General features: G+C 68.0%; 56 protein-coding genes and 1 riboswitch (2 of these 57 only partly in view). Of the genes, 24 read left to right on the top strand and 32 right to left on the bottom strand.

What is annotated here, in order from left to right; all coding sequences use genetic code 11:
• Together AC5P7A_RS06805 and AC5P7A_RS06800 are read right to left on the bottom strand one after the other, a co-directional pair.
• On the bottom strand, positions 1 to 612 hold the 5' portion of the coding sequence (locus AC5P7A_RS06805; RefSeq protein ID WP_032959213.1) for a sensor histidine kinase. The gene continues 858 nt to the left of window position 1, outside the view; only the first 612 of its 1470 coding nucleotides appear in the window; the start codon lies at positions 610 to 612; its stop codon lies off the left edge, out of view.
• Positions 609 to 1328: a response regulator transcription factor gene (locus AC5P7A_RS06800; RefSeq protein WP_495219978.1), complete on the bottom strand. Its 720-nt coding sequence runs from the start codon at positions 1326 to 1328 to the stop codon at positions 609 to 611. The genes AC5P7A_RS06805 and AC5P7A_RS06800 overlap by 4 nt, the downstream gene beginning before the upstream one ends.
• Before the next feature lie 144 nt (positions 1329 to 1472).
• Between AC5P7A_RS06800 and msrB (AC5P7A_RS06795) the strand changes: the two genes are divergently transcribed.
• The 4 genes from msrB (AC5P7A_RS06795) (at position 1473) to AC5P7A_RS06780 (ending at position 6260) form a co-directional block, all read left to right on the top strand.
• Complete coding sequence (msrB, locus tag AC5P7A_RS06795) at positions 1473 to 2045, top strand: peptide-methionine (R)-S-oxide reductase MsrB (protein ID WP_495219977.1); 573 nt, start codon at positions 1473 to 1475, stop codon at positions 2043 to 2045.
• A gap of 2 nt (positions 2046 to 2047) precedes the next feature.
• Positions 2048 to 3817, top strand: a complete 1770-nt coding sequence (locus AC5P7A_RS06790) for a cytochrome c biogenesis protein DipZ (protein WP_478409387.1) — start codon at positions 2048 to 2050, stop codon at positions 3815 to 3817.
• Positions 3818 to 3831: 14 nt separating this feature from the next.
• Complete coding sequence (gene msrA, locus AC5P7A_RS06785) at positions 3832 to 4569, top strand: peptide-methionine (S)-S-oxide reductase MsrA (protein WP_041864052.1); 738 nt, start codon at positions 3832 to 3834, stop codon at positions 4567 to 4569.
• Positions 4570 to 4811: 242 nt separating this feature from the next.
• The gene (locus tag AC5P7A_RS06780) at positions 4812 to 6260 is read left to right on the top strand and encodes an aminotransferase-like domain-containing protein (RefSeq protein ID WP_495219976.1); all 1449 of its coding nucleotides are present in this window, start codon (positions 4812 to 4814) and stop codon (positions 6258 to 6260) included.
• A 75-nt stretch (positions 6261 to 6335) separates the two neighbouring features.
• On the opposite strand, the gene bioD is transcribed toward AC5P7A_RS06780, so the two are convergent.
• Entirely contained in the window at positions 6336 to 7019 is a 684-nt protein-coding gene (gene bioD, locus AC5P7A_RS06775; protein ID WP_041864050.1) for a dethiobiotin synthase, read from the bottom strand.
• A 68-nt stretch (positions 7020 to 7087) separates the two neighbouring features.
• On the opposite strand from bioD, the gene AC5P7A_RS06770 reads away from it, so the two are divergent.
• Both AC5P7A_RS06770 and AC5P7A_RS06765 read left to right on the top strand, forming a co-directional pair.
• On the top strand, positions 7088 to 7570 hold the full coding sequence (locus AC5P7A_RS06770) for a GAF domain-containing protein (protein WP_014645821.1): 483 nt from the start codon (positions 7088 to 7090) through the stop codon (positions 7568 to 7570).
• Complete coding sequence (locus AC5P7A_RS06765) at positions 7567 to 7929, top strand: TfoX/Sxy family protein (protein WP_014645820.1); 363 nt, start codon at positions 7567 to 7569, stop codon at positions 7927 to 7929. Before AC5P7A_RS06770 ends, AC5P7A_RS06765 begins: the two co-directional genes overlap by 4 nt.
• 91 nt (positions 7930 to 8020) lie before the next feature.
• Here the strand turns inward: AC5P7A_RS06765 and AC5P7A_RS06760 are convergent, their stop codons facing one another.
• A complete protein-coding gene (locus AC5P7A_RS06760) occupies positions 8021 to 8599 on the bottom strand; it encodes a histidine phosphatase family protein (RefSeq protein ID WP_049441334.1) in 579 nt (192 codons plus the stop codon).
• Between the two features lie 142 nt (positions 8600 to 8741).
• Positions 8742 to 8964: riboswitch (cobalamin riboswitch) on the top strand.
• A 115-nt stretch (positions 8965 to 9079) separates the two neighbouring features.
• On the opposite strand from AC5P7A_RS06760, the gene btuB reads away from it, so the two are divergent.
• Positions 9080 to 10921 carry a TonB-dependent vitamin B12 receptor gene (gene btuB, locus AC5P7A_RS06755; RefSeq protein WP_329768438.1) on the top strand — a complete coding sequence of 614 codons (1842 nt, stop codon included), beginning with the start codon at positions 9080 to 9082 and terminating at the stop codon, positions 10919 to 10921.
• A gap of 93 nt (positions 10922 to 11014) precedes the next feature.
• On the opposite strand, the gene gph is transcribed toward btuB, so the two are convergent.
• From gph to AC5P7A_RS06740, 3 genes are all read right to left on the bottom strand, one after another.
• Positions 11015 to 11683, bottom strand: coding sequence for a phosphoglycolate phosphatase (gph, locus tag AC5P7A_RS06750; protein WP_049441337.1), 669 nt, complete (start codon positions 11681 to 11683; stop codon positions 11015 to 11017).
• Between the two features lie 64 nt (positions 11684 to 11747).
• Positions 11748 to 12539: a class I SAM-dependent methyltransferase gene (locus tag AC5P7A_RS06745; RefSeq protein WP_014645816.1), complete on the bottom strand. Its 792-nt coding sequence runs from the start codon at positions 12537 to 12539 to the stop codon at positions 11748 to 11750.
• Positions 12536 to 13465: a LysR family transcriptional regulator gene (locus AC5P7A_RS06740; protein ID WP_014645815.1), complete on the bottom strand. Its 930-nt coding sequence runs from the start codon at positions 13463 to 13465 to the stop codon at positions 12536 to 12538. Before AC5P7A_RS06740 ends, AC5P7A_RS06745 begins: the two co-directional genes overlap by 4 nt.
• Before the next feature lie 108 nt (positions 13466 to 13573).
• Here AC5P7A_RS06740 and AC5P7A_RS06735 point away from each other — a divergent pair, with 108 nt between their 5' ends.
• Both AC5P7A_RS06735 and AC5P7A_RS06730 read left to right on the top strand, forming a co-directional pair.
• Entirely contained in the window at positions 13574 to 14212 is a 639-nt protein-coding gene (locus AC5P7A_RS06735) for an NAD(P)-dependent oxidoreductase (RefSeq protein ID WP_032959230.1), read from the top strand.
• A gap of 91 nt (positions 14213 to 14303) precedes the next feature.
• Positions 14304 to 15215 carry an MBL fold metallo-hydrolase gene (locus AC5P7A_RS06730; protein ID WP_075076145.1) on the top strand — a complete coding sequence of 304 codons (912 nt, stop codon included), beginning with the start codon at positions 14304 to 14306 and terminating at the stop codon, positions 15213 to 15215.
• 256 nt (positions 15216 to 15471) lie between these two features.
• Here the strand turns inward: AC5P7A_RS06730 and dinB are convergent, their stop codons facing one another.
• Complete coding sequence (gene dinB / locus AC5P7A_RS06725; protein ID WP_197575056.1) at positions 15472 to 16566, bottom strand: DNA polymerase IV; 1095 nt, start codon at positions 16564 to 16566, stop codon at positions 15472 to 15474.
• Positions 16567 to 16757: 191 nt separating this feature from the next.
• Between dinB and fabA the strand changes: the two genes are divergently transcribed.
• Both fabA and fabB read left to right on the top strand, forming a co-directional pair.
• Entirely contained in the window at positions 16758 to 17273 is a 516-nt protein-coding gene (gene fabA, locus AC5P7A_RS06720) for a 3-hydroxyacyl-[acyl-carrier-protein] dehydratase FabA (protein WP_014035851.1), read from the top strand.
• Positions 17273 to 18481, top strand: coding sequence for a beta-ketoacyl-ACP synthase I (gene fabB, locus AC5P7A_RS06715; RefSeq protein ID WP_445978503.1), 1209 nt, complete (start codon positions 17273 to 17275; stop codon positions 18479 to 18481). The genes fabA and fabB overlap by 1 nt, the downstream gene beginning before the upstream one ends.
• Positions 18482 to 18576: 95 nt before the next feature.
• Here fabB and AC5P7A_RS06710 read toward each other — a convergent pair whose 3' ends face one another.
• The 3 genes from AC5P7A_RS06710 to AC5P7A_RS06700 are packed head-to-tail and all read right to left on the bottom strand — an operon-like array spanning position 18577 to position 21019.
• Positions 18577 to 19260, bottom strand: coding sequence for an HAD family hydrolase (locus AC5P7A_RS06710; protein ID WP_445978504.1), 684 nt, complete (start codon positions 19258 to 19260; stop codon positions 18577 to 18579).
• The gene (locus AC5P7A_RS06705) at positions 19257 to 19958 is read right to left on the bottom strand and encodes a pseudouridine synthase (protein ID WP_014645809.1); all 702 of its coding nucleotides are present in this window, start codon (positions 19956 to 19958) and stop codon (positions 19257 to 19259) included. Before AC5P7A_RS06705 ends, AC5P7A_RS06710 begins: the two co-directional genes overlap by 4 nt.
• Positions 19955 to 21019: a class I SAM-dependent methyltransferase gene (locus tag AC5P7A_RS06700; RefSeq protein ID WP_423179436.1), complete on the bottom strand. Its 1065-nt coding sequence runs from the start codon at positions 21017 to 21019 to the stop codon at positions 19955 to 19957. The genes AC5P7A_RS06705 and AC5P7A_RS06700 overlap by 4 nt, the downstream gene beginning before the upstream one ends.
• Before the next feature lie 157 nt (positions 21020 to 21176).
• Between AC5P7A_RS06700 and AC5P7A_RS06695 the strand changes: the two genes are divergently transcribed.
• Positions 21177 to 21440, top strand: coding sequence for a hypothetical protein (locus AC5P7A_RS06695; RefSeq protein WP_005407925.1), 264 nt, complete (start codon positions 21177 to 21179; stop codon positions 21438 to 21440).
• A 65-nt stretch (positions 21441 to 21505) separates the two neighbouring features.
• On the opposite strand, the gene AC5P7A_RS06690 is transcribed toward AC5P7A_RS06695, so the two are convergent.
• Positions 21506 to 21799 carry a DUF3247 family protein gene (locus AC5P7A_RS06690; RefSeq protein WP_032959238.1) on the bottom strand — a complete coding sequence of 98 codons (294 nt, stop codon included), beginning with the start codon at positions 21797 to 21799 and terminating at the stop codon, positions 21506 to 21508.
• Between the two features lie 43 nt (positions 21800 to 21842).
• Positions 21843 to 23831, bottom strand: coding sequence for a hybrid sensor histidine kinase/response regulator (locus tag AC5P7A_RS06685; RefSeq protein ID WP_014645806.1), 1989 nt, complete (start codon positions 23829 to 23831; stop codon positions 21843 to 21845).
• 244 nt (positions 23832 to 24075) lie between these two features.
• Here AC5P7A_RS06685 and AC5P7A_RS06680 point away from each other — a divergent pair, with 244 nt between their 5' ends.
• On the top strand, positions 24076 to 24642 hold the full coding sequence (locus AC5P7A_RS06680) for a DUF3016 domain-containing protein (RefSeq protein ID WP_014645805.1): 567 nt from the start codon (positions 24076 to 24078) through the stop codon (positions 24640 to 24642).
• A gap of 103 nt (positions 24643 to 24745) precedes the next feature.
• On the opposite strand, the gene alr is transcribed toward AC5P7A_RS06680, so the two are convergent.
• Both alr and AC5P7A_RS06670 read right to left on the bottom strand, forming a co-directional pair.
• Positions 24746 to 25813, bottom strand: a complete 1068-nt coding sequence (gene alr / locus AC5P7A_RS06675) for an alanine racemase (RefSeq protein ID WP_014645804.1) — start codon at positions 25811 to 25813, stop codon at positions 24746 to 24748.
• Positions 25792 to 27096, bottom strand: coding sequence for a D-amino acid dehydrogenase (locus AC5P7A_RS06670; RefSeq protein WP_032959242.1), 1305 nt, complete (start codon positions 27094 to 27096; stop codon positions 25792 to 25794). Before AC5P7A_RS06670 ends, alr begins: the two co-directional genes overlap by 22 nt.
• A gap of 149 nt (positions 27097 to 27245) precedes the next feature.
• On the opposite strand from AC5P7A_RS06670, the gene AC5P7A_RS06665 reads away from it, so the two are divergent.
• On the top strand, positions 27246 to 27725 hold the full coding sequence (locus AC5P7A_RS06665; protein ID WP_004140558.1) for an Lrp/AsnC ligand binding domain-containing protein: 480 nt from the start codon (positions 27246 to 27248) through the stop codon (positions 27723 to 27725).
• A gap of 110 nt (positions 27726 to 27835) precedes the next feature.
• On the opposite strand, the gene AC5P7A_RS06660 is transcribed toward AC5P7A_RS06665, so the two are convergent.
• The gene (locus AC5P7A_RS06660) at positions 27836 to 28012 is read right to left on the bottom strand and encodes a hypothetical protein (RefSeq protein WP_049441350.1); all 177 of its coding nucleotides are present in this window, start codon (positions 28010 to 28012) and stop codon (positions 27836 to 27838) included.
• Between the two features lie 144 nt (positions 28013 to 28156).
• Positions 28157 to 28531 (bottom strand): hypothetical protein, encoded by a 375-nt coding sequence (locus AC5P7A_RS06655; protein WP_014645801.1) that lies wholly within the window; start codon positions 28529 to 28531, stop codon positions 28157 to 28159.
• A gap of 140 nt (positions 28532 to 28671) precedes the next feature.
• On the opposite strand from AC5P7A_RS06655, the gene msrB (AC5P7A_RS06650) reads away from it, so the two are divergent.
• The 5 genes from msrB (AC5P7A_RS06650) (at position 28672) to AC5P7A_RS06630 (ending at position 31914) form a co-directional block, all read left to right on the top strand.
• Entirely contained in the window at positions 28672 to 29139 is a 468-nt protein-coding gene (gene msrB / locus AC5P7A_RS06650; protein WP_005415117.1) for a peptide-methionine (R)-S-oxide reductase MsrB, read from the top strand.
• Positions 29140 to 29230: 91 nt separating this feature from the next.
• Positions 29231 to 30085 (top strand): flagellar motor stator protein MotA, encoded by an 855-nt coding sequence (gene motA / locus AC5P7A_RS06645; protein WP_014645799.1) that lies wholly within the window; start codon positions 29231 to 29233, stop codon positions 30083 to 30085.
• 3 nt (positions 30086 to 30088) lie between these two features.
• A complete protein-coding gene (gene motB / locus AC5P7A_RS06640; protein ID WP_046428632.1) occupies positions 30089 to 31039 on the top strand; it encodes a flagellar motor protein MotB in 951 nt (316 codons plus the stop codon).
• 97 nt (positions 31040 to 31136) lie between these two features.
• Positions 31137 to 31625 carry a hypothetical protein gene (locus tag AC5P7A_RS06635; RefSeq protein WP_046428629.1) on the top strand — a complete coding sequence of 163 codons (489 nt, stop codon included), beginning with the start codon at positions 31137 to 31139 and terminating at the stop codon, positions 31623 to 31625.
• A 13-nt stretch (positions 31626 to 31638) separates the two neighbouring features.
• On the top strand, positions 31639 to 31914 hold the full coding sequence (locus tag AC5P7A_RS06630) for a DUF4031 domain-containing protein (protein ID WP_046428626.1): 276 nt from the start codon (positions 31639 to 31641) through the stop codon (positions 31912 to 31914).
• A 55-nt stretch (positions 31915 to 31969) separates the two neighbouring features.
• Here the strand turns inward: AC5P7A_RS06630 and AC5P7A_RS06625 are convergent, their stop codons facing one another.
• Positions 31970 to 32512 (bottom strand): DUF6630 family protein, encoded by a 543-nt coding sequence (locus AC5P7A_RS06625; RefSeq protein ID WP_032959249.1) that lies wholly within the window; start codon positions 32510 to 32512, stop codon positions 31970 to 31972.
• 90 nt (positions 32513 to 32602) lie between these two features.
• On the opposite strand from AC5P7A_RS06625, the gene AC5P7A_RS06620 reads away from it, so the two are divergent.
• Positions 32603 to 32851: a DUF3297 family protein gene (locus AC5P7A_RS06620; protein WP_005415112.1), complete on the top strand. Its 249-nt coding sequence runs from the start codon at positions 32603 to 32605 to the stop codon at positions 32849 to 32851.
• Positions 32852 to 32999: 148 nt separating this feature from the next.
• Here the strand turns inward: AC5P7A_RS06620 and AC5P7A_RS06615 are convergent, their stop codons facing one another.
• From AC5P7A_RS06615 to AC5P7A_RS06605, 3 genes are all read right to left on the bottom strand, one after another.
• Entirely contained in the window at positions 33000 to 34649 is a 1650-nt protein-coding gene (locus AC5P7A_RS06615) for a Na+/H+ antiporter (RefSeq protein ID WP_014645794.1), read from the bottom strand.
• 117 nt (positions 34650 to 34766) lie between these two features.
• The gene (locus tag AC5P7A_RS06610; RefSeq protein ID WP_180835813.1) at positions 34767 to 35555 is read right to left on the bottom strand and encodes a dioxygenase family protein; all 789 of its coding nucleotides are present in this window, start codon (positions 35553 to 35555) and stop codon (positions 34767 to 34769) included.
• A 31-nt stretch (positions 35556 to 35586) separates the two neighbouring features.
• Entirely contained in the window at positions 35587 to 35997 is a 411-nt protein-coding gene (locus AC5P7A_RS06605; protein ID WP_180835812.1) for a DoxX family protein, read from the bottom strand.
• Between the two features lie 96 nt (positions 35998 to 36093).
• Here AC5P7A_RS06605 and AC5P7A_RS06600 point away from each other — a divergent pair, with 96 nt between their 5' ends.
• Positions 36094 to 36975 (top strand): LysR family transcriptional regulator, encoded by an 882-nt coding sequence (locus AC5P7A_RS06600; protein WP_049408296.1) that lies wholly within the window; start codon positions 36094 to 36096, stop codon positions 36973 to 36975.
• Between the two features lie 212 nt (positions 36976 to 37187).
• Here the strand turns inward: AC5P7A_RS06600 and AC5P7A_RS06595 are convergent, their stop codons facing one another.
• The gene (locus AC5P7A_RS06595) at positions 37188 to 40250 is read right to left on the bottom strand and encodes a bifunctional diguanylate cyclase/phosphodiesterase (RefSeq protein ID WP_046428611.1); all 3063 of its coding nucleotides are present in this window, start codon (positions 40248 to 40250) and stop codon (positions 37188 to 37190) included.
• Between the two features lie 176 nt (positions 40251 to 40426).
• Here AC5P7A_RS06595 and AC5P7A_RS06590 point away from each other — a divergent pair, with 176 nt between their 5' ends.
• Complete coding sequence (locus AC5P7A_RS06590; protein ID WP_032959257.1) at positions 40427 to 42538, top strand: M13 family metallopeptidase; 2112 nt, start codon at positions 40427 to 40429, stop codon at positions 42536 to 42538.
• A 132-nt stretch (positions 42539 to 42670) separates the two neighbouring features.
• On the opposite strand, the gene AC5P7A_RS06585 is transcribed toward AC5P7A_RS06590, so the two are convergent.
• Both AC5P7A_RS06585 and AC5P7A_RS06580 read right to left on the bottom strand, forming a co-directional pair.
• Positions 42671 to 43843 carry an MFS transporter gene (locus AC5P7A_RS06585; RefSeq protein ID WP_495219975.1) on the bottom strand — a complete coding sequence of 391 codons (1173 nt, stop codon included), beginning with the start codon at positions 43841 to 43843 and terminating at the stop codon, positions 42671 to 42673.
• Positions 43840 to 45054: an MFS transporter gene (locus tag AC5P7A_RS06580; RefSeq protein WP_075076164.1), complete on the bottom strand. Its 1215-nt coding sequence runs from the start codon at positions 45052 to 45054 to the stop codon at positions 43840 to 43842. Before AC5P7A_RS06580 ends, AC5P7A_RS06585 begins: the two co-directional genes overlap by 4 nt.
• 133 nt (positions 45055 to 45187) lie before the next feature.
• Here AC5P7A_RS06580 and AC5P7A_RS06575 point away from each other — a divergent pair, with 133 nt between their 5' ends.
• Positions 45188 to 45775: a TetR/AcrR family transcriptional regulator gene (locus AC5P7A_RS06575; RefSeq protein ID WP_014645786.1), complete on the top strand. Its 588-nt coding sequence runs from the start codon at positions 45188 to 45190 to the stop codon at positions 45773 to 45775.
• Between the two features lie 111 nt (positions 45776 to 45886).
• On the opposite strand, the gene AC5P7A_RS06570 is transcribed toward AC5P7A_RS06575, so the two are convergent.
• Positions 45887 to 46816, bottom strand: a complete 930-nt coding sequence (locus tag AC5P7A_RS06570) for an oxygenase MpaB family protein (protein ID WP_049441361.1) — start codon at positions 46814 to 46816, stop codon at positions 45887 to 45889.
• Between the two features lie 309 nt (positions 46817 to 47125).
• On the opposite strand from AC5P7A_RS06570, the gene AC5P7A_RS06565 reads away from it, so the two are divergent.
• Positions 47126 to 47740: a hypothetical protein gene (locus AC5P7A_RS06565; protein WP_014645784.1), complete on the top strand. Its 615-nt coding sequence runs from the start codon at positions 47126 to 47128 to the stop codon at positions 47738 to 47740.
• A gap of 39 nt (positions 47741 to 47779) precedes the next feature.
• On the opposite strand, the gene AC5P7A_RS06560 is transcribed toward AC5P7A_RS06565, so the two are convergent.
• The 7 genes from AC5P7A_RS06560 to AC5P7A_RS06530 all read right to left on the bottom strand — a co-directional run.
• The gene (locus AC5P7A_RS06560; RefSeq protein ID WP_014645783.1) at positions 47780 to 48124 is read right to left on the bottom strand and encodes a hypothetical protein; all 345 of its coding nucleotides are present in this window, start codon (positions 48122 to 48124) and stop codon (positions 47780 to 47782) included.
• Between the two features lie 33 nt (positions 48125 to 48157).
• On the bottom strand, positions 48158 to 48928 hold the full coding sequence (locus AC5P7A_RS06555; protein ID WP_049441363.1) for a LytR/AlgR family response regulator transcription factor: 771 nt from the start codon (positions 48926 to 48928) through the stop codon (positions 48158 to 48160).
• Positions 48918 to 50177 carry a sensor histidine kinase gene (locus AC5P7A_RS06550; protein WP_495219974.1) on the bottom strand — a complete coding sequence of 420 codons (1260 nt, stop codon included), beginning with the start codon at positions 50175 to 50177 and terminating at the stop codon, positions 48918 to 48920. Before AC5P7A_RS06550 ends, AC5P7A_RS06555 begins: the two co-directional genes overlap by 11 nt.
• A 174-nt stretch (positions 50178 to 50351) precedes the next feature.
• Positions 50352 to 52001 carry a M28 family metallopeptidase gene (locus AC5P7A_RS06545; protein ID WP_495219973.1) on the bottom strand — a complete coding sequence of 550 codons (1650 nt, stop codon included), beginning with the start codon at positions 51999 to 52001 and terminating at the stop codon, positions 50352 to 50354.
• A 243-nt stretch (positions 52002 to 52244) separates the two neighbouring features.
• Complete coding sequence (locus AC5P7A_RS06540; protein WP_481452998.1) at positions 52245 to 53894, bottom strand: CsgG/HfaB family protein; 1650 nt, start codon at positions 53892 to 53894, stop codon at positions 52245 to 52247.
• A gap of 16 nt (positions 53895 to 53910) precedes the next feature.
• Entirely contained in the window at positions 53911 to 54597 is a 687-nt protein-coding gene (locus AC5P7A_RS06535; protein WP_049408541.1) for a hypothetical protein, read from the bottom strand.
• A 98-nt stretch (positions 54598 to 54695) separates the two neighbouring features.
• Positions 54696 to 54809, bottom strand: the end of a protein-coding gene (locus AC5P7A_RS06530) for a hypothetical protein (protein ID WP_014645777.1). 987 nt of this gene lie beyond the right edge of the window; the window shows 114 of its 1101 coding nt (coding positions 988–1101); the start codon falls outside the window, past its right edge; it ends in the stop codon at positions 54696 to 54698.

Here is a 54809-nt window from a genome sequence, read left to right as displayed (position 1 = left end):
CGGACGCGTCACCCAGTAGAACGCGACCAGCCCGGCCAACAGGCCGAGGCTGCCGACCAGCACCACCGACCACAGCGTGGTGTTCCACTGGCTGCCGGCGGCAAGATCGTCGGCGAGCATCTGCCGATGCTCGCCGACCAGCACCACGTACACATAGCCGGCCGGCCGGCCCTGCACGATCAATGGTGCAGCGCTGAACACCTTGCGGCCATCGGCGCTGCGCGGGTCATCGCCGAGGATCGGCAACGGTGCACCGGCCAGCAGGCGACGCAACGGCGCCACATCCACCCGGTTGCGCACCAGATGTCCACTGGGTGCATCGTGACCGAGGATGCGGCCCTGGTCGTCCAGCAGGTAGACCTCGACGCTGGGGTTGACCGCCATCAGCTGGCCGAACAGCGCGCGCACCGCGGCATCGCGCATGCCGCTGGTGTCCATCAGCTCGCTGCGCTGGGCGATATGTTCGGCCAGGCCCAGCGACAGCCGCTGCACGACTTCCTGCTCGTGGCGGGTGTTGGCACGCATCTGCAGTGCCAGCAGCGCCATGCAGCACATCAGCATCAGCGCGGCGGTCACCACCGCCAGCTTCTGCCACAGGTTCGGCTTGATCATGCCGCCGCCCCGGCCGGGTCGACCAGCTTGTAGCCGCGGCCCCACACCGTCAGCAACCGCCGTGGGTTGGCCGGGTCGGGTTCGATCTTGCTGCGCAGGCGGTTGATGTGGGTGTTGACCGTGTGCTCATAGCCATCGTGCTGGTAGCCCCAGACCTGGTTGAGCAGTTCCATGCGTGCGAACACCTGGTCCGGATGACGGGCGAAGAACAGCAGCAGGTCGAACTCGCGCGGGGTCAGTTCCAGCGTGTTGCCTTCCACCGAAGCGGTGCGCGCGACCGGATCGAGCTGCAGCCCACCCAGCTCGATCGCGCCGGCATCGATGCGCGCGCTCTGCGCCATCGCCTCGGCGCGGCGCAGCAGCGCACGTACCCGTGCCACCAGTTCCGGCATCGAAAAGGGTTTTGCCAGGTAATCGTCCGCGCCCAGTTCCAGGCCGACGATGCGCTGCGTTTCACTGCCGCGCGCGCTGATGATGATGATCGGGACATACCGCGCCATCGCGCGCGCGCGCTGGCACACCTGCAGCCCGTCCACGCCGGGCAGCATCACGTCCAGCACCAGCGCATCCCACGGGCCGTCCTGCTCGAGCAGGCGCAGGCCGGCATCGCCGCTGGCGGCATGGGCGACGTCGTAGCCCTCATCACCCAGGTGCATGCGCAGCAGGTCGGCGATGTGGGCATCGTCTTCAACGATCAGCACGCGTTTGGTCGACATCGGCAGCTCGGGGCCAGTGGGGAGGCTGGCTGCATTGTGGCGCGGGACGGCCGCCGATACCTCACGAAAAATTGAATCCTGCGTGAGGATTCGTTGACCCGGGCGGGCGCAGCATGGCCCCGTCGCCCCTTCCCGGAGTCCGCCATGTCCCTCTCCCGCCGCCATCTGCTGGGCCTGGGCGGTGTCGCCACCGCCGCCGGCCTGTTCGGCCTGGGGGCCTGCAGCCGCGCCGCCCCGGCCGCCGCCGAAGCGCACCCGTCGCGACAGTTCGAGGTCATGCACAGTGATGCCGACTGGCGCCAGCGCCTGACCCCAGCGCAGTACGCGGTGCTGCGCCAGCAGGCCACCGAACGGCCCTGGAGCAGCCCGCTCAACAAGGAACACCGGCAGGGCACCTTCGCCTGCGCCGGCTGTGCGCTGCCGCTGTTCTCCTCGTCCACCAAGTTCGAGAGCGGTACCGGCTGGCCCAGCTTCTGGGCGCCGCTGCACAACGCCATCGGCGAAGACCGCGACGTCACCTTCGGGATGCTGCGGGTGGAGGTGCATTGCCGCCGCTGCGGCGGCCATCTCGGCCATGTGTTCAACGATGGGCCACGCCCCACCGGGCTGCGCTACTGCATGAACGGTGCGGCGATGGTGTTCGCTCCCGGCGCCACGGATGGCACTGCCGACGGCTGGCGGGTGCCGGTCGGTTCTTCCCCTGCTTCCGGAGCCTGACGATGCTGCTGTTGCTGCTTGCCTATCTGGGGGGCGCGCTGACCCTGCTCAGTCCCTGCATCCTGCCGGTGCTGCCGTTCGTGTTCGCGCGTGCCGATCGCCCGTTCCTGCGCAGCACGCTGCCGCTGCTGCTGGGCATGGCGCTCACCTTCACCGTGGTCGCCAGCCTGGCCGCGGTGGGCAGCCAATGGGTGGCGCAGGCCAACCAGGTCGGACGTTGGGTCGCCCTGCTGCTGATGGCGTTGTTCGCGGTCGCCCTGCTCTGGCCACGACTGGCCGACCACCTGCTGGCGCCGTTCCAGCGCATGGGTGCCCGCCTGAGTGCGCGCGCCGATGCGGCGGATGCCGCGGGGCACGGCGGCGCGTGGACCTCGCTGCTGATCGGCATCGCCACTGGCCTGCTGTGGGCACCGTGTGCCGGGCCGATCCTCGGTCTGGTGCTGACCGGCGCCGCCCTGCATGGCGCCAGCGTCGGTACCACTGCGCTGCTGCTGGCCTACGCACTGGGTGCGATCACCGCATTGGCGCTGGCGGTGTGGATCGGCGGCCGGGTGTTCCGCGCGATGCAGGCGCGGCTCGGCCTCGGCGATGTACTTCGCAAGGTGCTGGGTGTGGCCGCGCTGCTGGCCGTCGTGGCGATCGGCCTCGGCTGGGATACCGGCCTGCTGACCCGCTTGTCCACGGTCAGCACCGCGCGTATCGAGCAACGCCTGCTGGATGCAGCGCCCGGCGCGCAGCCGGGGGCACCGCCGATGATGATGATGGCCGGCGCCAATGCCGGTGCCGATGCAGCGCTGCCGGTGGAAGGCACGCTGCCCGCGCTGGACGGTGCCACTGGCTGGCTCAACAGCCCGCCGCTGAGTGCACAGCAGCTGCGCGGCAAGGTGGTTCTGGTCGATTTCTGGACCTATTCCTGCATCAACTGCCTTCGCGCGATGCCGTTCGTGCACGAATGGGAGCGGCGCTACCGCGACCACGGCCTGGTGGTGGTCGGCGTGCACACGCCGGAGTTCGCCTTCGAGCGTGACCCACGCAACGTGATGAAAGCGGTGCAGCAGCTGAAGGTCGAGTACCCGGTGGCGCTCGACAACCAGTACACGATCTGGCGCGCCTTCAACAACCGCTACTGGCCGGCGCAGTACTTCGTCGACGCGCAGGGCAACATCCGCGGCCACCAGTTCGGCGAGGGCAACTATGCGCGCTCGGAACAGATGATCCGTCGCCTGCTGACCGAAGCCGGGCAGACCAATCTGCCGCCGCCGGCCGATCCCGCTGCCGCCGGCCTGAAGGGCGTGGCCGTGCAGGCCGACATGGGCAACCTGCGTTCGCCGGAAACCTACCTGGGCCACGCCCGCGCCGAGCAGTTCGCCTCGCCCGGCGGGCAGCGCAGCGACGCCGCGTTCGACTACACGCTGCCGGCCACCCTGGCGTTGAACCAGTGGGGGCTGTCCGGGCGCTGGACCGTCACCGATGAGGCCGCACAGCTGCAGCAGGCCGGCGGCCGCATCGCCTTCCAGTTCCATGCGCGCGACCTGCACCTGGTGCTGGCACCGAGCGAGGACGGCAGGCCGGTGCGCTTCCGCGTCTGGCTGGACGGCAAAGCGCTGCCCGCCACCGATGCCGGCAGTGATGTTGGTGCCGATGGCAGTGGCGTCGTCGACGAGCACCGCCTGTACCAGCTGATCCGCCAGCGCGGCGCAGTTGGCCCGCATCGCTTCGAGATCGAGTTCCTCGATGCGGGCGTGCAGGCCTATGCCTTCACCTTCGGTTGAACCGGGAGGACATGATGAAACTCTCCTTTGAACAGGGCATCGCCGCCGGTGTGGCCGGCCTGGTGGCCACGGCCTTGATTGCCGGTGTGCTGCTGGTTGACCACGGCGCGATTGCGGCGCCGATCGAAGCCAGCGCGCAGATCCAGGCACTGCCGGCCCCCACCGGCGATGCGGCGTTCCGCGATGACGCCCCCCACGCCAGCGTGGTGTTCGCCGGTGGTTGCTTCTGGGGCGTGCAGGGCGTGTTCCAGCACGTCAAGGGCGTGAGCAATGCCGTGTCCGGCTACATCGGTGGCAGTGCGGCCAATGCGCGTTATGAGCGCGTCAGCGGTGGCCAGACCGGGCATGCCGAAGCAGTGAAGATCGACTACGACCCGCGCCAGGTCAGCTACGGGCAGCTGATGCAGGTGTTCTTCTCGGTGGTGCACGACCCGACCCAGCTCAATCGGCAGGGGCCGGACCACGGCAGCCAATACCGCTCGGCGATCTTCAGTGACGACGCACGCCAGCAGGCTGCCAGCCGCGCCTACATCGCCCAGCTCGGCCAGGCCGGCAGCTACCGCGCGCCGATCGTCACCCAGCTGGTCAGCGGCCAGCGCTTCTACCCGGCCGAGAGCTACCACCAGAACTACATGACCAACTACCCGCAGGCGGCCTACATCCGCTACTACGACGCACCGAAGCTGGCCGCGCTGGGCAAGCAGTTCCCGGCGCTGTACCGGCGCGAGGCGGTGCTGGTGCCGATGCGGTAGCCGGCATTCCCCCTTGGGCTGACCGACGCTCGGCGGTGCTCTCTGTAGAGCCGAGCCCACGCTCGGCTGCTGTTGGCGGAAGTGCAGCCGAGCATCGGCTCGGCTCTACACACAGAAAAAGACGCACGGCCATCCAGCCGTGCGTTTGGGAAGTATCGGCCGTGCCCCGATCAGGCCCGGCCGACAACGACATGCTAGGCTCGCCATCATCATGGGTACAGCACCAGATGGTGGGAAATTCGATGGATACAGATGACCAGAGCGCGATGATCCCACCCCGCTACCAACGGCTGTCCGACGAGCTGGCCGAGGCCATCCACGGCGGACGCCTTCCGGTTGGCAGCCGCCTGCCTTCGCTGCGGCAGATGGCCCTGCAGCGCAGGCTCAGCCTGAACACGGTGATTGCCGCCTATCGCCAGCTGGAGGACGCCGGCCTGGTCATTCCGCGGCCCAAAGCCGGCTTCGAGGTGGCGCCGCGCTTGTCGGTGCCAGAGCGTTCGCTGCGTGATACCCCGTCCGCACCCACCGCACCACTGCAGCAGGTGCTGATGGCCCGCGTGCTGGAAGCACAGCGCCGCCCCGGTGTGATCGACCTGGCCTTTGCCGGTCCGCGCGGGCGCCAGTTCTATCCGGGCGCGCAGCTGGCCCGGCATACCGCACAGGTGCTGCGCCACGGCCAGCAGACGGTGGAGACCTACGCGCGCCCCAACGGCTCGCCACGGCTGCTGGCGCAGATCGTGCGGCGTGGCCCGCGCATGGGGCTGCACACCCACAGCGAACGCCTGCTGCTGACCCATGGTGCGATGGAGGGCCTGCAGCTGGCGCTGCGCGCGGTCACCCAGCCCGGTGATGCGGTCGGCATCGAGGCACCGTCCTACTTCAACCTGTATCCGTTGCTGGCCAACCTCGGCCTGCAGGCCATCGAGCTGCCCACCCATCCGCAGCACGGACTGGATGTGGATGCGCTGGACGCGCTGCTGCAGCACACACCGCTGGCCGCGCTGGTGGTGATGCCGACCGTGCACAACCCGCTCGGCTGCACCATGCCGACCGCCGCCAAGCAGCGCCTGGCCGAGCTGGTCAACGCACGGCAGCTGCCGCTGATCGAGGACGCGGTGTACGCCGAGCTGCAGTTCTGCGAACCGCCGGCGCCCCTGCTGAAGGCCTTCGATCGCGACGGCTGGGTGATGGTGGTCGGAGGTTTCTCCAAGACACTGGCGCCGGATTACCGCATCGGCTGGCTGGATGGCGGCCGCTTCGCCGAGCGCATCGCGCTGCTGAAATTCCAGTCCACCGGCGGCGAGCCGCAGCTGCTCGGTGACGCGGTCGCGGCGTATCTGGAAGCGGGCAGCTACGAGCACCACCTGCATCGCATGCGCCGGCTGTACCGCGAACAGGTGGGACGGCTGCGCCAGCTGGTGGCCGAGCACTTCCCGGCCGGCACCCGCGCCACCGAACCGCAGGGCGGATTCCTGCTGTGGCTGGAACTGCCGGGCGTGGATACGCGCGAGCTGTTCGAGCGAGCGCTGCAGGAGGACATCGTGTTCATGCCCGGCCAGGTCTATTCACGTGGCGCGCGATACCGCCACTGCCTGCGGCTGTCGTGCTGCCAGACCCTGGATGCGCGCTTCATTGGCGCGGTGGAACGACTGGGCGCGATCGCGCGGGAGCTGGCGGCCGCAGCAGGGTAGTGCCGGCCGCTGGCCGGCAACATCGGGATCACCGGGTGGATGCGGTTGCCGGCCAGCGGTCGGCACTACCCAGGATCACTCGAGCAGGTGCGCGCTCAGCGCTTCGCCATCCGCACCCGGCAGATGCGGCAGCCGTCCCCAGCACGGCATCGGCAGGCGCTGCTGCAACGTGGCGATGTTCTCATCCTGGCGCTGCATCGCCGGGTCGATGTGGTTGCCGATCCAGCCCAGGCACTGCACGCCGCTGGCCTGCAGCGACTGCGCAGTCAGCCGCGCATGGTTGACGCAGCCCAGCCGCATGCCCACCACCAGCAGCACCGGCAACTGCAGTGCTCGCACCAGGTCCAGCTGGTCCAGCGTGGCCGAGACCGGCGCCAGCCACCCACCGACGCCTTCCACCACCACGATGTCGGCCTGTGCGCGCAGTCGCGCGAACGCAGCCACGATCGGCGCCAGTTCCACCCGCACGCCGTCCTCGGCAGCGGCCAGCTCCGGTGCCAGCGGCTGCCGCAGCGCATACGGGTTCAGATCGGCATAGTCCGGCACCGGCCAGCTGGCTGCCTGCAGCGCCAGCGCGTCTTCGTTGCGCAGGCCCTGCCCCAGGTCTTCGCTGCCGCTGGCCACCGGTTTCATGCCCACCGCGCGCAGGCCGCGCCGGCGCAGCGCCTGCAGCAGCGCGGTGCTGGCCGCGGTCTTGCCGATCTCCGTATCGGTGCCGGTAATGAACAGGGCGGGCGGCAGCGTAGCGGGCAACGGCATCGATGGGCTCCAACAGGGCAACAGAGCGTGCATTATCGCCGGCCCGGCGCGCTTGCTAGACTGCGGGCATGTTCGCCAATGCCTCGCTTACCGGCAGCAAGCCGGAACAATACGCCCAGCTGCTGGAACAGGCCCGTGGCCTGGTCTACGCCGAGTCCGACCGCATCGCCAACGCGGCCAACCTCTCCGCACTGGTCTACCACGCCCTGCCCGACCTGAACTGGGTGGGTTTCTACCTGTACGACGGCACGGAGCTGGTGGTCGGCCCGTTCCAGGGCCTGCCGGCCTGCGTGCGCATCCCGCTGGACAAGGGCGTGTGCGGTGCCGCCGCCAGCCAGCGCGTGACCCAGCGCGTGGACGACGTCGATGCCTTCCCCGGCCATATCGCCTGCGATTCGGCCTCGCGTTCGGAACTGGTGGTGCCGCTGCTGCGCGGCGATGAACTGATCGGCGTGTTCGACATCGACAGCCCGAAGATCGGCCGCTTCGATGCCGATGACCAGGCCGGCCTGGAAGCCATCGCCCGCGTGTTCGTCGAGGCGCTGGGATGAGCGCACCGAAGCTGCGCAACATCGGCCCCAAGAGTGCAGCGTGGCTGCGCCAGGTCGGCCTGCGCAGCCGCGAGGACCTGGTTGCGACCGGCGCAGTCGGCGCCTTCGTCAAGGTCAAGCGCGCCGGCTTCAAGCCCAGCCTGAACCTGCTGTACTCGCTGGAAGGCGCGCTGCTGGACTGCCACTGGCAGGAACTGAGCGAGCCGCAGCGTGAGGCGCTGGTGCAGGATTACGAAGCACGCATCGCCGCGCATCCGCTGAAGGCGGCCGGCCCGGCGTCGGGTCCGGTGCATGAGCAGCGCTTCGATGCCGACGATGACGCGGAAGACAGCGTGACCGAGGATGCGGACGAGGATTGACCGCACCGGTAGTGCCGGCCGCTGGCCGGCAACTGCGTGGTCTTTTCAACATTCCTGAGACTGCCGGCCAGCGGCCGGCACTACCGATGGGTTACGGCTGCTGCAGTTCCAGCAGCTCGCCTGCCAGCCCGGCTTCGCCACGTTCCAGCCGTACCCGCAGGCGCGTGCCGTGGTCGATGCGCAGTGCCCAGCACAGCGACATCGGCAGGCCGCAGACCTGCGACAGCACCATGCGCAGCGGGCCGCCATGGCTGACCACCAGCGTTGGCACCGGGTCGTCATCATCGAGCAGTCGATCCAGCGCGCGCGCGATACGCCGCTCGAAGTGGCCCCAGCTCTCACCGTTGGGCGGTGGGTATGCATGCGGATCGGCATGGAAGGCCGCCAGTGCATCCTCCGGCAGGTCGAACAGCGACTGCCCGTCCCAATCGCCGAAATCCAGCTCTTCCCATTCCTCCTCCGCTTCCACGTCCAGCCCGCGCGGGGTGGCCAGGGCCATCGCCGTGTGCAGCGAGCGCAGCCGCGGCGAACTGATCACCCGTTCCCAGGGCTGCGCAGCGTAGGCGTCGACCAGTTCCTGCGGCAGGCGGGCCAGCTGCGGTGGATCGCTGCGGCCATCGAGGAACTCATCGCGACCGTTGCCGGCATGGCGGACCAGGTCGAGGATCATGCGTGCGTCCTGTACAGGCAACGCGGGAACAGCGGAAAACGGGCGGACATCGGCAACGGCACCACGGGATCGAGGGACCATTCTAAGGGCACAGCAAAGGCAGTCGGGTACGCTCGACGCTACGGGCCGCCTGCGATGCCGTAGACTGCGCGCACTTCCAGGTGACCTGCGGCCACGGCCGGCAGGTTGAAACGGGAAGCCGGTGACGCGTGAATCCACGCCAGGCCGGCGCTGCCCCCGCAACGGTAAGCACGTCAGTTCCAGGCAACAACGCCACTGTGCCGCAGGCATGGGAAGGCGCCTGGACGGTGGCCTCGCGCCACCCGGCGGCAAGCCCGGAGACCGGCCCGGAAGCCTCAGGTCGCGGTGCGGTGGGCATGGCGCTGGATGACCGCAGCCTGCGCTGCGGCGTCGGCGCATGCCTGCCTTCGCGGCTCCTCCCCTTCGCCACGCGGGCGTGCGTGGCACCTGGAGTCCCCCATGAAGCTGCAGTCCCGAATGCTGTCCCTGGCCGTGCTGGCCGCCCTGCCCGCGCTGGCCCAGGCCGCCGATGACACCACCGCGCTCGACCAGATCCTGGTCACCGCCACCCGCACCCCGATCGCCCTGCAGGACAGCATCGCACCAGCCCAGGTGATCGACCGCGCGCAGATCGAATCCAGTCAGGCCACCTCGTTGCAGGAACTGCTGCGCGGCCGCGCCGGCATCAACCTGACCAATGCCGGCGGGCTCGGCAAGCAGAGCTCGCTGTTCCTGCGCGGCACCAACTCGGGCCACACCGTGGTGCTGGTCGATGGCGTGCGCATCAACAGTGCCGACCTCGGCCTGGCCATGTACCAGGACCTGCCGCTGGCGCAGATCGAACGCGTGGAAATCGTGCGCGGCCCGCAGTCCAGCCTGTACGGCGCCGACGCCATCGGTGGCGTGATCCAGATCTTCACCCGCCGCAACCAGGGCGATTTTGCTCCGCACTTCCAGCTCGGTGGTGGCAACAACGGCCTGCGCGAAGCTAGCGGCGGCATCGGAGGTGGCACCGAACGCGGCTGGTTCGGCGCCGACATCGCCTACCAGCATTCCGATGGCGTCGATGCCTGCCGTGGCTCGGCGACGCTGTTCACCGGCTGCTTCGCTGACGAACCCGACCGCGACGGCTACCGCAACCTGTCCAAGAGCCTGCGTGGCGGCTACACCTTCAACGACCAGTGGAATGTGGAAGGCAGTGCGCTGCGCGCCGACGGCAAGAACCACTACGACGGCTATTACAACTACTCGGAAACCCGCCAGCAGGTGCTGGCCGGCAAGGTGCGCTACACCCCGTCCGGGCGCCTGGCGTTCACCGCCAACGTCGGCCGCAGCGACAACGAATCGGACAACTTCGGCGACTTCGGCGCACGCGGCAGCGCGCAGACCCACCGCGACAGCGCCTCGCTGCAGGGTGACTTCACCTTGACCGGAAGCCAGCTGCTGAGCACCGGCGTGGACTGGAGCGAAGACAACCTGGATGGCAGCAGCGCGGGCTACCTCGTCGACAGCCGTCGCAACACCGGCGTGTTCGTGCAGTACCAGGGCCGCTTCGGCCGCCATCAGCTGCAGGCCAGCGCACGCAACGACGACAACCAGCAGTTCGGCAACCACGCCACCGGCAGTCTCGGCTGGGCAATGCAGCTGGACCACGGCCTGCGCGTCAATGCCAGCTACGGCACCGCCTTCAAGGCACCGACCTTCAGCGACCTGTACGACCCGTGGAGCGGCGTGCCGACGTTGAAGCCGGAGAAGTCCAAGAGCGCCAACCTCGGTGTTTCGCAGCAGGGCCAGGGCTGGCATTGGGGCCTGGACGTGTACGAGACCCGCATCGATGACCTGATCACCTACGATGCGTCCACGATGAAAATGCAGCAGGTGGAGAAGGCGCGCATCCGTGGCGCCGAACTGACCGGTGGCGTGCTGCTGGCCGGCTTCGACCTCAACGCGCAGCTGAGCTACACCGACCCGCGCAACCGCACCCATGGCAGCACCCAGTTCGACAACTGGCTGCCGCGCCGTGCACAGCAGACCGCGCGCCTGGACGTCGACCGCCGCTTCGGCGATTTCCGCGCCGGCCTGACCGTGCAGGGTGCGGGCAAGCGCTATGACGATGCCGCCAACGCGGTGAAGGTCGGTGGCTACGGCACGCTGGACCTGCGCGCCGAGTACGCGCTGACGCCGGCGTGGTCGCTGCTGGCACGTGCCGCCAACGTGTTCGACCGCCGCTACGAGACGGTGGCGTGGTTCAACCAGCCCGGCCGCGAATACCAGCTGAGCGTGCGTTACCAGCCGAAATGAAGGCGCGCGCCGGGCATCGCCCGGCGCCGATCTACTGTAGAGCCGAGCCCATGCTCGGCTCACGCAATGAAGCAGCCGAGCGTGGGCTCCGCTCTACACCCGAACGCCCGCGGCCAACCCCGGCAACTCACGCAGGTCGTCAATCACCGCCACCGCCTGTGCGGTGGCCAGGTCCAGGCCACGCGGATAACCGTAACGCACCAGTGCGATCGGCATGCCTGCCTCTTCGGCGGCGCGGTAGTCGGTCAACGAATCACCCACCATCAGGCAGGCATCCACCGCCAGCCCGAAGTGCGCAGCGATGTGCCGCAGCGGCTCACCGCTGGGCTTGCGCTGCGGCAGCGAATCGCCGCCCAGTACCAGCGCGAACGCATCACCAATGCCCAGGTGTTGCAGCAGTGGCGGCACCAGCGCTTCGGGCTTGTTGGTGCAGATCGCCAGCGGAACACCGCGTGCACGCAGCTGCATCAGCGCTTCGGCCACGCCATCGAACAGGCGCGGGCTGCGCAGCAGGCACTCACGGTAGTGCACCATGAACACCGGCATCACTTCGGCCAGGTCGACCTCACGACCCGCGGCGTGCACGGCCTGCTCGACCAGGCGGCGCACACCGTCGCCGATCCAGCCCAGAACCGTGGCTTCCGGCACGCGTGCCATGCCGATGTCTTCCAGCGTGCGGTTCAGTGCTTCGGCGATATCAGCTGCGCTGTCGACCAGCGTGCCATCTAGGTCGAACACGACCAGCGGATAGGGATACGACAAGGGACGGCACCTGCACGACGTGGGGCCGCCCATTGTACGCCGCTGGTTTCTGCGCCGATCCGCCTCAACCGATCCGGCGTGCGCGGGTGGCCAGGAACGTGGGCAGGTAGCGGTCGATCAGGAAGCGCGGCTGCGGCTGCCAGTCTTCCATGAAGCGATCGATGACGAACCCCGCATCCAGCTGCCCGCCGATCAGTTCGGTCAGGCTGTGGCCAAAGGTCAGCGCATCGCCGCGGCCGAGTTTCGCCTCACGTTCTGCGGCGGGCAGGTCTTCCAGGTCCGAATAGGGAATGGCGTACTGCGGCCGGATCAGGCCCTGCGCATCGAGCTGCGGATCGCGCGCGCCGACGAACAGCACCGGGTTGTAGAAGCTGGCCATCAACATGCCGTCGCGCGCCAGCACGCGGCGGCATTCGGTCCACACCGGGCGCACGTCGGGTACGTACAGGTTGGAGATCGGATGGAACACCACGTCGAAGCTGTCGTTGGCGAATACGTGCAGGTCGCGCATGTCGCCCTGCACCGTGCGCAGCTGCAGGCCATCGCGCGCCGCCACGCTGCGGTCCTGTTCCAGCTGCCCGTCGGAGAGATCGAACACGGTGACGTCGGCGCCCGCAGCGGCCAGCACCGGTGCCTGCTGGCCCCCGCCCGAGGCCAGGCACAGGATGCGGCGGCCACGCACATCGCCCAGCCAGTCCAATGGCAGCGCGCGTGGGGTCAGATGCACCTGCCAGCGGCCTTCGCGCGCGGCGGCAATGGTTGAACTTTCCACCGGGCGCGACCATTCGCGCACTTCGCTGGCCTGGCGGTCCCAGGCAGCACGGTTGTGGTCGATCAAGGCCTGTCCATGGTTCATGTGTTCTCCTTGCCCGGTGGGCGCCAATCCAGATCCTGGAAGGCCGGGCTGGCGAAACACTCGGCCAGGTAGTCCAGGAATCGCCGCATGATAGCGGGCTGCTGTCGCCGTGACGCGTACACGGCATGAATGCCGAGTTCGTCCAGGCTGAATTCGGGCAGCAGTTCGATCAGCTCGCCGGTACGCAGCAGCGGCGCCACCTGGTAGGTCGGCAGCATGGCGATACCGGCACCGGCCCGCACCGCCTCCAGCAGCAGCGAGGCCTCGTTGGCGCTGATGTTGCCGCCCACCGCCACCGACAGCGAACGGCCGTCTCGGTGCAGCTGCCACAGGCTCTTGCCGACGTAGTGGTGGGTCAGGCAGTTGTGCGCGGCCAGATGCTCGGGAGCAGTCGGCGTGCCGCGTGCCTGCAGGTAGGACGGCGTCGCGCACAGCACCGAGCGGCAGGTGGCCAGCCGCCGCGCGATCAGGCTGGGATCGATCTGGCGCGCGATGCGCACGGCCAGGTCCACCCGCTCCTCCACCAGGTTCACCGTGCGGTCGACCAGCAGCAGCTCGATGCGTGCCGCCGGATGGCGCGCAACAAAGCCGGCCACCGCCCGCGCCAGGTGGCTCTGCCCGAACGACACGCTGGCAGTCACCCGCAGCGTGCCATGCGGCTCGGGATCATCGCTGGCCAGCTCGCCCTGCAGTTCCTCGCCGATCGCCAGCATCTGCCGGAAGCGCGCCAGTGCCGCCTCGCCGGGCCCGGTCAGACTGACCCGGCGCGTGGTCCGGTGCAGCAGGCGTGCGCCCAGCCAGCCCTCGACCTCAGCCAGGTAGCGGCTGACCATCGCCCGCGACATGTCCAGCACCTCTGCCGCCGCGGTCAGGCTGCCGCGCTCGGCCACCTCGACGAACACGGTCATGGCGGTCAATCGGTCCATATGCTCGATCCATGCAACAAACAAGCACGTTATACGCTGTTTTTCGAGCGACTGCAGCGGCCTAGAGTGGCGCCATTCCCACCCCACAGCGCCCCACGGAGTCCTGCCATGAAGATCGCCCTCGTTGGTTCCACCGGCAACATCGGCCGCCAGATCGCCCGCCACGCGCTGGCCCGCGGCCACGAACTCACTGTCATCGTGCGCAGCGCGCAGGACCTCCCGGCCGAGCTGGCCGGTGCCCATCCGGTGATCGCCTCGCTGGATGACCAGGACGCGCTGGTTGCCGCCATCGCCGGCCACGACGTGCTCGCCAGTGCCTACGGCCCGCGCCCGGGCGATGACATCGGCCGCGTCGGCGAGGTCGCCGCGCAGCTGGCGGCTGCCGCGCGCAAGGCCGGCGTGCCGCGCCTGGTGGTGGTTGGCGGTGCCGGCAGCCTGGAAGTCGCACCCGGCGTGCAGCTGGTCGACACCCCCACCTTCCCGGAGGCCTACAAGCCGTACGCGCTGGCCCACCGCGAGGCGTTCAACCGCCTGCAGGCAGTGGACGACCTGGACTGGACCTTCTTCTCGCCGGCCGCCGAAATCGGCCCGGGTGAAGAGCGCGGCCAGTACCGCGTGCAGCCCAAGGCGTTCCTGGCCGATACCAGCGGCCACAGCCGCATCAGCTACGCCGACTATGGCGCGGCGTTCGTCGCCGAACTGGAAGCGCACGCGTATCCGAAGCAGATCATCACCGCAGCGTATTGATCCACGCACGTCCCATGTAGAGCCAAGCCCGCGCTCGGCTCTACGCGAACATGCAGCCGGGCATTGGCCCGGCTCTACACAAGGAATTCCCATGCGTACCGCTGCCCTGCTGCTTCCCCTTGCCCTGGCCGCCAGCTTCACCAGTGCGCCGCTGCTGGCCGCACCGGCCACCACGGCGCCGGCGGCGGCGACGAAATCCCAGCTGCACCTGCAGACCTTCCATCCCGGCCCGCAGGCAATGTTCTCGGTGTCCTCGGTGCTGATCGAAGGCCGCCACGACGCGATCCTGGTCAATGCGCAGTTTGGTGCCAGCGATGCGCGCAAGCTGGTCGAGCTGATCCGCGCCAGCGGCAAGCAGCTGACCACGATCTACATCAGCCACGGCGATCCGGACTACTACTTCGGCCTGGCCACCCTGCAGGACGCCTTCCCGCAGGCACGCATCGTCGCCACCGCGCAGACCGTCGCCCACATCCAGCAGACCCAGGCCGGCAAGCTGGCCTACTGGGGACCGAAGATGGGTGCCGACGTGCCCGCGCGCATAGTGCTGCCGCAGGTGCTGGATGGCGATGCACTGCAGCTGGAAGGCCAGCGCCTGCCGCTGATCGGCCTGGATGGCCCGACCCCGGACCGCACGGTGCTGTGGGTGCCGTCGCTGCGCGCGATCGTCGGTGGCATTCCGGTGGTAGCCGGCGAGCACGTGTGGATGGCCGACACGCAGACGCCTAAGTCGCACACCGACTGGCTGCAGACCCTGCAGCGGTTGCAGGCACTGAAGCCGAAGGTGGTGGTGCCGGGGCATTACGCGCCGGGTGCCGCACTGGATGCCAGTGCGCTGCGCTTCACTGCGGACTACATCCGCGCGTTCGATGTCGAGACGGCAAAGGCCAAGGACAGTGCGGCGCTGGTGAAAGCAATGCAGTCGCGCTACCCGAAGCTGGACGGCGTGGCATCGCTGGAGCTGAGTGCGAAGGTGGCCAAGGGCGAGATGCAGTGGCCTTAAGGTAAAGGGTTGTTTTGCAGGGCTGCGCCCTGCACCTGCTCAATGCAACGGCAACGGCAACAGCTGGATATCTGTGGGTTGGCGGGGTGGGTCCGATGGCAGGGGACGCCGTGAACCCCTCCATGGGGGCTTGGTCGCGGCATCCATGCCGCTCATGCCCCCGCAACCGGACCCACCTCGCCTTCGACAGATCTCGGCAATCTGCTGGGGTCGGATCCCGTTGCTGCGCAACGGGCTCTGACCCCGCCTTTGCCGATCAGAGGGATGTGGAATCGTTCGGTCCGTGCTCGAACAATTCCCCCTGCACCACGGCCTCCTTTTCGCGGAACCCACCCAGCCCGACGCCGACCAGGCGGTAACGCGTCTCCGCCGGCAGGTCGACGCGGGCGCGCAGGGCCAGTGCGATGTCGCGCAGTTCTTCCATCGATTCCGGCGGGCGCTCCGGGGTGAAACTGCGGGTGAGGATGCGGAACTGCGCGGTCTTCAGCTTCAGCACCACGGTGTGGCCGACGCGTTCAGTCTTGCGCGTGGCATTCCAGGTCTTCTCCGCCAGTTGCACGATCGCCTCGCCCAGGTCTTCCAGCAGCAGGTCCTCGGCAAAGGTGTCCTCCGAGGAGATCGACTGTACCTGCTGGTCCGGTTCCACCGGCCGCTCGTCGATGCCGCGTGCACGGTTGTACAGGCTGCGGCCGAAACTGCCGAACGCCTCTTCCAGGTCGACCAGGGACCACCGCCGCAGGTCGCCGCAGGTGACGATGCCACGCGCGGCAAGTTTGCCTTCCATCACCTTGCCGACGCCTGGCACCCGGTTCACCGGCAGCGGCAGCAGGAACGCGTCCACCCGCTGCGGTGGAATCACGAACTGGCCATCGGGCTTGCGCCAGTCCGAAGCGATCTTGGCCAGGAACTTGTTCGGCGCGATCCCGGCTGAAGCGGTCAGGTTCGTCTCCTCGCGGATCTGCGCACGGATGGTGCGGGCGATGTCGGTGGCCAGTTCGATGCCGCTCTTCGGCTCGGTCACGTCCAGGTAGGCCTCGTCCAGCGACAACGGCTCGACCAGGTCGGTGTGGCGCAGGAAGATCTCGCGTACCTGGCGTGACACCGCCTTGTAACGTGCAAAGTCCGGCGGCACGAAGATCGCGTCCGGACACAGGCGTTCGGCGCGCAGCGCCGGCATCGCCGAACGCACGCCGAACACGCGTGCCTCGTAGGACGCCGCACACACCACCGAGCGCGCGCCGCGCCATGCCACAACCACCGGCTTGCCGCGCAGTGACGGATCGTCGCGCTGCTCCACCGACGCGTAGAACGCGTCCATGTCGACGTGGATGATCTTGCGCAGTCGGGTCATGTCAGGCGGAAAGGGCGGGGGCGTGCCGAACGGGCCACACGCCGAAGTATGGTCGTTGCACATCAACAGGATGCGCGTATTCCATTGAAAACACTACGGTTGCGTACGGTTGAAATGTTTGATCGGCGCAGTTTCCACGGGCATCCTCGAACGCTTGTTTCCCTGTTTCCCCGCTTCCAGGATTGTGCTTCATGACCCGTCTCCACGCGTTCAACCGCGAACAGCTGCTGGCCAGCGCACGCGGTGAACTGTTCGGCACCGCCGCCGGCCGTTTGCCCAACGATCCGATGCTGATGTTCGACCGCATCACCGACATCCACGAGGACGGCGGACCGCACGGCAAGGGCATGGTACGCGCCGAGCTGGATATCCGCCCGGACCTGTGGTTCTTCGGCTGCCACTTCATCGGCGACCCGGTCATGCCCGGCTGCCTGGGCCTGGACGCCATGTGGCAGCTGACCGGCTTCTTCCTGACCTGGCTGGGTGCCCCCGGCAAGGGCCGCGCACTCGGCTGCGGCGAGGTGAAGTTCACCGGCCAGGTACTGCCGGACGCCAAGCTCGTGCGCTACGAGATCGACATCAGCCGTGTCATCAACCGCAAGCTGGTGATGGCCCAGTCGGACGCCCGCATGTACGTGGATGACCGCGAAATCTACAGCGCGCGCGACCTGCGCGTCGGCCTGTTCACTGAAACCGGGAGCTTCTGATGCGTCGCGTCGTCATCACCGGCATGGGCATCACGTCCTGCCTCGGCAATGATCTGGATACCGTTTCGGCCGCGCTGCGCGAAGGGCGCTCGGGCATCACCGCCTTGGCCGACCATGCCGAAGCGGGCCTGCGCAGCCAGGTCGGCGGTCGCGTCGACCTCGATCTGGAGGCGCTGATCGACCGCAAGCAGAAGCGCTTCATGAGCGACGCGGCGGCCTTCGCTTACCTGTCCATGCGCGATGCCATCGCCGATGCCGGGCTCAGCCCCGAGCAGGTCAGCAACCTGCGCACCGGCCTGATCGCCGGTTCCGGCGGCGGCTCCAGCGAATGGCAGATCGGCGCGGTCGACCTGCTGCGCGAGCGTGGCGTGCGCAAGGTCGGCCCGTACATGGTGCCGCGCACAATGTGCTCGACGGTCTCGGCCTGCCTGGCCACGGCCTACCAGATCAAGGGCGTCAGCTACTCGCTGTCGGCCGCCTGCGCGACCTCGGCGCACTGCATCGGCGCTGCCGCGGACATGATCCGCCACGGTGCGCAGGACATCATGTTCGCCGGTGGCGGTGAAGACCTGCACTGGTCGATGAGCGTGATGTTCGATGCGATGGGCGCGCTGTCGACCAGCTTCAACGAAACCCCGGCCAGCGCCTCGCGTCCGTACGACAAGGACCGCGACGGCTTCGTCATCGCCGGTGGCGGCGGCATGCTGGTGCTGGAGGACTACGACCACGCCGTTGCGCGTGGCGCGCACATCCATGCCGAGCTGATCGGCTACGGCGTGACCTCCGATGGCGCCGACATGGTCGCGCCGTCCGGCGAGGGCGCGGTGCGCTGCATGAAGATGGCACTGCAGGGCGTCGATCGCCCGCTGGACTACCTCAACACCCACGGCACCTCGACCCCGCTGGGCGATGTCACCGAGCTCAACGCGATCCGTGAAGTGTTCGGCGATGCGGTACCACCGCTGTCCTCGACCAAGGCGCTGTCCGGCCATTCACTGGGCGCGGCCAGCGTGCACGAGGCGATCTACTGCCTGCTGATGATGCGCGATGGCTTCGTCGCCGGTTCGGCCAACATCGGCGAGCTGGACCCGAAGTTGGAGAGCTTCCCGATCCTGCGCGAGAGCCGCGAGCAGAAGCTGGACACGGTGATGTCCAACAGCTTCGGCTTCGGTGGCACCAACGCTGCGCTGGTGTTCGGGCGGGTGTGATTGAACAGGTGTGCCGACCAACGGTCGGCACCCACCAGAAGATGTGGAGCCGAGCCCATGCCCGGCTCAGTGCCAACCAAGGTCGGCAGCCACCGCTACTTCGGCAGCAGCGGCAGCAGCAGGGCGTGCGCGTCCACCAGCGAGCCGACGATGCGGTGGCCCAGTGCGCGCAGCTCTTCATCCGGATGCACCAGGTCCGGCACCTGGATCACGGTCATGCCGGCGGCCAGTGCGGCCCGCGTGCCGGCCGGTGAATCTTCCAGCGCCAGGCAACGTTCGGGCGCCTGGCCCAGCCGCTGCGCGGCCAGCAGGTAGATATCCGGCGCCGGCTTCGGCTGCGCCACATCACCACTGGTGATCACGGCATCGAAGTACGGCAGCAGGCCTGCGGCCGCCAACTTGCGGTTGGCGCGCGGCTGCCGCGTGGTGGTCGCCACCGCACGCGGTACCGCGTGCGCCTTCAGCAGCTCCAGCAGCTCCAGGATGCCCGGCCGCAGCGGCAGCCCGGTCTGCGTGCGTGCTTCGTACAGCTCATGGCAACGTGCCGCCACCGCGTCGATCAGGCTGTCCTCGATGCCCTGCGCGCGCAGCAACGCATGCGTATCGTGGTCGCCGAGGCCGACCATGCGCAGGAACACCGCTTCCTCCAGGCCCAGCCCGAATTCGTCGGCGGCCTCGCTCCAGCAGGCCAGCGAGACCCGCTCGCTGTCGATCATCAAACCGTCCATGTCGAAGATGACGGCGTCGGGCAGGAACGGCAGCGCAGCGAAGGGGGTCATGGAGCGAACAACGTATCCAGGTCGGTGGAAGTGAGCTGCCGCCATTGCCCTTCGTCCAGCCCCTGCAGGTCCAGCCCGCCGACGCGGCTGCGGTGCAGGGCCTGCACGTGGTTGCCGGTGGCGGCGAACATGCGGCGTACCTGATGGTAGCGGCCTTCATGCAGCACCAGGCGTGCGCGACGCGCCTCCAGCACTTCGAGTTCAGCCGGCAGCAGGGGCGTCTTCTCGGACTCCAGCATCAGCGTGCCGCTGGCGAACAACGCCACTTCGTCGCCGCGCAGGTCCTCGCTCAACTCGACTTCGTAGACCTTCGGCAGCTTCGACTTCGGCGAGATGATCCGGTGCAGCAGGCCGCCATCGTCGGTCAGCAGCAGCAGGCCACTGGTCTCGCGGTCGAGGCGGCCCACCGTGGACAGCACCGGATCACGGTCGCGGAAGCGCGGCGGCAGCAGGTCGTAGATCAGGCGGCCGGTGTCCTTGGTCGAACAGGTGTAGCCGGCGGGCTTGTGCAGCGCGATCGACAGCCCCACCGGCGGGTCCAGCGGCTCGCCATCGACGCGGATCGCCTCGTGCGGCACCTGGTCATCGGCGTACAGCACCTCACCGTCGGCGTCGGTGACGCGGCCTTCGCGGAACATCCACTGCACCTGCTTGCGGCTGCCATAGCCCAGGTTGGCGATGAGCTTGACCAGCTTCACTTGCCCTTCCCCTTCACTGCTTCAACCAGCTTGAAACCGTCGCGCTCGGCGACCACGCGCACCGCACCGAAGCTGTCGTTGAGGGTGTGCTCGTACGGCAGATGGCGGTTGGCCACCACGTACAGGCGCCCGCCCGGGCGCAGCGCCTGCGCGGCCACGGCGATGAAGCGCTGGCCGATGTCCGGGCGGTCGGCACGCGACGGCGTGTGGAACGGCGGGTTGCTGATGATGACGTCGTAGCCCGGCTCGATGCCGGCGGTGACGTCGCGCCACAGGAAGCGCAGCGGCAGCGCGCGCGGCGGCGGCGCCAGGTTCAGTTCGGCCAGGGCCAGCGCACGCTGCTCGGCCTCGTACAGGTCCAGCGCGGTGATCTTCGGGCAGCGTTCCAGCAGCTCGCGCGAGAGATAGCCGTAGCCTGCGCCAAGGTCGGCGGCGCGGCCGGCCAGGTCGGCCGGCAGGTGCTCGGCCAGCAGCGCCGATGCCGGATCGATGCGGTCCCAGGCGAACACGCCCGGGCGGCTGAGGAAGCGTCCGCCCATGATCGGGCGCACCGCATCCAGCGCCGACCAGCGCTTGGCCAGGTCGGGGTCGTGCTGGCCCTGCAGCGGGGCGGTCCAGTACACGCGGCAGTGGTTCTTGGTCAGGCAGCCGCCGAGACCGGCCAGCTGCTTGAGGTCGCCTTCACCGGAGCGCGCGCCTTCGTTGTTGGCCTGGCAGGCAACGATGCGGCCGCCCTCGGCGACCAGCGCCAACGCGCGGGCGAACAGCGCACGGGCTTCTTCACGCTGGCGCGGTGGCAGCACCAGCACCAGCGGGTAACGGCCCTTGCCGGCCACATCGTCCAGCTGGCCGCTGACGGTCCAGCCGGTGGCCTGCTGCAGCGGCTGCGCGAACGGGGCAAAGCTCTGTTCGCAGTGCAGCTCGCGGTTGCCGGCCGCTTCGCGCAGCGGCCAGCCATCGCGGGCACGCAGGAAAGCCACCGGGCCCTCCGGCCAGCGCAGGGCGCCTTGGGAGAACGGCAGGAGCAGGGTCTGCAGGGGGGCGTCGTCGCTGGAGGCCATCGGCGCGGGTACTTCAAGCGTGAGGGCCGTCCATTGTACCGGCTTGGCCGGGCCGGCCCCGGCAGGCCGCTTTGCGAAACCCGAACGGGGCCTTGATCTGCCAGAAACATTGAAACGTTCAGGGTAGAGGCTCCCCCGGAAACCCAGGAGAACCTGCATGCGAGCCTTGTTCGTCGGTGGCGTCGTCGACAACAGTGAAATGGACCTGGAAGGCAGCCATCCGCCCGTGCACTACCCCGAGGACACCGGCGGCGGGCACTCGCGTTACCGGCTGCACCAGGTCGGCCATGGCGCCGATGGCAGCGTGGCCTATGCGGTATATGGCGCACCGGACCTGGCCGATGACGAGGTGGCCCGGGTGGCGGAAGAACGCGCCTACGCGCGCCGGTTCGAAGCGACGCCGACCTTGTTCGAGCATTGACACATCCGTAGCGCCCGAGCAGATGCTCGGGCGCCAGCCGAGCGTGGGCCCGGCTCTACATCGGATCAAGGCGCCTTGGGTGGCAGGCGGTTGATGCTGGCAATCTCGTCCAGCCACACATGGTGCTGCTGCACCGGCGTGTCGTAGTCATCCAGGCGCAACTGGCCGTTGCTGCCTTCATCACCAGCGACGTTGCGGTACTGCTGCACGGTTGGCCTCACGGCCACCGTGCCGAGCAGGCGGCGGCCATCGTGCAGAATCAGTTCCACCTGCGTTTCGCCTTCCAGCTGCGGCAGCAGGGCTTCCAGGCGCGCGATCTGCGCCGGATCGGTATGGATACGGGGAGCTATGCGGGACATCGGCGACCTCCTGCATGCAGGGTCGCCGATCGGCCGTGAATGCTCAGTGCAGCGCGCTGTCGGCGCGGGGTACCTGCACCTTGCGTACCGCAGCCACCAGCTGCGCCACCGAGTACGGCTTGGCCACGTGTTCCTGGAAACCCGACGCCAGCGCACGGCGGCGGTCATCGGCACGCGCCAGCGCGGTGACGGCGACCGCGGGCAGGGTCGTGGCATCCACGCCCATGTCCTCGCGCAGCGTGCGCACCAGGCCATAACCATCCATGCCCGGCATGCCGATGTCGGTCAGCATCACGTGGTACTGCAGATGGCCGGTGTCGGCCAGCAACGCCAGCGCCTCACCGGCCGAACTGGCCGCCGACACGCTGGCGCCCTGCTCTTCCAGCATGCGCCGCAGGTACTCCAGCACTTCCGGCTGGTCTTCCACCGCCAGCACGTGCATGCCGCGCAGCGGATACGGCTCGACGATCACCGGTTCCAGGATCGGCCCGCTGATCACTTCGCGCAGCGGGCGCCGCTCGGCATCGGGAAGGTGCTGCGGCAGGCGCACGGTGAACGTAGCGCCATGGCCGTGCCCCTCGCTGGCCGCGGCGACCGTGCCGCCATGCAGTTCGACCAGCTGCTGCACGATCGCCAGGCCCAGTCCCAGTCCACCATGGCGCCGGGTGGTGGTGCCATCGGCCTGGCGGAAGCGGCTGAACAGGTGATTGAGGAATTCGGGTGCGATGCCATCACCGGTGTCGCGCACGGTGATTTCCCAGTGGTTGCCGTCGGCCCGCAGCTGCAGGTCGATGCGGCCTTCAGCCGGGGTGAACTTGATCGCGTTCGAGAGCAGGTTCCAGAACACCTGCTGCAGGCGCGTCGCATCGCCCAGCACCAGGCTCGGCTGTTCGGGCAGCTGCAGGTGCACGTCCAGTGCCTTGCCTTCGGCCACCAGTTCCTGCGCGCCGATGGCCTCGCCCAGCACCGTGCGCAGGTCCAGCACTTCCACCTCCAGCTGCACCTTGCCCAGCAGCATGCTGCTGAGGTCCAGCATGTCCGAGATCAGCCGCTTCTGCGCGCCGGCGCTGTTGGCGATCACGTTCAGGCCCTTGTACAGAGGGCTGGTGTTGTCCACACGCTGCAGCAGCAGCTCACTCCACCCGAGGATGGTGGTCAGCGGCGTACGCAGTTCATGCGACAGCGTGGCCAGGAACTCGTCCTTCAGCCGCGCCATGTTCTCCGCAGCGCTGCGCGCGGCGCGCTCGGACTGCAGCAGTTCCTCGCGGGCCAGTTCGATCTCGCGGCGTTCGGTCACGTCCGGGCTGCTGCCGGCCAGGCCGATGAAGCGGCCCATCCGCGAGAAACGCGGGCGTGCGTTCATCTCCAGCCAACGCCACTGGCCATCGGCGCGCCGCGCACGCACCAGCGCGTGCATCGAACGCTGCGCCTTCAGCGCTTCCTGCAGTTCGTATTCGAATACCGACGCATCGTCCGGATGCACCAGGCCGCGCCAGACATCTTCCGGCACACGCGTCTCGTCGCCACCGAAGAACTCGCTGAAGGCGCTGTTGACGAAACGGGCATGGCCGCGCTCATCGAGCACCCACACCGGCATCGGCAGGCCGTCGGCCAGCGCGCTGAAGCGCGCTTCGCTCTCGCCCAGCTCCACTTCCATCTGCTTGCGTGCGGTGATGTCGAAGAACAGGATGCCGACCTTGTCCTCGCCTGGCCGGCCCACGCGCACCGCGTCGACCGCGAACGAACGACCCAGCGCACGCGCTTCCATCTCGAACTGGGCAGGACGGCCGCTGCGTGCGACCTCGCCGTAGATACGGAACCAGTCCTGCTCATGGTTGGGTTCCAGCTCGGTCATGCGCTGTCCACGCGCATCCTTCAGCCCGGTGTGGCGCTCGAAGGCATCGTTGACCTCGAGGAAACGATAGTCGACCGCACGATCGCCCTCGAACAGCACCTGGATCACGCAGAAACCAGCGTTGATGCGCTCAAGCACGCCATGATGCAGGTCGGGTTCGGGCGCCTGCACCATCATCGGTGGGCGCTCCACGAGGGGCGGCAGTGTGGACAAGGGCGTCTGGACGGGCCGGATTGGAAGCACAGCATCTTCCAAAGCGCGTATTCACAGCGTCAAGCGCCGTCAGTCATGGTTGACGACGATGAATTGGCGGCAACCGCTCTTGTCGGTGTCGCAATCGGCCGTTGCGGTGGCTGGAAAGCGGGATCACACTCGATCTATAAATCGCATCGTCCCCGTCGATGGGACGCAGGAGACCGTCATGAACCGCTCGTTGGCCACTGCCCTGCTGCTGGCAGGCGCCCTCATGGCGGGCAGCGCGAACGCCGCGCCGCGCGCCGTCACCGATCCGGATGCGCCCCGCGCGCTGCAGGCCAATGGCCCGGTCAGCGTGAAGTGGGACGATCCAGCCGGATTCACCGAAATCCGCCAGAGCACCAACCGCTTCGAGGCCGAACGCGGCAACTGGGTGCAGCAGCTGGCCAGCTACGTGCAGACCACGGCGGCCAAACCGCTGCAGCCCGGGCAGACCCTGGACGTGACCCTGGTCGACATCAAGCGCGCCGGCGACTACGAGCCCTGGCACGGCCCGCGCGGCAGCGACATCCGGATCATGCGGGACATCTATCCGCCGCGGATCACCCTGCAGTACACGCTGAAGGACGCCAGTGGTCGCATCGTCGATGAGGGCGAAGCCAAGCTCAGCGACACCGGCTACCTGCACAACCTGGGGCTGAAGAGCGACAGCGATCCGCTGCGCTACGAGAAGCGCCTGATCGACGACTGGGTGAAGCGCGAGCTGAGCACGCGGGCTACTGCTGCACGATGATTCCGGGCAGCTCTACCTGCCGGCAGGTGTCGACCTTGGTCGACACGCATTGCACGGTGCCGACCAGGGTAGGCTTCTACCAGAGCCGAGCGCGGGCTCGGCTCTACACGTAGACTTTCGCCACGCGCTTGACCGCGCACGGCAGCTGGTAGGCACTCACGCCGCAGCGCGGCGCCAGTTCCGACAGCGTCGGCGCAGAACCCCACAGTTCCACCACACTGCCGATGCCGGCCTGCGCATGCGCGGTCAGGTCCACCGTCAGCATGTCCATCGACACGCGCCCGATCAGTACGCCGGGCTGGCCATCGATCAGTACCGGCGTGCCGTTGGGGGCGAACTGCGGATAACCGTCGGCATAGCCAAGCGCGACCACGCCCACGCGGGTGCGCGCCTTGGCCACGAAGCGTGCGCCATAGCCCACCGGCTCACCGGCCTCGATCCATCGCTCGGCAATCACCTTCGACTGCATCGTCATCACCGGGCGCAGGCGCTCGGTCAGCGCGGTGTTGTCCGGCAGCGGATTGGCGCCGTACAGCATCAGGCCCGGGCGCACCCAGTCGCTGCGTACATCCGGCCAGCCCAGCAGTGCCGGCGAATTGCACACGCTGGTCTCGCCGTCCAGGCCGTCGATGGCGCGCGCGAAGGTCGCCGCCTGTTCATGGGTGCGTTCGCTGTCCAGCTCGTCGGCACGCGCCAGGTGGGTCATCAGCACGATGCGCTCGACCTGCGGCAGCGCCGACAGGCGTGCATGCGCGGCGCGGAAGCTGTCCACGTCCAGGCCGAGGCGATGCATGCCGCTGTCCAGCTTCAGCCACACGGTCAGCGGGCGCGGGCTGTCGAATGCAACCAGCGCTTCCAGCTGCCACGGCGAGCCCACCGCGAACCAGAAATCGTGCTCGGCCACCAGCGCCATGTCACTGGGTTCGAAGATGCCTTCCAGCAGCAGGATCGGCGCACGGATCCCGGCCTGGCGCAGTTCCAGCGCCTCTTCGATGGTGGCCACGCCGAAACCATCAGCCTCGCCTTCGAGCGCCTGTGCACAGCGCACCGCGCCATGGCCATAGGCATCGGCCTTGATGATCGCCAGGGCCTTGCCACCGCCCAGTTCACGGGCAAGCCGGTAATTGCTGCGCAGGGCGCCCAGATCGATCAGCGCGCGGGCAGGACGCATGTGCGGTTCTCATGTTGCGGGGCGTGACCGTACTGGCCGTAGCGGAAAATATCCAGGCCTTCGGTGCTGATCTGCGGCTGGCGCGCGCTCATCAGGTCGGCCAGGTAACGGCCCGAGCCGCAGGCCATGGTCCAGCCCAGGGTGCCGTGGCCGGTGTTGAGGTACAGGTTGCGGAACGGCGTGGCGCCGATCACCGGCGTGCCGTCCGGCGTGGCCGGGCGCAGGCCTGTCCAGAACTGTGCGCGCGACAGGTCGCCGCCCTTCGGGTAGAGGTCGCTGACCACCAGCTCCAGGGTCTCGCGACGACGCTGCGACAGCGACAGGTCGAAACCGGCCACTTCGGCCATGCCACCGACGCGGATGCGGTCGTCGAAGCGGGTGACCGCCACCTTGTAGCTCTCGTCGAGGATGGTCGAGGTCGGCGCCATCGCCGGGTCGGTGATCGGCAGGGTCAGCGAATAGCCCTTCAGCGGGTACACCGGCAGGCGCATGCCCAGCGGTGCGACCAGCGCCGGCGAATAGCTGCCGAGCGCGACCACGAAGCGGTCGGCGGTTTCCCGCTTGCCGTCGATGCGCACGCCGGTGATGCGGTCGCCCTCGAACTCGAGGCCGGTGATGTCCTGGTCGAAGCGGAACTCGACACCGGCATCCACGCACATCTGCGCCAGGCGCCGGGTGAACAGCTGGCAGTCGCCGGTCTGGTCACGCGGCAGGCGCAGCGCGCCGACCAGGCCGTCGACATGGGCCAGGGCCGGTTCGGCCTGGATGATGCCGGCGCGGTCCAGCACCTCGTACGGCACGCCGTACTGGGCCAGGATCTCGATGTCCTGCGCAGAGGCATCCAGCTGCTGCTGGGTGCGGAACAGCTGCGTGGTGCCCAGGTCGCGGCCTTCGAACTCGATGCCGATCTGCGCGCGCAGCTCGTTCAGGCAGTCGCGGCTGTACTCGGACATGCGCACCATGCGCGCCTTGTTGATCGCGTAGCGCTCGTGGGTGCAGTTGCGCAGCATCTGCCACAGCCAGCGGTACTGGGCCAGGTCCATGCCCGGCTTGATCGCCAGCGGCGCATGCTTCTCGAACAGCCAGCCGATGGCCTTCTTCGGCACGCCCGGGGCGGCCCACGGCGAGGTGTAGCCGAACGACAGCTGGCCGGCATTGGCGAAGCTGGTTTCCAGCGCCGGGCCGGGTTGGCGGTCGATGACCGTGACTTCAAACCCGGCCTGTCGCAGGTACCAGGCACTGGTGGTGCCGATCACGCCGCTGCCGAGAACTAGGACTCGCATGGGACTTCTCCAACCCGATCATTCCCTGCACTGGAGCGTGCCGGGACCATAATTGGGGAAGTATAGACAGCCAATCCCAGTTGATTTGCCTGATTTGAAATCAATCGGCAGGATGTTCTCCTGCAATTCATTCCCCAAGGTTGACGGCCATGGCCACCCGTACCCGCGAACTGGACAAGATCGACCGCAAGATCCTGCGCATCCTGCAGGCGGAGGGCCGTATTTCCTTCACCGAACTGGGTGAGCGGGTCGGCCTGTCGACCACCCCGTGCACCGAGCGCGTGCGCCGGCTCGAGCGCGAAGCGGTGATCACCGGCTACCACGCCCACCTGGACCCGGCGGCGGTGAAGGCCAGCCTGCTGGTATTCGTAGAGATCAGCCTGGCCTACAAGTCCGGTGACATCTTCGAAGAGTTCCGGCGCGCCGCCCTGAAGCTGCCCAATGTGCTCGAGTGCCATCTGGTCTCGGGCGACTTCGATTACCTGCTGAAGGCACGGATCAGTGAGATGGCCTCCTACCGCAAGCTGCTCGGCAGCACCTTGCTGACACTGCCGCATGTGCGTGAATCCAAAAGCTACATCGTGATGGAAGAAGTGAAGGAAACGCTGAGCCTGCCGATTCCGGATTGAGGCGGTCGCAGGTTGGGGTCAGAGCCCGCGTTGCGGGATCCGGCCCCGGTCGGGGTCAGGCAAGGGGTCAGATCCCGCGCAGCGGGCTCTGACCCCGGTCATGTCGCCAGTCAGCGCTGCTGCGGATGCTTCTGCGAGCGCTGTTCCTGCTGCTTGCCACCCTTGTGCGGCTGCTGCGGTTCCATCTGTTGTTGCTGCTGTTGCTGCGGGTTGCGGCCCTGCGGTTCCTTGCCGGGATGACGGTTCTGCTGGTTTTTCATGATCGCGATCCAGTGGACAAAGGACATGCGGCGGCGGAATGCCGGCGCAGGGCCACGGTGGTCCCGGCACGGTTAATCGCAGGCGAAAAAGCAGTGATCGGCAGGATGTTGTTTTCGTGCGTTCAGGCCGTGCAGTGTGTGGAAGCTGCCACCCTTGCCTGGCATCCGAGGTCAGCGCTTGATCTGCTGCCCATCGCCGGCCGGCACGCTGTCGTAATAGCGGCCGGTACGCGAATCGAACACCCGGTTCGGGCCAGCCGGGCGCACGCCAGGCACGATGCGGCCATTGCGGTCATAGACCTTGTCGGCCGGCCTCGGCGCCGGGGTGGGCGCAATCCGGGCAGGACCCGTGGACCTGATCGGCTGCGCCGGCTGCGGCGACGGCAGCACCTGCGGCTGCGGGCGTGCGGCCTGCGGCGGCGGTACCACCGGCGCCGGAGCCACGGTGGTCGCGCTGCGGGTGACCGTCGGGTCGGCAGCAGGCACCTGGGCCAGCGCCAACGTGGGCAACAGGGCCATCAGCAGCAGGGGAAGGGTCGGTTTCATGGCACGCTCCGGCGTGGATCGCATTTACCTTGCGCCTGCGCCTGTGTGCCGCCCATGAACGGCCGTCACACTTGCAAGCGCGCGCCGGCACCCCCACGTTTTCCGGCATCCCCAGGCCATCGACCCCACGGAGAGCCGGCATGACTGCCTTCGACCTGACGCCCCCCACTGCCACCCAGACCGAGGCGCTGATCGCCGGCCTCAGCAGCGAAGAGCGCCGCGTGCTGCTGCAGCACGGTACCGAAGCGCCGTTCTGCGGCGTGTTCCTGGACAACAAGCGCGAGGGCGTCTACTGCTGCCGGCTGTGCGCGCTGCCGCTGTTCCGCTCCAGCACCAAGTTCGATTCCGGCACCGGCTGGCCCAGCTTCTTCGCCCCGTTCGACCCGGCGCACGTGCGCGAGATCCGCGATACCAGCCATGGCATGGTGCGCACCGAGATCACCTGCGCGCGCTGCGGCAGCCACCTCGGCCACGTGTTCCCGGATGGTCCGCCGCCCACCTACGAGCGCCACTGCCTGAACTCCGTCTCACTTTCGTTCACCGGCAATGGCGAGCCCTGGCCCGACCCGTTGCAGCGTGGCGGCGCGGAAAGCGGTGTGGCGGGCTGAAACACCCCGCTGACCGATTTCACAGAATTCCCTCTTCAGAAAACCGGGTGACGGGCCGACAAGGAGATATCCCCTCTCCTTGCGTCGCCCCATGCTCATCATCGTTGGATTCCTGGTCGTCATCATCAGCGTGATCGGGGGCTACCTCGGTGCCCACGGCCGCCTGGGTGCCCTCTGGCAGCCCTACGAGCTGGTCATCATCGGCGGTGCCGCACTGGGTGCGTTCCTGGTCGGCACCCCGGCCAAGACGGTCAAGCAGACCCTGCAGGCCATGGTCGGCGTGTTCAAGGGCCCGCGCTACAAGCAGCAGGACTACATCGATGTCCTCAGCCTGCTCTATGAACTGCTCAACAAGGCCCGCCGCGAAGGCTTCATGGCCCTGGAAGACCATGTCGAGCGGCCGGCCGAGAGCGCCCTGTTCGCCAACTACCCCAAGGTGCAGGCCGACCACCACCTGATCGACTTCATCACCGACTGCCTGCGCCTGATGATCGGCAGCAACATCGAGCCGCACGAGCTGGAGCCGCTGCTGGAGCTGGAACTGGAAAAGCACCACGCCGAGGCCATGGCGCCGTCGCAGGTGCTGACCAAGGTCGCCGACGGACTGCCCGGTTTCGGCATCGTCGCGGCGGTGCTCGGCATCGTCATCACCATGGGCTCGATCGGCGGTGACATCGTCGAGGTCGGTGGCCACGTGGCCGGCGCGCTGGTCGGTACCTTCCTCGGCATCCTGCTGGGCTACGGCTTCGTCGGCCCGATGGCGGCAGCAATGGAGGCACGCGCCGAGCAGGACAGCCGCATCTATGAATCGGTCAAGACCGCCCTGCTGGCCTGCCTGCGCGGCTACAACCCGAAGATCGCGCTGGAATTCGCCCGCAAGACGCTGCCGTCGAACGTGCGCCCGGCCTTCTCCGATTTCGAGCAGCACCTGAAGACGGTCAAGTAAACCATGGCCGAGACCAAGCCCACTGTCATCGTCCGCCGGGTCAAGAAGGCCGGCCACGCCGCCCATCATGGCGGTTCGTGGAAGGTGGCCTATGCTGACTTCGTGACCGCGATGATGGCGTTCTTCCTGGTGCTGTGGCTGATGGCCACCACCAACAAGAACGACCGTGCGGCCATTTCCGAGTACTTCCGCAACCCCAGCCCGCTGAGCGGGCAGAACGCCACGCCGGCGCCCGGCATGGCCGGCCCGGGCGGCGCCAGCACCTCGATGATCAAGCTGGGTGGTGCCACCGACATCTCGCGCGGCAGCAGCAACGATCCCTTCCAGAACCAGAAGGAAGCGGTGCCGCAGCCGGTGGACCAGCAGCAGCGCGACAAGCAGCAGCTGGAAGCGTTGATGAAGGAACTGCAGGAAGCGATCAGCAGGAGCCAGGCACTGGAGCCGTTCAAGGACCAGCTGCTGCTGGACCTGACCCCGGAAGGCCTGCGCATCCAGATCGTGGACAAGCAGAACCGGCCGATGTTCGACCTCGGCAGCGCTACGCTGAAGCCGTATACGCAGCAGATCCTGCACGAGCTGGCCAACTACCTGAACCACGTGCCGAACCGGATCAGCCTGACCGGCCACACCGACATCACCGCCTATTCGGCCGAGCGCGGCTACGGCAACTGGGAGCTGAGCGCCGATCGTGCCAACGCCGCACGGCGTGCGCTGGTGGACGGTGGCCTGGAGGACAGCAAGATCACCCGCGTGGTCGGCCTGTCTTCGTCGGTGCTGTTCGACAAGGCCGACCCGCAGAACCCGATCAACCGCCGCATCAGCATCGTGGTGATGACCCAGGCCGCCGAAGCGGCCGCCCTGGCCGGTGCCGGCCCGCAGGTGGGACTGTCGGCGCCGACCGCCGACCCGGACGTGCAGGCCGCGCAAGGTGAGGCCGCGCCCGTGGCACATTGAACCGGGGTCAGATCCCTTTCCCATGGAAAGGGATCTGACCCCGCCTGTGTGCGGCCGGTACAATGGCGGTCTTTCCGTTTCCAGGTGACCCCACCCCATGTCCCAGAACTCCAAGGCCAAGCGCGACAAGCGCAAGAAGCAGCAGGCCAAGCGCCCGTTCCTCCGCCTGAATGCCCAGCAGCAGGTGCAGAACCATGCCGTGCTGACCAACGAAGACGGCCAGGTGGTAGCGGCCATCGGCCTGCAGGGCCGTGAGTGGCTGCTGGCCATCGGCGGCCAGACCATGGGCAACGCCGAAAACCCGGTGCCGATGCTGGCCATGCTCAAGCACCTGTCCAACGTGCAGGAAAAGGAAGGCCGCAAGGTCAACCTGGAGTACTCGGAACTGCTGCAGAAGCTGCTGGACACCCTGGCTGCCGAATCCGAGCAGACCGCTGACGAATACCTGGACAAGCTGGTTGCCGAATTCGAAGGCGTCGACGCCGCTGAGGGCGAAGAAGGCGAAGCCGTCGAAGGCGACGCGGCCGAAGAAGCCGCTGCCGAGGCCGCCCCGGCCGCTGACAGCGACAGCAAGCCGCAGGCCTGAACCGGCCGCGGCGGTGACGGTCTACGTCGATGACGCGGTGCATCCCTGGCGCGGACAGCGCTGGGCGCACCTGATGGCCGACACCCTGGCCGAGCTGCACGCGATGGCGGCGCAGCTCGGCATTCCCCCGCGGGCCTTCCAGAACAAGGCCAGCGGTGCTCACTACGACGTCACTGCCGAGCTGCGCGCACAGGCAATAGCGCTCGGTGCGCGGGCGATTTCCCGGCACACCGACCGCGAGCTGGTCAAAGCGGTGATTGCCAACGCCAGGGCGCAGTACCGGCCGTAGGCCGCGCCCAGCAGATCGTCCCCGCCGGGTCGTGCCCGGCGGATCGGCCCATCGCTCAGAACGGGTCGCTGCCCAGCCGGATTTCCACGTTCAGCAGCGAGCACAGCGCCAGCATCGCGTCGTCGTCGCGGGTCAGCGCCATCACGCCGGTGAAGCCGTCGCTGCCGGCATCCACGCTCCACAGCGTGTAGTTGTGCTCGCGCAGGCGGTCGAAGGCGGTGGACATCAGCTGCACGCCGTCCAGGCCCTCGGCGAAGTCCTCGTCGTCCAGGTCGCCGCCCCAGTCCAGTTGCAGGTTGAAGCGCGCCGACAGCTCGTTCACCGCCGACTGCAGCGATTCCAGGTCATCGCGCTCCACATCGAAACCGGACTGCCAGGCGATGGCCGTGAACAGGGCCGGCAGCCAGTCGCTGTCCGCTTCCAGCGGCTGCCCGTCCTCGGACAGGTGCTCGCGCCAGCGGTTGAACTGCTGCAGGGCCAGCTCTTCGTCGCCCGGGTTGATCAGCACCAGCAGGTTCCAGACCCGCGCCTCGAAGCCCTCCTCGTCGAAGTCGTGGATGTCTTCCTCGAAGTCGAAATAGTCGCTGTTGTCGGGCATGGCGGAACGTCCTCTGGGGCAGGCCCGCATTCTACGGTTTATCCTGTGCCGCTGAAGCCGGCCTTGGTGGCCGTCACTGTGAATGAAGCGATGAGCGATACCCCTCCCGACCACCTGGCGATCAACCCGGCCAGCCCCTTCCATGATGCACAGGCGCTGGAGCGCGGCGTTGGCGTGCGTTTCAACGACGTCGAGCGCGACAACGTCGAGGAATACTCGGTCAGCGAAGGCTGGATCCGCGTGCAGGCCGGCAAGGCCCGCGACCGCCGCGGCAATCCGATGACCATCAAGGTCAAGGGCAAGGTCGAGGTGTATTTCCTGGACCAGAAGCCGGAATAACCGGCACCGGCATGTAGAGCCGAGCCCGTGCTCGGCTGCTTTTCGTTCCGGGTTCATGACGCCTGAAGCAAGCGCAGCCGAGCACGGGCTCGGCTCTACATGGCAGGGCGGAATAGGCGTCAGCGTCAGCAACGCCCGGTCCCAGGCGTCATTCGCGCTTGCGCGATTCCAGCAGGTCCAGGTTGCGGATCAGGCGCCGCGAGATCTCATCGGAGATCACCCCGCGCCGGGTCAACCGGAACAGTTCCTCGCGCTCGGCATTGAGGCCCGCGCTGCGCAGCTGGCGGTAGCCCAGCTCCATGCGCCGCACCTTCTCCGGGTCCACGTCGGGGCCGTCGTTGTCTTTCTCCAAGTGCCGCTGGTACAGCAGGCTCACCCGCGAGGCAGCATCGTTGTACAGCTGCACGTTCTCGGTGTTCTGGTTCATCACCAGCTGCTGGCGCATGCGTTCGACCCCGGCCAGCGCGGCCTTGGAGGACAGCTTGCGTGCCAGGTCCTCTTCCTTGCGCTCGCCCGAATCGGCTGGCAGCTGCAGGCCCTTCAGCAGCTGCGGCAGCGCCACGCTGGCGCCGATCAGCGAGAACAGGATCACCGCCGCGGCCAGAAAGATCACCAGGTCGCGCGCCGGGAACGCACTGCCATCGGGCAGGAACAGCGGCAGGGTCAACACACCGGCCAGGGTGATCGCGCCGCGCACACCAGCCACCGAGGTCGCCACCACGATGCGCCAGTTCGGCGCCTCGCCCCGCTCCAGGCCACGGCGGCGCGCGCGCAGCAGGTTCCAGCGCAGCGACAGCCATACCCACAGCAGGCGCAGCAGGATCAGCGCCAGGTTGATCACCACCACGTATACCAGCAGCCACCATGCACTCTGGTGGCCGGACTCGTTCATGGTGGTGGTGGCGCGCTCGACGATGCCCGGCAGCTGCTCGCCCAGCAACACGAACATGATGCCGTTGAAGCTGAACTGCAGCATGTTCCAGACGCCCGCGCGCTGCACGCGCATGCTGCCGGAGACACGGCCGGTCAGCTCGACGTAGCTCATCGCGATACCGGCGGCGACCGCAGCGAGGATGCCCGAGGCATGGATTTCTTCGGCGAGCAGGTAGGCCGCGAACGGAATCAGCAGGTTGACCAGCATCGCCGCACCCGGCTCTTCGCCGAAGCGGCGCCACAACCAGCGCTGGAAGGTGGACACGCCGAGGGTGACCGCCACGCCCACGGCAAGGCCGGCCACCGCCACCCACAGGAAGGTCAGCGAGGCCGTGGCCAGCGAGAAGGAGCCGGTCATCACCGCGGCCACCGCGAAACGGAAGCAGACCAGGCCGGACGCATCGTTGAGCAGCGACTCGCCTTCCAGGATGTGCATCAGGCGCTTCGGGATCGGTGCCTTGGAGGCGATCGCCCCGACCGCCACCGGGTCGGTCGGCGAGACGATGGCCGCCAGCGCGAAGCACACTGCCAGCGGCATCACCGGAATCATCCAGTGGATCAGCAGGCCGGCGCCGATCACAGTGAACACCACCAGGCCGAACGCCAGTTCGAGGATCGCGCCCTTGTCGCGGAACAGGCCCTGCTTGGGAATGCGCCAGCCGTCCAGGAACAGCAGCGGCGGCAGGAACAGCAGGAAGAACACTTCCGGCTCCAACGCATGGCCGCGGTTGAACACGCCGGCGATCACCGCGCCCAGGCCGATCTGCACCAGCGGCAACGGCAGCGAGAACGGGAGGACGCGAACCAGGTAGCCGCTGGCGACAACGGCCACCAGCATCGCCAGGACGACTTCAATGGTATGCATGCTTCTTCCAGGAAGCGGCGCGTGGGGAGGCACGAGGGCCAGCGCCGGAAACCCGGAAAAAACTACCACATGCGGCCCTGACCGCGACGGCCGGGGCCGCCGCGCGTCAGCCCCGGCTCATGCCCCGTCGAACCGGTATAGATCCATGGCCAGGAAGCCGGCATCGATGCCGGCGTCGATGCGGCGTGCGCCGAAACCGCCCTCGCCGGCCGCTCCCATCGCGAAGAACAGCGGCAGCAGGTGCTCGTCGGTCGGGTGCGCACGCTCGGCGAACGGGGCCTGCCGGCGGTAATCGAACAGCGCTTGGCGGTCATCAGCGGCCAGCCGCTGCTCCACCCACTCGATGAAGGGCCGCACGTATGGCGCTTCCTTGCCGTCCTGGTAGTCGCCCCAGTCGTGCAGGTTGTGGGTGATGCTGCCCGAGCCGACCAGCAGCACGCCTTGTTCGCGCAGTGGTGCCAGCGCGCGGCCCAGCGCAAACTGATGCTCGGGGCCGAGCAGCGGCTGGATCGACACCGGCACGACCGGGATGTCGGCCTGCGGGCGCAACAGCCGCAGCGGTACCCACGCGCCGTGGTCGAGCCCACGCTGCGGGTCGATGGCCACTGGCAGGCCTGCGGCGGCGATGCGGCCGGCCACTTCTTCGGCCAGTGCCGGATCACCCGGCGCCGGGTATTGCAGTTCGAACAGCACGCGCGGGAAGCCACCAAAGTCGTGGATCGTCGGCGGCTGCGGATGTGCGCCGACCAGCGGCTGCCGGCCCAGCCAGTGCGCCGAGGCCATCACGATGGCGCGCGGCGGCGGCAGGTCGCGCGCCAGCTCGGCCAGGCGCACACCGACCTGGCCCGGATGCAGGGCGGTCATCGGCGAACCATGGGAGATGTACAGCGAAGGCAGGCGGGACATGGAATTCTCCAGTTGCAGGATCAGGCGGCGATCAGCGCGAACGCAGGGTCCACTTGCCATCGCCGACCAGGAACAGCACCACCAGCGCCAGCGCCCAGAACGCCGGGTATTCCCAGCCGCCGCCGGCATTGGCGAAACCAAAGCCGTTGGCGCCGTGCACGGTGACGATGGTGCCCAGCAGCAGCGGCACGCCGACCAGGCCCACCCAGCGCGCATAGATGCCCAGCAGGAGCGCGACAGTGATCGCCAGCTCGACGCCGAGGGTGAGGTAGCCGAGCACGCCGGGCAGGCCCAGCGACTCGAAGAACGCTGCCGTGCCAGCCGGGGTGAATACCAGCAGCTTGGTCAGCGCATGGACCAGGAACAGCATGCCCAGGGCCAGGCGCAGCAGGGTGGCGCCATACGGGGCCAGCGGCGAAACAGGAGCGGTCGTGGCGTGCATCGGAAAGCACCTTGAAGGGAGTGGGCTCAGGTTATTGCGCCTTCACAGGCCGATAAATACGATCGATTGACCGTATTTATTTCAGAAGGCGCAACAATGGACACCCTTGAGGCGATGCGCGTGTTCGTGGCGGTGGTCGAGCGCAACGGCTTCAGCGCCGCCGCCCAGGCCCTGGACATGTCCACCGCCGGCGTTACCCGCCAGGTCGCCGCACTGGAAAAGCGCCTGTCCACCCGCCTGCTCCATCGCACCACGCGGCGGGTCAGCCCCACCAGCACCGGCGCCGCCTACTACGCCCAATGCGTGCGCCTGCTGGCCGAGTTCGACGCGCTGGAGGCCAGCATCGGCGCGCAGGCGCTGGAGCCCTCCGGCATGCTGCGCATCAATGCACCGGTCAGTTGGGGCATCGCCCGCCTCGGTCCACTGCTGGCCAGTTACCGCGAACGCTTTCCGCAGGTGGAACTGGACCTGGCCCTGTCCGACCGCCTGGTGGACATGGTCGAGGAAGGCTACGACGTGGCCATCCGCATCACCCGCGAGCCGGGCCCCACCCTGATCGCCCGCCGCCTGGGCGAATCGCGGGTGAGCCTGTGCGCCGCGCCGGCCTACCTGGCCGCACGCGGCGCCCCGCAGACCCCGCAGGACCTGCAGGCGCACGCGTGCCTGGGCTACAGCTACTGGGCCGCCGGTGACCACTGGCCGCTGCAGGGGCCGGGCGGCGAAGTGAAAGTAGCGGTGAACAGCCTGCTGCACGCCAACAACGGCGACGTGCTGCGTGAAGCGGCGATCGCCGGCATGGGCGTCATCCTGCAGCCCGACTTCCTGCTGGAAGACGCGCTGGCCGATGGCCGCCTGGTGCGCGTGCTGCCGGAATGGGAGGCCTCGCCGATCGGCATCTTCGCGGTCTATACCAGCCGCAGCCACCTGGCACCGAAGGTGCGCAGTTTCATCGACCATCTGGTGGATACCGGGGTGTAGCCGAGTCTGGCGCTTGCCGGTAGTGCCGGCCGCCGGCCGGCACATACGAAACCCCGTCATGCTTCGGTCGGGTAGTGCCGGCCGCTGGCCGGCACATACGAAACCCCGTCATGCTTCGGTCGGGTAGTGCCGGCCGCTGGCCGGCACATACGAAGCCCCGTCGTGCTTCGGTCGGGTAGTGCCGGCCGCTGGCCGGCACATACGAAACCCGATCAGGCGGGGACCTCATCCAGCGCGTCGATGATCTGTTCCAGCGGCGCCGGCCGCCCCAACAGGTAGCCCTGCACCTGGTCACAGCCATGCGCAGCCAGCCAGTCCAGCTGCCCCGGCGTCTCCACGCCTTCAGCGATGATGGTCAGGCCCATGCTGTGGCCCAGCGACAGCAGCGCGCGGCAGATCGAGGCATTGCGTGGATTGGTTTCCACGTCGGCGACGAAGCTGCGGTCGATCTTCAGGATGTCCAGCGGCAGGTGCTGCAGGTAGGACATGCTGGAATAGCCGGTGCCGAAATCATCCAGCGACACGCGGATGCCCTGCTCGTGCAGGCGCTGCATGGTCTGCATCGCCTGTGCCGGCTTGCGCATCAGGCTGCTCTCGGTCAGCTCCACGTGCAGCGCGCCACGGGCCAGGCCGAAATCCTGCTGGGCACGGGTGAATTCGGCCACCAGGTCGCTGTTGAAGAACTGAACCGCCGACACGTTGACCGCGATCGGCAACTCACCCCACCCGGCCTCGACCAGACGGCGCTGCGCCTTCGCCGCCGCGCGGATCACCCAGCGGCCCAGTGCCAGGATCAACCCGGTGTCCTCGCACAGCTGGATGAACTCGTTGGGCGGGATGAAGCTGCCATCGGCCTGCGGCCAGCGCAGCAGTGCCTCCAGCGCTGCCGGGCTGCCATCGCCGGCATGCCGGATCGGCTGGAAATACAGCTGGAATTCGTTGTCGATGGCGGCATGGATGCGCCCGGCCAGGCGCAGGCGGTCGGCCAGGCGCGTGGTCACGGCCGCGTCGAACCAGACCACCACGTTGCCCTCGGCGCGCGCCGCATGCGCGGCCTGCGCGGCCATGCCGATCACCTGCTCGGCCGTGTGCCCGTCACCAGCGATGTGCACGGCCACGCCGATGCGCGGCTCGAACTGGTGCAGCGAGTCCTTGCCGCGCATCGGCGCCGACACGATCTGCAGCAGGTCGTCCAGCACGCGCTGGGTATCGTGCTCGGCACCGATGGCGAAGACGAAATCCTCGGCCGGCTGGAACGCCAGCGTGCCACAGCGTGCGCCCAGGCCCCCGAGCCGGGTCGCCATCGACTGCAGCACCGCATCGCCGATCTCGCGGCCCAGCGTATCGGCCACCAGCTGCAGCCCGCGCAGCTGCACGAAGGCGATGGTGTAGCCCTCCTCCTGCTCGTCCAGCTGTTCGGTCAGGGCGCGCACATTGAGCAGGCCGGTGGCCGGGTTGTGCCGTGCCTGATAGGCCAGGTCGCGCTCGTAGGCCAGCCGCTCGCTGACATCCTCGGCCAGCACCAGGCACGCGGGCTGCCCGTCGAAGTCGAGCTTGGACAGGTGTGCGCGCACCTCGAACACACTGCCGTCCTTGCGCCGGTGCAGGCGGACGGTCGCGTCGGGGGGATCGCCCACCTGCGCCCGCTGGATGGCACCACGCACTTCGTCCCAGCCTTCGCGCGGGCGGATGTCGAGGATGCTCATCGCCAGGAACTCGTCGCGGCTGTAGCCGTACTGGCGCACTGCAGCGTCGTTGACCTCGATGAAGCGCAGCGTATCCGGGTCGAACACCCAGAACGGTGCCGGATTGCGGTCGAACAGCAGGCGGAAGCGGCGTTCCACTTCGCTCATCTGCTCGCGCGCCTGATAGCGTTCGCTCAGGTCGGTCAGCGCACCGATCATGCGCCGCTCGCTGTCGGCCACTTCCACCCGCTGCCCGCGCGCGCCGACCCAGCGCACCTCGCCCCCGGGAAGCACCAGGCGGAACACCTGGTCGAGCACAGCGCTGCCGGCGAAGGCCTGGTCAAAGGCCTGCTGCAGGCGCGCGGCATCATCGCGATGCACGCGCGCGAAGAAGTCCGCGACCGGCAAGGCGTCGGTCTGTACCCCAAAGATCTCGCGGGCCAGCGGCGACCAGCGCAGCAGCGCGGCGTCCTCATCCACGTACCAGGTGCAGACACGCCCGACCTGGTGCGCCAGGCGCAGCTCGGCGTGGCCCGTCTTCAGTTCCTCGGCCATCGCCTGCTGGCTGCGGGTGCTGCGGCGCACGGCGTACAGCAGTACCAGCAACACCGCGATGTAGGCCAGTACGATCGCCACCGACGCCTTCAGGTACGGCCACCACGGTGCGAGTACATCTTCGTCGGCCAGGCCGACCTGCACCGCCAGCGGGCTGCGTTCGAGCGTGCTGATGGTGAGGATGCGCGGCACGCCGTCGACGACGCCGGGCATGCTGCCCAGCTCGACCACTGCCTGCGTGCCGAGCAGGTCCCGGCGCGGCAGGTCGTAGCGGCGGCCCACCGTGCCATGCGGATCGGGTACGCGGGCCAGCATGTAGCCCTGGGCATCGCTGATCGAGACCAATCCGTTGGGACCGACATCCAGGCCGCCGACGATGCGCTGCAGTTCGCCACAGCGCAGCCGTGCCAGCAGCCAGCGCCCATCGGCCATCGGCAGCGCCAGCGGGACCACCCAGCCCCCGTCGCTGGCACGCTGCGGCGGGCCGATGTACAGCGCGCTGCCCGAGCCGCGCCGTTGCGGATCGGTCCACAACGGCAACTGCAGGTCGCCCTTGCCGGCCGTCAATGCGCGGCCATAGCTGTCGAGCACCACGATGCTGTGCAGTTCGGCGTGCCGGCCCAGCACGCCGCCGATGGAGGCATCCAGCAAGGCCGGCGCCTGTGCCGGCACGCTGCGGAACAGTTCCGCGGCGTCGGCGGCGATGCCGGTCATGGCCCGCTCCAGGTTGCGCAGCTCCAGCGCCAGCAGGCGCTCGCTGCCCACCGCCAGCGCGCGGCTCTGCCGCTGCGCCGCTTCCAGGCGGCGGTGGTGGTCGTTGACCAGCATGAGGGCCAGACCGGTCACCAGCAGTACGCCCAGCAGCACACCGCCCCAGGTGATGGCGCGCAGCGGCCGGGCCAACGCCCGTTTCAGCGCGGGCATCGGTTGATGTTCCTTGTGCAGTCGGCTGGCTTCATGCGCGAACGAATCCTCCACGTCCCCGACCTCAACGGCCGGCGGACGCCATTCTTGACGCCTGACCCCGTCCTGCATGGCCACCTCCCCGTGTCCGCGCAGGGCTCGAGGGTCCAGCATGCACCACCCCGGTGACGGCGTGAAGATCGCATCCGCACGTTCAGCCAGATCCTGCACAGGGCGGGCCCCGCAGGGGGGCGGCCAGTGGCGCCGGAGCGGATTAGACTTGGGGTTTTCCGCTGCAAGAGAAGTCCATGTCCAAGCTGCGCCGTCCCACCCTGGCGCTGGCCATTGTTGCCAGCCTGTCCCTGGCCGCCTGTGACCGCCCGGCCGACCCGGCCGTCGGTGCCACCGCGCCGGCCGATGCCGCCCCCGCTGCGGCCAAGCCGATGCTGGGCAGTTTCGGCTTCGATGCCAGCGGCATGGACCGCAGCATCGCCGCCGGCGACGACTTCTTCGGCTTCGCCAACGGCACCTGGGTGAAGAACACCGAGATTCCGGCCGACCGCTCGCGCTTCGGCAGCTTCAATGTCATTGCCGAGAAGACCCTGGCCGACACCCGCGCCATCCTGGAAGGGGCCGCCGGCAACACCCAGGCCAGCGGCGACGACAAGCTGATCGGCGACTACTACGCCGCCTACATGGACGAAGCCGGCATCGAGCAGCACGGTCTGGCGCCGGTGCAGCCGCAGCTGAAGGCCATCGATGCGATCGCCGACAAGGCCGGGCTGGCCCGCGCACTCGGCGGCGACCTGCGCGCCGACGTCGACCTGCTCAACGCCACCAACTTCTACACCGACCGCCTGTTCGGCCTGTGGGTGTCGGTGGACATGCTGCAGCCGGATCGCACCGCGCCGTACCTGGTGCAGGGCGGCCTGGGCATGCCCGACCGCGATTTCTACCTGGGCGATGGCCGCATGGCCGAACTGCGCAAGCAGTACCAGGCCTACATCGCACAGATGCTGCAGCTGGCCGGCGTCGCCGACCCGGCCGGCAAGGCGCAGCGCATCCTCGCGCTGGAAACGAAGATCGCGCAAGCACATGCCACCCAGGAAGAAACCAACGACGTGACCAAGGGCGCCAACCCCTGGACCCAGGCCGACTTCAATGCGAAGGCGCCGGGCCTGGACTGGAACGCCTTCCTCGATGCGGCGGCGCTGGGCAACCAGCAGGACTTCATCGTGTGGCAGCCCAAGGCCGTGGCCGGCCTGTCCAGGCTGGTCGCCACCGAGCCGCTGGACGCCTGGAAGGACTACCTGGCGTTCCACGCGCTGGACCGTGCCGCCGCCTACCTGCCGAAGAAGTTCGCCGATGCCCGGTTCGCCTTCCATGGCACCGCGCTGAGCGGCACGCCGCAGCAGAGCGACCGCTGGAAGCGCGCGGTGGACGATGCCAACCATGCCGTCGGCGAAGCGATCGGCAAGCGCTACGTCGAAAAGCACTTCGACGCCAGGACCAAGGAGCGTGCGGACGAGATGGCGAAGAACATCATCGCCGCTTTTGCCAAGCGCATCGACGCGCTGTCGTGGATGTCGCCGCAGACCAAGGCGCATGCCAAGGCCAAGGTCACGGGCCTGACCGTGGGCATGGGCTATCCGGAGAAGTGGCGCGACTACACCGGCCTGGAGATCCGCCGTGATGACCCGCTGGGCAATGCACAGCGCGCCGAGCTGTTCGAGTACCAGCGCAACATCGCCAAGCTGGGCAAGCCGGTCGACCACAGCGAGTGGGCGATGCTGCCGCAGACCATCAATGCGATGAACGTGCCGCTGGAGAACCGCCTGGTGTTCCCGGCCGCGATCCTGCAGCCGCCGTTCTTCGACGGCGCTGCCGATGACGCGGTGAACTACGGTGCGATCGGTGCGGTGATCGGCCACGAGATCAGCCACGGCTTCGACAACGCCGGCGCGCTGTTCGATGAGACCGGCAAGCTGCACAACTGGTGGACCGCCGAGGACCTGAAGCAGTTCAACGCCGCCGGTGATGCGCTGGCCGCGCAGTTCAGCAGCTACGAGCCGTTCCCCGGCGTGCACGTGAACGGCAAGCTGACCCTGGGCGAGAACATCGCCGACGTGGCTGGCCTGGGTACCGCCTACGATGCCTACCAGCTGTCGCTGCAGGGCAAGCCGGGCCAGACCCTGGAAGGCTTCAGCCCGGACCAGCGCTTCTTCCTCGGCTTCGCCCAGGCGTGGCGCAGCAAGAGCCGCGAGCAGGCGCTGCGCAATTCGCTGCTGACCGATGTGCATGCCCCGGGCCAGTTCCGCGCATTGACCGTGCGCAACATCGACGCCTGGTACCCGGCGTTCGAAGTGAAGGAAGGCCAGAAGCTGTACCTGGCCCCGGACAAGCGGGTCAAGGTGTGGTGATGTAACCGGAACGGGCGCCGCAAGGCGCCCGTTTCATTTCCGGGTAGCGGCCAACCTTCGTCGGCACATACTCCGCTCTGGTGGGTGCCGACCTTGGTCGGCACGGGGTAGGAATCCACGCATGGCGTGGATCTACCTGCGGGTGATGGCAGCCATCAGCAGGGCACTCCCAGCCAACACCGCCGCAGCCCACAGATTCGCATGCAGGCCCACGCCATCCAGCAGGCGGCCACCACCCCACGCACCCATTGCGATGCCGATGTTGAATACCGCCACATACAACGCGGTGGCGATCTCCACGGCCTGCGGCACCGCCTTCATCATCCAGCTCATCAGGCCCACCGATACACCGCCATAGGCCAGACCCCACAGCAGCAGCACCGCAGTACCTGCGGAGGGCGTATTTCCCACCCACAGGAACAGCAGAGGCGTCAGCAGCAGGCCCGAGGCTATCGCCAGCAGCATGCCCCGTGGATGGCGCGCAGCCAGCGGCCCGGCGATGAAGTTGCCGGCGATGCCAGCCAGGCCGTACCCAAACAGCAGTGCACCTATCCACGACGCATCCACGCCCGATACGGACGTCAGCAGCGGCCGCACGTACGTGAAGGCGATGAAGTGCCCGGACACCAGCAGCCCGGTCAGCCACAGGCCACGCCGCAGGTTGCGCTGGCCAAGCTGCTGCACGAACTGCCGCGGCCGCACCGATGTGCTGACCGGCAACGCGGGAACCACCCGCAGATGCAGCAGCATCACCGCCGCACTGAACAACGTCATCGCCACGAACGCGCTGCGCCAGCCCAATGCATCCCCGATCAGCGCGCCCAACGGAACGCCGAGCACCGAAGCTGCGGCCACGCCTCCGAAGATGATCGAGGTGGCCAGACCGATGCGCTGCGCAGGTACCAGGCGCGCTGCCAGCCCACCGGCAATGGTCCAGATGCCGCCCATGCAGAACCCCACCAGCACACGCGCGGCCAACAGCCAGCCGATGCCAGGTGCCAGCGCCGACGCAAGGTTGGCGACCAGCAGCAGGCCCAACAGCGCACACAGGATGCGGCGACGATCGATGCCACCGGCTGCGATCACCGCAAGCGGGGCGAACACTGCCGCCAGCAGGGCGGGCAGTGAGATCATCAGACCGGCGGTGCCGGTGGACGCGCCGAGATCTTCGGCGATGGGAGTCAGCAGGCCGACCGGCAGCATTTCGGTGGTGACCACCGAGAACGTGGCGAGGCCGACGGCGGAGACCGCCCACCACGGATGGCGGGGCACAGACGCGGCATGCGCAGGCGATGAAGCGCTCACGGAATGATTCCTTCAGGAGATGTGGACGCGGCAGACGGGCGCAGCGCACGTTGCACGAGCAAGGCGAACAGCAGCACGCCACCGCCTGCCGCCAGCGCAACCACAAAACCGCTGCGCACGCCCGCCGCATCGACGCTCTGTCCAGACAGCGCCGCGCCCAGCGCCACGCCGATGTTGAGGCCGGCCAGCAGCCACGTCATGCCTTCGGTCAGGCGTGCTTCGGGCACGCGTTGTTCAACCAGCGACATCGCCACGATCATCGTCGGCGCGAAGAACACCCCGGCCAGCAGTACCGCAGCGGCCAGTGCCGGCAGACTGCCGACCCACAGCAGCGGCAACGTGGTCAATGCGGTGGCCGCTGCTCCGGCCAGCAACAGGCGCGGCAGCGGCATCGGCAGCTTCAGGGCACCAAACAGCAGGCCCGCCGCGCAGCTGCCCAGCGCGTAGGCCGACAGCACCCAGCTGGCAGCTAGTGGCTGTCCGCGCAGCTCGGCCAATGCCACGCTGGTGATGTCGACGGTGCCGACGATCACGCCCATCGCCAGCATCAGCAACGCCAGCAGGCGGATCTCCGGTTGCCGCAGCAGCGAGTGCGAGGATGCTGCACCTTCGTAGTGCTGTATCGGCGGCTCGGTGCCCCGCTGCAGCACCAGTGCGGCGACGCCGGCCACCAGCAGCAGGGCGGCCGCCAGTACGCCAGCCTGTGGCCATACCGCCACCGACAATCCGACGGACAACGGTGGCCCGGCGATGAAGGTCACCTCGTCGAACACGGTCTCCAGCGAATACGCGGTCTGCAGCTGTGGTCGTCCGCGATGGGTCGCGGTCCAGCGCGCTCGCACCATCGCCGACACGCTGGGCATGCAGCCGGCCAGCATCGCCGCAACGAACAGCGTCCAGTCCGGCGCGGCCAGCAGCGTGCACGCGAGCAGCAACAGCAGACCGGCCGCACTGGCCGCAGTGGCCCATGGCAGTACCCTGCCCTGCCCGCGCCGGTCGACCCAGCGCGACACCTGCGGCGACAGCAACGCATAGGTCAGCACGAAGGTGGCCGACACCGCACCGGCCAGTGCATAGCTGCCGCGCAGCTGGGACAGCAAGGTGATGATGCCGATACCGGTCATCGGCAGCGGCAGGCGTGCCAGCAGCCCGGCCAGGGCGAGGCCGGCGGTGCCGGGGGTCGCGAACAGGTCGCGATAGGGGGTGGCCATCAGGTTCTCCAAGGCAGCGACTTGCCTGGCGCACGGGGCGCCATGACAATACATACAGGGCGTATGAATAAGAGGCTACATTCATACGCGTCGTATGTAAATAATCATGCACTGCGTATGTAAGGAGCTCTGAATGGTTCGCCGCACCCGCGCCGAGATGGAAGAAACCCGCGCCACCCTCCTGGCCACCGCCCGTCGGGTGTTCAGCGAGCATGGCTATGCCGCCACCTCGATGGACGACCTGACCGCCCAGGCCGGGCTGACCCGCGGCGCGCTGTACCACCACTTCGGCGACAAGAAGGGTCTGCTGGCGGCTGTCGTCGCCCAGCTCGATGCCGAGACCGACCAGCGCCTGCAGGCGATCAGTGATGCCGCCGACGATGCCTGGGAGGGCTTCGTGCAGCGTTGCCGCGCGTACCTGGAGATGGCGCTGGAACCGGAGATCCAGCGCATCGTGCTGCGCGACGCACGCGCGGTGCTCGGTGGCGCCTCACCGGAATCGCAGCGCCACTGCGTGCATTCGATGCAGCACCTGATCGAACATCTGGTTGCCCAGGGCGTGGTGGCGCCGGTGAATGCGCAGGCGCTGGCGTCGCTGATCTATGGCAGCCTGGCCGAGGCCGCGTTCTGGATCGCCGAGGGCGAGGATGGCGACGTGCGCCTGCGGCAGGCGACGGCGGCGCTGGAGATGCTGTTGCGCGGGTTGAAGTCGGCGGGGTAAGGCCCATCCACGCATGGCGTGGATCTACTGCGGCATCCGCTCGGGTAGAGGCCAACCTTGGTTGGCGCTCCTGCGGCACCGCGCGCAACGCGTGCCAACCAAGGTTGGCACCTACCGGGGAACGGTGGGCCACTCGCGCAGCACCGACACCGGCACGCCCATGCGCGCACAGGCGCGACTGGCCAGGCCATCGGGCAACGCACGGCGGAACAGCGGCGCCATGCCCTGCATCAGCTTCGCCGACGCGGCGGCCTGCGCGCGCTGACGGCCACTGCGTTCAAGCATGCCTTCGGCCCAGTCCGGCAGCAGTGCCGCGCCTGCACCCAGGAACACTTCGCGCGACAGCCCCGGCACCGGTACCGGCAGGCGCACGCCGGACAGCACCTCCAGCACCTCGCGCGAGCGCTCGTCGACGCGCAGCTCCGGCTGCCGCGCACAGAAGTACGCCGCCACTTCCGCTTCGCTGCGCGGCACGTCCACCGCACCCAGTGCCTCGGCCACGCCGCGGTACTCATCGTAGTAACGGTCGGCGATGTGTGCCGGCACCTCCCGTCCGTACCGGCGGAAGCCCTGAAGGAACCCGAACGCCTCGGTCACATGCACCCAGGTCAGCAGTTGCGGATCGTCGGCGGCGTAGGGTTCGCCCTGTGCGGTCTGGCCGCGGATCCGTGCATGGATGCGGCGCACCTTGGCCACCAGCGCCTCCACCTCGCCGGTGGGCGCATAGCTGGTACCGGCAACGAACGCGGTGGTGCGACGCAGGCGACCCACCAGGTCCTGGCGGAAATTGGAGTGATCGTAGACCCCGGCCAGCGCGCGCGGATGCAGGGTCTGCAGCATCAGCGCGCACAGGCCACCGGCCAGCATCGAGGGGAACTCGGCGTGCAGGCGCCAGGTCACGCTGTCGGGTCCAAACCAACCCGGGTCACCCAGCGGCTGGTCGTAATCGATGCCGCTCTGGCCACGGGGGAAGGCCTCCAGCACCCAGCGCCGGATCGGCGCGGTGACGGGGCGGGAGAGTCGCTGCAGCAGAGCCGGCATCACAGGTCCAAGAAAGACGGAAGAACAGTCGCATCTTGCGCGGTTGGCTCCGATTCTCGGCGATCACGACCGCGGCGGCGAGTCTTCGTACTCAGCCACGGTTTCATGTGCGGCCGCAGCACATTTCACCCTGCGACATCCTGTCGCAGGCAGCGCCCTCGATGCTGCGATGCAACAACATTCACCGATTCAGGGAAAGCCCTTGCGCAGCTTGGCATTGCGCCCATTGCACGGCTCGCTGGAAGTGCTAGAACTGGAACCGCAACACCGTCCAATGCTGATCGACGCACGTTCCACAAGGAGCCAGCCATGATTGCTTTGTTCAAGGGTTTGGGAATTCTGCTTCGCGACAACGAGCTCTACAGCAGCCCGTTCGACAAACAGGTCGCGCATTGGCGCAATCTCAGCGAGCAGCAGATCCGCGATGAAGTCGCGGTGCTGGCCCAGGCCAAGTGCCAATGGCTGATCGCCTCGATCGTCGGCTGGCAGGCAGCCTCGCTGCTGATTCTTGGCCTGATCGCCAACTACCTCTGGCGCGACGACTTCCATATCACGTTCACCCGCGTGGTAGTCGTGTTCGGCTCGTGGGTGTCGATCCTGTTCGTGATCTGGTTCATGGCCAACATGTTCGATCAGCAGGCCGGTTTCGAGCGCTGGATGAAGGCGTTCAACAGTCGCGCACGCATCAGCTCCAAGGCCGACAGCGTCGAGCACGTGGCCGAGGCACTGGACCTGGCCGAGCATTACCCGGAAGTGCTCGATTACAAGCAGGCGGTCACCGCCAAGCGCGAGCTGCGCCACGAGGACATCCGCATCATGACCGAGATCGGGCGCATGAAGCAGCACTCCGAACTGGTCGGCCGCCTCAATCACGTGGGCGAGAACGAGCACCACCACGACCTGACACTACAGCCTGCCTACTGACCCTTCAGGGAAGCGGGGGGAGCCACAATGCCACCGTGATCACTCACGGTGGCATTGTTCTTTCCGATCCTCGCTGACGCACTGGGCGAAGCCCTTCGGCAGGCCCCTGAACTCCCGGGTCGTGCCGGCCGCCAACGCGAACGACCGTATCGGCGCTTTCGCACAGGCGGCATCAGGACGACAGGCCGGGTCCAGCACCAGGTAATGGCACTGGCCGCTGCGGCTGGCCATGCACTCGAAACGCGCCACGCCGTCCACTACCGTGCGCTTGCTGTACAGCGTGTCCACGCCATTGGCAGTGGTTCGGGTGATCGCGGTTTCAGTGGACTTCCGGCAACCGGCAAGCGCCAATGCGGCGAGGCCGACAAGCAGGAAAAAACGCATGCAATGCTCCTGGCGGCGGAGGCTGCGGCGCGGCTACATGCCGCGGAACAGGCTCATGAACGGTTGGCTGACCACCAGCGTCTCCGTGCGCCCGCGCAGGCGCAGCACGCCGCGCCCGGTGTCGTCGCGGCTCACCGCTGCCACCGCCTTCATGTTGACGATGGTGGAGCGGTGGATCTGGCGGAAGTGCTGCGGGTCGAGCACTTCAAGCAGTTCACGTAACGGTGTGCGCAGCAGGCTTTCGCCGGCAGCGGTGACCACGGTGGTGTACTTGTTGTCGGCGCGGAAGTAGGCCACATCTTCCAGCATGATCAGCTGCGTCTCGCGGCCGTTGCTGGCGGTGATCCAGGCCAGTGGCGGGCGCTCCGCTGCGCCCTGCGACGGGCCCAGCCGCTGCAGCAGGCGCTCCAGCACGGCATCGTCCTGTCGCGTTGATGGCAGCCGCGACAGGATGCGCTCGCGGGTGGCCAGCAGGCGCTCGTCGCTGACCGGCTTCAACAGGTAGTCCATCGCGCCCTGCTCGAACGCATCGATGGCGTACTGGTCGTAGGCGGTGACGAATACCACCTGGGTGCGCGGGCTCAGCTCGGACAGCGAGCGCGCGACCTCGATGCCGCTGATGCCGGGCATGCGGATGTCGAGGAACGCGATGTCCGGCCGCGTCTCGGCCAGCTGCTCCAGCGCGCTGGCACCGTCCTCGCACTCGGCCACCAGCTTCAGCTCCGGCCACAACCGGCCCAGCTGCTCCACCAGTGACTGCCGCAGCAGTTCTTCGTCTTCGGCGATCAGGGCTTCAAGCGGCATGGCTGCGCTCCTTGTGCGACTGCGGCAGGGTCATGGTCGCGGCCACGCCGCTGGGGAAGTTGGCAACGATCGCCACGCCGGCCTGCTCGCCGCAGGTCAGGCGCAGGCGCTCGCGCAGGTTCTTCAGGCCGATGCCGGTACCGCTGGTGCCCTGGCCGAAGCCCAGCCCATCGTCGGCCACGGTCACGGTCACGTGGTCATCGAAGCCGCGCGCCAGTATCCAGATCGTGCCACCGCCGGGCTTGGGTTCCAGGCCATGCTTGATCGCGTTCTCCACCAGCGTCTGCAGTGCCATCGCCGGCAGGTGCACGCCGTGCAGTTCGTTCGGTACCTGCATTTCCACCGCCAGGCGTGCGCCCATGCGGATGCGCAGGATTTCCAGGTACGCGCGGGTGCGGTCCAACTCCACGCCCAGCGTGGATACCGATTCGTCCACCTGCGGCAACGAGCTGCGCAGGTATTGAATGAGGTGGCCGAGCATCTGTTCGGCACGCGCCGGATCGGTGCGGGTCAGTACCTGCGCGTTGGCCAGCGTGTTGTAGAGGAAGTGCGGTTCCACCTGCGCATGCAACAGGTTCAAGCGTGCCACCGACAGTTCCTTTTCCACCTGGGTCTGTTCGGCCGCAGCCTGTTCGTCGCGGCGCTGGTCGGCGACGCGGCGGCTGATCGCACGGGTGACTGCTTCGGCGTTCTCGTAGTTGCCGCCTTCGTCCAGCGCCAGCAGGTCGGCCCACCAGCCGGCATCGGGTTCGAACAGCAGGGTGACGGTGCTGGTGCCCTGCCCCGGCGTGACCGTGGCCAGCACGCTGTTGCGCTTGATGGCCAGCCGCGCCGGCAGGTTCCAGCGCGAGGGCTGGCGGCCGTTCCAGAGGTCGACCCGGCGCACATAGGCGCGCACCTGCAGGCTGCCGGCCGAGCTTTCCACGTCTTCGACGCGCGGTAGTTCGGAAATCGCCGCCTCCACCACCGAGAAGGCGTGGCCGGCGTCCATCGGCAGTTCGATCTGGCGGCGCTGGCGGCCGGACAGGGTGGTGGCATCCAGGCGACCGGCCACCAGCCAGACCCGGCGGATGTGGGTGATGGCACTGCCCAGCGCGGAAATGATCAGGAACATCGCCAGCAGCCCGAAGATCCAGCCCGGGCCATCGTTCATGCCGCTGAAGATGCCGCTCCAGACCATGCCGGCGACAACCAGCGCGGCAGCCCAGGCCAGCAGGTGGCGGATCAGGAGAGAGAGGCTGGCGAACACGGCGGCGCCTTGAGGAAGGGGGTGAGCCGAGCATAGGGCGGCCCGCCGGGCAAGCAAGCAGGCTGCGACGAAGGCCGGGAAAGTTGGGATGGAAGCCGTTATGGAAACGCCGGGCACGGCCCGGCGTTTCCGGGGGCGGCAATGCCGGCCAGCGGCCGGCACTACCGGACGCCGTTATTTGCGCTGGTCGGCGCTGGCGTCACGCACGGCGCGGAACGCCTCGTCCTTGCTCCAGTTCGGCCAATCGCGGGAATTGGCCAGCTGGTTGCCCAGCGTGTACAGCACTTCCAGGTCGCGCGCGGCACCGGCAAACACCCAGTCCGGCTGCCACTCGTCGCCCTGCTGGTGATAGCGCTTGGCGGTGTAGTCCTCGGAGGCCTTCCTGCCTGCGGCCACGCCACCGTCCACCCAGTCCTGGCCGGCCGACCAGGACAGCGCCGGCACGCCACGCTTGGCGAACGGGAAGTGGTCGGAGCGGAAGAACAGGCCCGCTTCCGGCTTCGGGTCCGGCGTGTAGCGGATATCCCAGCCCTTGGCCACGTCCTTCAGCTGGTCCAGCAGCTCGAAGCGCGCGGCACCGTAGATGCCGAAGTCACGCGACGGGCCGAACGGCGCCATGCCGTCCATGTTGATCACGGCCACGGTCTTTTCCAGCGGATACAGCGGATGGGTGGCGTAGTACTCAGAACCCAGCAGGCCCTTTTCCTCGGCGGTGACCGCCAGGAACAGCAGCGAGCGCTGCGGGCGCTTCTCCTTGGCGAAGCCACGGGCCAGCTCGACCAGCGAGGCGGTGCCGCTGGCGTTGTCCAGCGCGCCGTTGAAGATGCGGTCACCGCGCGCGTCCGGCTCGCCCACGCCGATGTGGTCCCAGTGCGCGCTGTAGATGATGGTCTCGTCCGGATGGCGGCTGCCTTCCAGGCGCGCGGCCACGTTGTGAGAGGTGATCACTTCGGTCTTCACCGCGTACTTCGCGTCCAGGCTGGCGCCGGTCAGCGGCACCGGGGTGAAGTCGCGCTGCTGCGCCTTCTTCTTCAGTGCCTCGAAATCCTGCCCGGCCGAGCGGAACAGCTCCACGGCAAGGTCGCGCTGGATCCAGCCTTCCAGCAGCGGGTGGCTTTCTGCCGGGTTGTCACGCACCACGTCGAACATGGTGTTGGTGTTGGAGCCGGCCACGGTGGCCCAGCCATACGACGCCGGTGCGGTCTCGTGCACGATCAGCACGCCCAGCGCACCCTGACGGGCGCCTTCCTCGTACTTGTAGGTCCAACGGCCGTAATAGGTCATGCCCTTGCCGTCGAAATCACCTTGGCCGGTTTCGAAGTCCGGGTCGTTGATCAGCACCACGGCGATCTTGCCCTTCAGGTCCACGCCCTTGAAGTCGTCCCAGTTGCGCTCCGGTGCCTTCACGCCGTAGCCGAGAAACACCAGCGGGGCCTTGCTGATGTCGACGCTGCTGGCGCCGTTCATGGCGGCGCGCACGGCGATCTGCTTGCCCTGCTCCAGCGGCAGGGTCTTGCCGCCCTGGTGCAGCGCCAGCTGCGGTGCGCCGACGATGTCGCCCTTGCGCAGCGGCACGGCCTGGGTCCACAGGCGCTTGCCGTCCTTGAGGTCGCCGCCCGGCTGCAGGCCGGCGTCGGCAAACTGCTTGCTGAGGTAGGCGATGGTCTTTTCTTCGCCGGCGGTGGCCGGCGAGCGGCCTTCGTAGGCGTCGGAGGCCAGTTCCTTGACGTCGGTGGAGATCCGCGCGCCATCGAATTTCGGGGTGGCCGCCATCAGTGCGCTCGACACCGACAGGGCCAGCACGCCCAGTACCACTCGTTTCATTGCTCTCTCCAGCAGGGAAATCCTTCTGGAGTGTAATGGGATTCGCCAGGGCTGCGCCCTGCACCTGCCGAAACAACGGCAACAGCCGAAGCAACAGCAAAAGCTGGTTTCCTGAGGGTAGGCGGGGTCCCACTGCTGTTGGTGGGTGTCGACCTGGGTCGACACGCACGGAAACACGAAGGGGTCAGATCCTTTTCCCGCCGGAAAAGGGCTCTGACCCCATCGGTGTGTTGCTTGGGCGTGTTACCAGTTCGGGTCTTCGGCCGGGGCGGCAGCGGGCTTGGGCTTCGGCTTGGCCGCCGGGCGTGCGGCGGCGGCGGGAGCGGCCGAGGCAGTCGCACCTGCGGCGGCAGCCGGCTTGCTGCCCAGCTTCTGGCGCAGTTCGATCTGGCCCGGGCGGAAACCGCCGCGCATCGCGTCGACGCCGTCTTCGATGGTGCCGTACGAGGTCTGTGCGGCCACGCGGTCGATGCGGATGGTGCAGCACGGGTGTTCACTGCGGCCCAGCGAGCGGCCGGTCTGCGGGTCCTTCAGTTCCTCGCCCAGGCGCACGGCCTGCCAGCGCTGGCCGGCCTGCAGGGTTTCGCCACCCTGGCTCAGCACCACCTGGTCACCGTCCACAGAAACCACCGACACCGGGAACAGCGTGGTGACGATGGTGGTACCGATCTGGCCCGACAGCGATTCCATCATCGCCGCGGCCATGTTGCGGCCGTTGACCACGCGGGGCAGGGTGCTCGGGCCGGTCGAGGCCAGCTGGTGGTCGAAGCTGTCGGACATCACCACCTGGCCGGTGGTGGCGTTGATCAGGCGCAGGGTGATGCGGCCGCCACCGGAGTACGAGGTCACCTGGCGGTCGGACATGCGCAGGTTGCGCACGCTGCGCGGGTACTCGAAGCGTTCGACGGTCGGGATCAGGATCAGGTCGGTCGCCAGCTGCTGGCCGACGCGTGCGGTGTCCTGCAGGCGTACGTTGCCGCTGTTGATATGGTCGATCTCGGCCTGCAGTTCGTCGCCGAACTCGCGATCCAGCACGATGAAGCGCTGGGTCTGGGTCAGCGTGTCGGACAGGCGCGCGCGGATCGCGTCGGCCACTTCATCGGCACTCACGCGGCCATCGCCCACGGCATAGCTGCCGGCCTTGGTGCGCGGCAGCGCGACCACGATCTTCGGCTTGCCCTGCTCGTCCGGTGCGCGGTACTGGGCAATCTGTGCACGCACGCGCACCTTCCAGTAGCTGCGCATGCTGCGGTGGGTCACATCCGAATCGAACGAGCTTGCGCCACGCTTGGCATCGACGCTGACCTTCTCGTCGTAGCTCTCCTTGACGCTGGCCGAGGCTCCGCCGCCCTTGGCCGTGGCCTCGCCGGACGCGCTGGCAGAGGCCGAACCCTTGAAGCTCCAGCCTTCGTCGCTGGCGCGCACGCGCGCGATGGTTTCTTCATCCAGCTGCCGCACTTCGTCCTGCGACAGGATTTCATAGCCCAGCACCGCGCCCTGCGAGCCGGCGATCATCTGCTGGGTGAACGCGTCGGCGCGGATATCGCCGACGTGTTCGTCATCCACATCCACATGCAGGCCTGCACGCAGGCTCTGCATCTGGCTGGCCACGCGTACGCCGTTGACCTGCGCCACCGCCGACTGCAACGCCGCCAGCACCGCCAGTTCCGGGGTGCTGCCGATGCCGTCGGCCTCGCGCGCGACCTGGGTGGTGCCGCCGAAATCCGGCGTGCCACGCAGGGGCGCTGCTTCCACTGGCGCATTGCTGGCCAGTGCACTGGTTGCCTTGTCCTTGGCAGGTGCGGGCGCTTCGGCCGGGGTGTCCTGCTTGCCACAGGCTGCAAGCAGCGCGGCAGCCAGGCCCAGGCCGATCAAACGGGAGGTCGTACGCATGGGGATTCGCCTCGGATCAGTTCATCTTGTCCAGCTGGCCCAGCATCGAGTCGGCGTTGGACGGCACCTTGACCTTGCTCTTCTTGGCGAAGGTCACAGCCGACTTGGTCGAACCGTACAGGCCCTGGATGAAGCCCGGCGATTCCTTGGCCACCCATGCACCAGCGGCCAGCTTGCGGCCGACGGTAGCCATCTGGGTGGCGCCCAGGTTCTTCATGCCGGCGGTGAAGTTGCTGGCTTCGCCACCCAGCTTCTGCGCTTCGGCAGCCGAGGACAGCAGCGAGACCAGGCCTTCGGCGTAGTGCTGCTTGGATTCAGCGTTCAGCTCCGGCTGCGCGGCCTGGCGCTCGTCGATCGCGGCCTGGGCGGCTTCGCTGACCGACACCGACTTCTTCATCGCATCGACGCTGACCGAACCCGACGACAGCGCCTGGCGCTCGGCTTCCAGCAGCTGCACCTGCTCGGCCAGGCCGAAGGCACGGGCGAACGAGGTCTGGGCCTGCAGCGAGTGCGACTGCGAGCTGACGAAACGACGCACCAGCGCTTCCTGCGCGGCTTCGTCCGGGGCAGCGGCGCTGGAGGTGCTGCTGGAGGAGCCGGTGGAGCCACCAGCCAGGTCCTTCAGCTTGCCCAGGCCGGCATGGGCCGGCATCGACAGGGTGGCGGCCGCGATGGCCAGGGCAAGAGCGGTATTGCGGATCATGTGAGAGTCCTTTGGGAGAAACGGCCGCGTGCGGCACGTGGGGAATCGGTAACCCAGGGGCGATGCCGAGCGAGCTCGGCACCCACCGGGGCGGCGGATCAGCGGACCGCCTTGACGTTCAGTTCGTTGATCATCTGCTGGGCGGCCTTTTCGGCAGCCAGCTGCAGGGCATTGGTACGGGCCACGGTTTCATTCGGGCCGGTGCCGGAGAA

This window comes from Stenotrophomonas sp. YJH_SMC_65, assembly GCF_059369475.1.
Note: the sequence above shows the minus strand (reverse complement) of the source record. Positions and strands in the feature narration are given on the sequence as shown.

Coding starts and splice junctions, on each gene's coding strand:
- bioD (WP_041864050.1), bottom strand. CDS start 7,019: ATGCCGTTGCCCGCTACGCTGCCGCCCGCCCTGTTCATTACCGGCACC.
- AC5P7A_RS06575 (WP_014645786.1), top strand. CDS start 45,188: ATGGTTCGCCGCACCCGCGCCGAGATGGAAGAAACCCGCGCCACCCTC.
- AC5P7A_RS06745 (WP_014645816.1), bottom strand. CDS start 12,539: ATGAACCATGGACAGGCCTTGATCGACCACAACCGTGCTGCCTGGGAC.
- AC5P7A_RS06625 (WP_032959249.1), bottom strand. CDS start 32,512: ATGCCCGACAACAGCGACTATTTCGACTTCGAGGAAGACATCCACGAC.
- dinB (WP_197575056.1), bottom strand. CDS start 16,566: ATGACCCGACTGCGCAAGATCATCCACGTCGACATGGACGCGTTCTAC.
- AC5P7A_RS06680 (WP_014645805.1), top strand. CDS start 24,076: ATGAACCGCTCGTTGGCCACTGCCCTGCTGCTGGCAGGCGCCCTCATG.
- alr (WP_014645804.1), bottom strand. CDS start 25,813: ATGCGTCCTGCCCGCGCGCTGATCGATCTGGGCGCCCTGCGCAGCAAT.
- AC5P7A_RS06595 (WP_046428611.1), bottom strand. CDS start 40,250: ATGCAGGACGGGGTCAGGCGTCAAGAATGGCGTCCGCCGGCCGTTGAG.
- AC5P7A_RS06685 (WP_014645806.1), bottom strand. CDS start 23,831: ATGATGGTGCAGGCGCCCGAACCCGACCTGCATCATGGCGTGCTTGAG.
- AC5P7A_RS06670 (WP_032959242.1), bottom strand. CDS start 27,096: ATGCGAGTCCTAGTTCTCGGCAGCGGCGTGATCGGCACCACCAGTGCC.
- AC5P7A_RS06695 (WP_005407925.1), top strand. CDS start 21,177: ATGCGAGCCTTGTTCGTCGGTGGCGTCGTCGACAACAGTGAAATGGAC.
- msrB (WP_495219977.1), top strand. CDS start 1,473: ATGTCCCTCTCCCGCCGCCATCTGCTGGGCCTGGGCGGTGTCGCCACC.
- AC5P7A_RS06560 (WP_014645783.1), bottom strand. CDS start 48,124: ATGCGTTTTTTCCTGCTTGTCGGCCTCGCCGCATTGGCGCTTGCCGGT.
- AC5P7A_RS06655 (WP_014645801.1), bottom strand. CDS start 28,531: ATGAAACCGACCCTTCCCCTGCTGCTGATGGCCCTGTTGCCCACGTTG.
- AC5P7A_RS06765 (WP_014645820.1), top strand. CDS start 7,567: ATGAGCGCACCGAAGCTGCGCAACATCGGCCCCAAGAGTGCAGCGTGG.
- AC5P7A_RS06780 (WP_495219976.1), top strand. CDS start 4,812: ATGGATACAGATGACCAGAGCGCGATGATCCCACCCCGCTACCAACGG.
- AC5P7A_RS06610 (WP_180835813.1), bottom strand. CDS start 35,555: ATGTCCCGCCTGCCTTCGCTGTACATCTCCCATGGTTCGCCGATGACC.
- AC5P7A_RS06540 (WP_481452998.1), bottom strand. CDS start 53,894: ATGCGTACGACCTCCCGTTTGATCGGCCTGGGCCTGGCTGCCGCGCTG.
- AC5P7A_RS06730 (WP_075076145.1), top strand. CDS start 14,304: ATGCGTACCGCTGCCCTGCTGCTTCCCCTTGCCCTGGCCGCCAGCTTC.
- AC5P7A_RS06565 (WP_014645784.1), top strand. CDS start 47,126: ATGATTGCTTTGTTCAAGGGTTTGGGAATTCTGCTTCGCGACAACGAG.
- AC5P7A_RS06700 (WP_423179436.1), bottom strand. CDS start 21,019: ATGGCCTCCAGCGACGACGCCCCCCTGCAGACCCTGCTCCTGCCGTTC.
- AC5P7A_RS06615 (WP_014645794.1), bottom strand. CDS start 34,649: ATGCATACCATTGAAGTCGTCCTGGCGATGCTGGTGGCCGTTGTCGCC.
- AC5P7A_RS06620 (WP_005415112.1), top strand. CDS start 32,603: ATGAGCGATACCCCTCCCGACCACCTGGCGATCAACCCGGCCAGCCCC.
- AC5P7A_RS06735 (WP_032959230.1), top strand. CDS start 13,574: ATGAAGATCGCCCTCGTTGGTTCCACCGGCAACATCGGCCGCCAGATC.
- AC5P7A_RS06570 (WP_049441361.1), bottom strand. CDS start 46,816: ATGCCGGCTCTGCTGCAGCGACTCTCCCGCCCCGTCACCGCGCCGATC.
- AC5P7A_RS06800 (WP_495219978.1), bottom strand. CDS start 1,328: ATGTCGACCAAACGCGTGCTGATCGTTGAAGACGATGCCCACATCGCC.
- msrA (WP_041864052.1), top strand. CDS start 3,832: ATGAAACTCTCCTTTGAACAGGGCATCGCCGCCGGTGTGGCCGGCCTG.
- AC5P7A_RS06605 (WP_180835812.1), bottom strand. CDS start 35,997: ATGCACGCCACGACCGCTCCTGTTTCGCCGCTGGCCCCGTATGGCGCC.
- AC5P7A_RS06760 (WP_049441334.1), bottom strand. CDS start 8,599: ATGATCCTCGACCTGGTCCGCCATGCCGGCAACGGTCGCGATGAGTTC.
- AC5P7A_RS06580 (WP_075076164.1), bottom strand. CDS start 45,054: ATGGCCACCCCCTATCGCGACCTGTTCGCGACCCCCGGCACCGCCGGC.
- fabB (WP_445978503.1), top strand. CDS start 17,273: ATGCGTCGCGTCGTCATCACCGGCATGGGCATCACGTCCTGCCTCGGC.
- AC5P7A_RS06665 (WP_004140558.1), top strand. CDS start 27,246: ATGGCCACCCGTACCCGCGAACTGGACAAGATCGACCGCAAGATCCTG.
- AC5P7A_RS06545 (WP_495219973.1), bottom strand. CDS start 52,001: ATGAAACGAGTGGTACTGGGCGTGCTGGCCCTGTCGGTGTCGAGCGCA.
- AC5P7A_RS06555 (WP_049441363.1), bottom strand. CDS start 48,928: ATGCCGCTTGAAGCCCTGATCGCCGAAGACGAAGAACTGCTGCGGCAG.
- AC5P7A_RS06590 (WP_032959257.1), top strand. CDS start 40,427: ATGTCCAAGCTGCGCCGTCCCACCCTGGCGCTGGCCATTGTTGCCAGC.
- motB (WP_046428632.1), top strand. CDS start 30,089: ATGGCCGAGACCAAGCCCACTGTCATCGTCCGCCGGGTCAAGAAGGCC.
- AC5P7A_RS06535 (WP_049408541.1), bottom strand. CDS start 54,597: ATGATCCGCAATACCGCTCTTGCCCTGGCCATCGCGGCCGCCACCCTG.
- AC5P7A_RS06790 (WP_478409387.1), top strand. CDS start 2,048: ATGCTGCTGTTGCTGCTTGCCTATCTGGGGGGCGCGCTGACCCTGCTC.
- msrB (WP_005415117.1), top strand. CDS start 28,672: ATGACTGCCTTCGACCTGACGCCCCCCACTGCCACCCAGACCGAGGCG.
- motA (WP_014645799.1), top strand. CDS start 29,231: ATGCTCATCATCGTTGGATTCCTGGTCGTCATCATCAGCGTGATCGGG.
- AC5P7A_RS06740 (WP_014645815.1), bottom strand. CDS start 13,465: ATGGACCGATTGACCGCCATGACCGTGTTCGTCGAGGTGGCCGAGCGC.
- AC5P7A_RS06690 (WP_032959238.1), bottom strand. CDS start 21,799: ATGTCCCGCATAGCTCCCCGTATCCATACCGATCCGGCGCAGATCGCG.
- AC5P7A_RS06660 (WP_049441350.1), bottom strand. CDS start 28,012: ATGTCCTTTGTCCACTGGATCGCGATCATGAAAAACCAGCAGAACCGT.
- AC5P7A_RS06710 (WP_445978504.1), bottom strand. CDS start 19,260: ATGACCCCCTTCGCTGCGCTGCCGTTCCTGCCCGACGCCGTCATCTTC.
- fabA (WP_014035851.1), top strand. CDS start 16,758: ATGACCCGTCTCCACGCGTTCAACCGCGAACAGCTGCTGGCCAGCGCA.
- AC5P7A_RS06635 (WP_046428629.1), top strand. CDS start 31,137: ATGTCCCAGAACTCCAAGGCCAAGCGCGACAAGCGCAAGAAGCAGCAG.
- AC5P7A_RS06770 (WP_014645821.1), top strand. CDS start 7,088: ATGTTCGCCAATGCCTCGCTTACCGGCAGCAAGCCGGAACAATACGCC.
- AC5P7A_RS06600 (WP_049408296.1), top strand. CDS start 36,094: ATGGACACCCTTGAGGCGATGCGCGTGTTCGTGGCGGTGGTCGAGCGC.
- btuB (WP_329768438.1), top strand. CDS start 9,080: ATGAAGCTGCAGTCCCGAATGCTGTCCCTGGCCGTGCTGGCCGCCCTG.